The 57,671-nt window shown below is 36.9% G+C and carries 53 protein-coding genes and 1 other RNA gene (2 of these 54 cut by a window edge); 25 read left to right on the top strand and 29 right to left on the bottom strand.

Annotation, left to right across the window (positions count from 1 at the left end):
* From ICG50_RS06340 to ICG50_RS06320, 5 genes are all read right to left on the bottom strand, one after another.
* On the bottom strand, positions 1 to 1,073 hold the beginning of the coding sequence (locus tag ICG50_RS06340; RefSeq protein ID WP_187660070.1) for a choice-of-anchor L domain-containing protein. 6,910 nt of this gene lie to the left of the window's left edge; only the first 1,073 of its 7,983 coding nucleotides appear in the window; its start codon is at positions 1,071 to 1,073; its stop codon lies beyond the left edge, outside the window.
* 35 nt (positions 1,074 to 1,108) lie between these two features.
* Positions 1,109 to 1,954 carry a hypothetical protein gene (locus ICG50_RS06335; protein WP_222940151.1) on the bottom strand — a complete coding sequence of 282 codons (846 nt, stop codon included), beginning with the start codon at positions 1,952 to 1,954 and terminating at the stop codon, positions 1,109 to 1,111.
* Between the two features lie 15 nt (positions 1,955 to 1,969).
* The gene (kdsA, locus tag ICG50_RS06330; protein ID WP_187660069.1) at positions 1,970 to 2,788 is read right to left on the bottom strand and encodes a 3-deoxy-8-phosphooctulonate synthase; all 819 of its coding nucleotides are present in this window, start codon (positions 2,786 to 2,788) and stop codon (positions 1,970 to 1,972) included.
* A 67-nt stretch (positions 2,789 to 2,855) separates the two neighbouring features.
* Positions 2,856 to 3,311, bottom strand: a complete 456-nt coding sequence (locus ICG50_RS06325) for a 2-dehydro-3-deoxyphosphooctonate aldolase (RefSeq protein WP_187660068.1) — start codon at positions 3,309 to 3,311, stop codon at positions 2,856 to 2,858.
* A gap of 55 nt (positions 3,312 to 3,366) precedes the next feature.
* Positions 3,367 to 3,858, bottom strand: a complete 492-nt coding sequence (locus ICG50_RS06320; protein ID WP_187660067.1) for a DUF4199 family protein — start codon at positions 3,856 to 3,858, stop codon at positions 3,367 to 3,369.
* 132 nt (positions 3,859 to 3,990) lie between these two features.
* On the opposite strand from ICG50_RS06320, the gene ICG50_RS06315 reads away from it, so the two are divergent.
* The 3 genes from ICG50_RS06315 (at position 3,991) to ICG50_RS06305 (ending at position 8,122) form a co-directional block, all read left to right on the top strand.
* Positions 3,991 to 4,548: a YeeE/YedE family protein gene (locus ICG50_RS06315; RefSeq protein ID WP_187660066.1), complete on the top strand. Its 558-nt coding sequence runs from the start codon at positions 3,991 to 3,993 to the stop codon at positions 4,546 to 4,548.
* 3 nt (positions 4,549 to 4,551) lie between these two features.
* A complete protein-coding gene (locus tag ICG50_RS06310; RefSeq protein WP_187660065.1) occupies positions 4,552 to 4,965 on the top strand; it encodes a DUF6691 family protein in 414 nt (137 codons plus the stop codon).
* A gap of 325 nt (positions 4,966 to 5,290) precedes the next feature.
* Positions 5,291 to 8,122, top strand: a complete 2,832-nt coding sequence (locus ICG50_RS06305; RefSeq protein ID WP_187660064.1) for a T9SS sorting signal type C domain-containing protein — start codon at positions 5,291 to 5,293, stop codon at positions 8,120 to 8,122.
* A 72-nt stretch (positions 8,123 to 8,194) separates the two neighbouring features.
* On the opposite strand, the gene ICG50_RS06300 is transcribed toward ICG50_RS06305, so the two are convergent.
* A complete protein-coding gene (locus ICG50_RS06300) occupies positions 8,195 to 8,875 on the bottom strand; it encodes a Crp/Fnr family transcriptional regulator (protein ID WP_187660063.1) in 681 nt (226 codons plus the stop codon).
* 103 nt (positions 8,876 to 8,978) lie between these two features.
* Here ICG50_RS06300 and ICG50_RS06295 point away from each other — a divergent pair, with 103 nt between their 5' ends.
* The 9 genes from ICG50_RS06295 to ICG50_RS06255 all read left to right on the top strand — a co-directional run bounded on the left by ICG50_RS06295 (position 8,979) and on the right by ICG50_RS06255 (position 17,857).
* Entirely contained in the window at positions 8,979 to 11,354 is a 2,376-nt protein-coding gene (locus ICG50_RS06295; RefSeq protein WP_187660062.1) for a heavy metal translocating P-type ATPase, read from the top strand.
* A 73-nt stretch (positions 11,355 to 11,427) separates the two neighbouring features.
* The gene (gene ccoS, locus ICG50_RS06290; protein WP_121313422.1) at positions 11,428 to 11,622 is read left to right on the top strand and encodes a cbb3-type cytochrome oxidase assembly protein CcoS; all 195 of its coding nucleotides are present in this window, start codon (positions 11,428 to 11,430) and stop codon (positions 11,620 to 11,622) included.
* 2 nt (positions 11,623 to 11,624) lie between these two features.
* Positions 11,625 to 13,796: a cytochrome-c oxidase, cbb3-type subunit I gene (gene ccoN / locus ICG50_RS06285; RefSeq protein ID WP_187660061.1), complete on the top strand. Its 2,172-nt coding sequence runs from the start codon at positions 11,625 to 11,627 to the stop codon at positions 13,794 to 13,796.
* 5 nt (positions 13,797 to 13,801) lie between these two features.
* Complete coding sequence (locus ICG50_RS06280) at positions 13,802 to 13,969, top strand: CcoQ/FixQ family Cbb3-type cytochrome c oxidase assembly chaperone (RefSeq protein WP_121313425.1); 168 nt, start codon at positions 13,802 to 13,804, stop codon at positions 13,967 to 13,969.
* Between the two features lie 25 nt (positions 13,970 to 13,994).
* Positions 13,995 to 14,933: a cbb3-type cytochrome c oxidase N-terminal domain-containing protein gene (locus ICG50_RS06275; RefSeq protein ID WP_187660060.1), complete on the top strand. Its 939-nt coding sequence runs from the start codon at positions 13,995 to 13,997 to the stop codon at positions 14,931 to 14,933.
* A 30-nt stretch (positions 14,934 to 14,963) separates the two neighbouring features.
* A complete protein-coding gene (ccoG, locus tag ICG50_RS06270; RefSeq protein ID WP_187660059.1) occupies positions 14,964 to 16,385 on the top strand; it encodes a cytochrome c oxidase accessory protein CcoG in 1,422 nt (473 codons plus the stop codon).
* Positions 16,386 to 16,396: 11 nt separating this feature from the next.
* Positions 16,397 to 16,843 carry a FixH family protein gene (locus tag ICG50_RS06265; RefSeq protein ID WP_187660058.1) on the top strand — a complete coding sequence of 149 codons (447 nt, stop codon included), beginning with the start codon at positions 16,397 to 16,399 and terminating at the stop codon, positions 16,841 to 16,843.
* Positions 16,844 to 16,878: 35 nt separating this feature from the next.
* Positions 16,879 to 17,580 (top strand): sulfite exporter TauE/SafE family protein, encoded by a 702-nt coding sequence (locus ICG50_RS06260; protein ID WP_187660057.1) that lies wholly within the window; start codon positions 16,879 to 16,881, stop codon positions 17,578 to 17,580.
* Between the two features lie 46 nt (positions 17,581 to 17,626).
* Positions 17,627 to 17,857 (top strand): HP1242/YdcH family protein, encoded by a 231-nt coding sequence (locus ICG50_RS06255; protein ID WP_187660056.1) that lies wholly within the window; start codon positions 17,627 to 17,629, stop codon positions 17,855 to 17,857.
* 64 nt (positions 17,858 to 17,921) lie between these two features.
* On the opposite strand, the gene ICG50_RS06250 is transcribed toward ICG50_RS06255, so the two are convergent.
* The 4 genes from ICG50_RS06250 to ICG50_RS06235 all read right to left on the bottom strand — a co-directional run bounded on the left by ICG50_RS06250 (position 17,922) and on the right by ICG50_RS06235 (position 22,914).
* Positions 17,922 to 18,287, bottom strand: a complete 366-nt coding sequence (locus ICG50_RS06250; protein ID WP_187660055.1) for a DUF1304 domain-containing protein — start codon at positions 18,285 to 18,287, stop codon at positions 17,922 to 17,924.
* A gap of 24 nt (positions 18,288 to 18,311) precedes the next feature.
* Positions 18,312 to 18,893, bottom strand: coding sequence for a TMEM175 family protein (locus ICG50_RS06245; protein ID WP_187660054.1), 582 nt, complete (start codon positions 18,891 to 18,893; stop codon positions 18,312 to 18,314).
* On the bottom strand, positions 18,890 to 20,284 hold the full coding sequence (gene rimK / locus ICG50_RS06240) for a 30S ribosomal protein S6--L-glutamate ligase (protein ID WP_187660053.1): 1,395 nt from the start codon (positions 20,282 to 20,284) through the stop codon (positions 18,890 to 18,892). The genes ICG50_RS06245 and rimK overlap by 4 nt, the downstream gene beginning before the upstream one ends.
* Positions 20,285 to 20,370: 86 nt before the next feature.
* Positions 20,371 to 22,914: an ATP-dependent Clp protease ATP-binding subunit gene (locus ICG50_RS06235; protein ID WP_187660052.1), complete on the bottom strand. Its 2,544-nt coding sequence runs from the start codon at positions 22,912 to 22,914 to the stop codon at positions 20,371 to 20,373.
* 265 nt (positions 22,915 to 23,179) lie between these two features.
* Between ICG50_RS06235 and gyrA the strand changes: the two genes are divergently transcribed.
* Both gyrA and ICG50_RS06225 read left to right on the top strand, forming a co-directional pair.
* On the top strand, positions 23,180 to 25,747 hold the full coding sequence (gene gyrA / locus ICG50_RS06230) for a DNA gyrase subunit A (RefSeq protein ID WP_187660051.1): 2,568 nt from the start codon (positions 23,180 to 23,182) through the stop codon (positions 25,745 to 25,747).
* 16 nt (positions 25,748 to 25,763) lie between these two features.
* The gene (locus tag ICG50_RS06225; RefSeq protein WP_187660050.1) at positions 25,764 to 27,080 is read left to right on the top strand and encodes a tetratricopeptide repeat protein; all 1,317 of its coding nucleotides are present in this window, start codon (positions 25,764 to 25,766) and stop codon (positions 27,078 to 27,080) included.
* 69 nt (positions 27,081 to 27,149) lie between these two features.
* Here ICG50_RS06225 and lpdA read toward each other — a convergent pair whose 3' ends face one another.
* From lpdA to truA, 3 genes are all read right to left on the bottom strand, one after another.
* The gene (gene lpdA / locus ICG50_RS06220; protein ID WP_187660049.1) at positions 27,150 to 28,538 is read right to left on the bottom strand and encodes a dihydrolipoyl dehydrogenase; all 1,389 of its coding nucleotides are present in this window, start codon (positions 28,536 to 28,538) and stop codon (positions 27,150 to 27,152) included.
* 173 nt (positions 28,539 to 28,711) lie between these two features.
* On the bottom strand, positions 28,712 to 30,466 hold the full coding sequence (locus tag ICG50_RS06215; RefSeq protein ID WP_187660048.1) for an ABC transporter ATP-binding protein: 1,755 nt from the start codon (positions 30,464 to 30,466) through the stop codon (positions 28,712 to 28,714).
* A 1-nt stretch (position 30,467) separates the two neighbouring features.
* Positions 30,468 to 31,205 carry a tRNA pseudouridine(38-40) synthase TruA gene (truA, locus tag ICG50_RS06210; protein ID WP_187660047.1) on the bottom strand — a complete coding sequence of 246 codons (738 nt, stop codon included), beginning with the start codon at positions 31,203 to 31,205 and terminating at the stop codon, positions 30,468 to 30,470.
* A gap of 134 nt (positions 31,206 to 31,339) precedes the next feature.
* Between truA and ICG50_RS06205 the strand changes: the two genes are divergently transcribed.
* The gene (locus ICG50_RS06205; RefSeq protein ID WP_187660046.1) at positions 31,340 to 31,834 is read left to right on the top strand and encodes a metallophosphoesterase family protein; all 495 of its coding nucleotides are present in this window, start codon (positions 31,340 to 31,342) and stop codon (positions 31,832 to 31,834) included.
* A 342-nt stretch (positions 31,835 to 32,176) separates the two neighbouring features.
* Here ICG50_RS06205 and ICG50_RS06200 read toward each other — a convergent pair whose 3' ends face one another.
* Entirely contained in the window at positions 32,177 to 32,587 is a 411-nt protein-coding gene (locus ICG50_RS06200) for a DUF4293 family protein (protein WP_187660045.1), read from the bottom strand.
* A gap of 188 nt (positions 32,588 to 32,775) precedes the next feature.
* Here ICG50_RS06200 and rho point away from each other — a divergent pair, with 188 nt between their 5' ends.
* Both rho and dnaK read left to right on the top strand, forming a co-directional pair.
* Positions 32,776 to 34,479 (top strand): transcription termination factor Rho, encoded by a 1,704-nt coding sequence (rho, locus tag ICG50_RS06195; protein WP_187660044.1) that lies wholly within the window; start codon positions 32,776 to 32,778, stop codon positions 34,477 to 34,479.
* 248 nt (positions 34,480 to 34,727) lie between these two features.
* A complete protein-coding gene (dnaK, locus tag ICG50_RS06190; protein WP_187660043.1) occupies positions 34,728 to 36,617 on the top strand; it encodes a molecular chaperone DnaK in 1,890 nt (629 codons plus the stop codon).
* Positions 36,618 to 36,671: 54 nt separating this feature from the next.
* On the opposite strand, the gene ICG50_RS06185 is transcribed toward dnaK, so the two are convergent.
* Entirely contained in the window at positions 36,672 to 37,580 is a 909-nt protein-coding gene (locus ICG50_RS06185) for a Brp/Blh family beta-carotene 15,15'-dioxygenase (protein ID WP_187660042.1), read from the bottom strand.
* 113 nt (positions 37,581 to 37,693) lie between these two features.
* Between ICG50_RS06185 and ICG50_RS06180 the strand changes: the two genes are divergently transcribed.
* Both ICG50_RS06180 and ICG50_RS06175 read left to right on the top strand, forming a co-directional pair.
* Positions 37,694 to 38,419, top strand: coding sequence for a bacteriorhodopsin-like (locus ICG50_RS06180; protein WP_187660041.1), 726 nt, complete (start codon positions 37,694 to 37,696; stop codon positions 38,417 to 38,419).
* 121 nt (positions 38,420 to 38,540) lie between these two features.
* Positions 38,541 to 39,128: a hypothetical protein gene (locus ICG50_RS06175; RefSeq protein WP_187660040.1), complete on the top strand. Its 588-nt coding sequence runs from the start codon at positions 38,541 to 38,543 to the stop codon at positions 39,126 to 39,128.
* 70 nt (positions 39,129 to 39,198) lie between these two features.
* Here ICG50_RS06175 and ICG50_RS06170 read toward each other — a convergent pair whose 3' ends face one another.
* Both ICG50_RS06170 and ICG50_RS06165 read right to left on the bottom strand, forming a co-directional pair.
* On the bottom strand, positions 39,199 to 39,888 hold the full coding sequence (locus ICG50_RS06170) for a carboxypeptidase-like regulatory domain-containing protein (RefSeq protein WP_187660039.1): 690 nt from the start codon (positions 39,886 to 39,888) through the stop codon (positions 39,199 to 39,201).
* Positions 39,889 to 40,019: 131 nt separating this feature from the next.
* Positions 40,020 to 41,069, bottom strand: a complete 1,050-nt coding sequence (locus tag ICG50_RS06165; RefSeq protein WP_187660038.1) for a glutaminyl-peptide cyclotransferase — start codon at positions 41,067 to 41,069, stop codon at positions 40,020 to 40,022.
* A gap of 85 nt (positions 41,070 to 41,154) precedes the next feature.
* On the opposite strand from ICG50_RS06165, the gene ffs reads away from it, so the two are divergent.
* The 4 genes from ffs to fsa all read left to right on the top strand — a co-directional run bounded on the left by ffs (position 41,155) and on the right by fsa (position 44,082).
* An RNA gene (gene ffs / locus ICG50_RS06160) (signal recognition particle sRNA small type) lies at positions 41,155 to 41,252 on the top strand.
* A gap of 62 nt (positions 41,253 to 41,314) precedes the next feature.
* Positions 41,315 to 42,313, top strand: a complete 999-nt coding sequence (locus ICG50_RS06155; RefSeq protein ID WP_187660037.1) for an enolase C-terminal domain-like protein — start codon at positions 41,315 to 41,317, stop codon at positions 42,311 to 42,313.
* Between the two features lie 149 nt (positions 42,314 to 42,462).
* On the top strand, positions 42,463 to 43,266 hold the full coding sequence (locus ICG50_RS06150) for an SDR family oxidoreductase (RefSeq protein WP_187660036.1): 804 nt from the start codon (positions 42,463 to 42,465) through the stop codon (positions 43,264 to 43,266).
* Positions 43,267 to 43,425: 159 nt separating this feature from the next.
* Complete coding sequence (fsa, locus tag ICG50_RS06145) at positions 43,426 to 44,082, top strand: fructose-6-phosphate aldolase (RefSeq protein ID WP_187660035.1); 657 nt, start codon at positions 43,426 to 43,428, stop codon at positions 44,080 to 44,082.
* Positions 44,083 to 44,176: 94 nt separating this feature from the next.
* Here the strand turns inward: fsa and ICG50_RS06140 are convergent, their stop codons facing one another.
* The 5 genes from ICG50_RS06140 to ICG50_RS06120 form a co-directional block, all read right to left on the bottom strand.
* On the bottom strand, positions 44,177 to 45,586 hold the full coding sequence (locus tag ICG50_RS06140; protein ID WP_187660034.1) for a TlpA family protein disulfide reductase: 1,410 nt from the start codon (positions 45,584 to 45,586) through the stop codon (positions 44,177 to 44,179).
* Between the two features lie 66 nt (positions 45,587 to 45,652).
* Entirely contained in the window at positions 45,653 to 45,844 is a 192-nt protein-coding gene (locus tag ICG50_RS06135; RefSeq protein WP_187660033.1) for a hypothetical protein, read from the bottom strand.
* 26 nt (positions 45,845 to 45,870) lie between these two features.
* On the bottom strand, positions 45,871 to 46,083 hold the full coding sequence (locus tag ICG50_RS06130; protein WP_187660032.1) for a hypothetical protein: 213 nt from the start codon (positions 46,081 to 46,083) through the stop codon (positions 45,871 to 45,873).
* A gap of 2 nt (positions 46,084 to 46,085) precedes the next feature.
* Entirely contained in the window at positions 46,086 to 47,474 is a 1,389-nt protein-coding gene (locus ICG50_RS06125; RefSeq protein ID WP_187660031.1) for a radical SAM protein, read from the bottom strand.
* Positions 47,464 to 48,201, bottom strand: coding sequence for a prolipoprotein diacylglyceryl transferase (locus tag ICG50_RS06120; RefSeq protein WP_187660030.1), 738 nt, complete (start codon positions 48,199 to 48,201; stop codon positions 47,464 to 47,466). Before ICG50_RS06120 ends, ICG50_RS06125 begins: the two co-directional genes overlap by 11 nt.
* Positions 48,202 to 48,307: 106 nt before the next feature.
* Between ICG50_RS06120 and ICG50_RS06115 the strand changes: the two genes are divergently transcribed.
* A complete protein-coding gene (locus tag ICG50_RS06115) occupies positions 48,308 to 49,927 on the top strand; it encodes an ABC-F family ATP-binding cassette domain-containing protein (protein WP_187660029.1) in 1,620 nt (539 codons plus the stop codon).
* Positions 49,928 to 50,420: 493 nt separating this feature from the next.
* Here ICG50_RS06115 and ICG50_RS06110 read toward each other — a convergent pair whose 3' ends face one another.
* The 7 genes from ICG50_RS06110 to ICG50_RS06080 form a co-directional block, all read right to left on the bottom strand.
* Entirely contained in the window at positions 50,421 to 51,074 is a 654-nt protein-coding gene (locus tag ICG50_RS06110) for a SatD family protein (RefSeq protein ID WP_187660028.1), read from the bottom strand.
* A gap of 243 nt (positions 51,075 to 51,317) precedes the next feature.
* A complete protein-coding gene (locus tag ICG50_RS06105; RefSeq protein ID WP_187660027.1) occupies positions 51,318 to 51,884 on the bottom strand; it encodes an REP-associated tyrosine transposase in 567 nt (188 codons plus the stop codon).
* A 231-nt stretch (positions 51,885 to 52,115) separates the two neighbouring features.
* Positions 52,116 to 52,511 carry a hypothetical protein gene (locus tag ICG50_RS06100; protein WP_187660026.1) on the bottom strand — a complete coding sequence of 132 codons (396 nt, stop codon included), beginning with the start codon at positions 52,509 to 52,511 and terminating at the stop codon, positions 52,116 to 52,118.
* A 236-nt stretch (positions 52,512 to 52,747) separates the two neighbouring features.
* The gene (locus tag ICG50_RS06095) at positions 52,748 to 53,557 is read right to left on the bottom strand and encodes a hypothetical protein (protein WP_187660025.1); all 810 of its coding nucleotides are present in this window, start codon (positions 53,555 to 53,557) and stop codon (positions 52,748 to 52,750) included.
* Between the two features lie 68 nt (positions 53,558 to 53,625).
* Entirely contained in the window at positions 53,626 to 54,465 is an 840-nt protein-coding gene (locus ICG50_RS06090; RefSeq protein ID WP_187660024.1) for a hypothetical protein, read from the bottom strand.
* A gap of 173 nt (positions 54,466 to 54,638) precedes the next feature.
* Positions 54,639 to 55,139 carry a hypothetical protein gene (locus ICG50_RS06085; protein WP_187660023.1) on the bottom strand — a complete coding sequence of 167 codons (501 nt, stop codon included), beginning with the start codon at positions 55,137 to 55,139 and terminating at the stop codon, positions 54,639 to 54,641.
* Positions 55,140 to 55,324: 185 nt separating this feature from the next.
* Positions 55,325 to 56,713: a serine hydrolase gene (locus ICG50_RS06080; protein WP_187660022.1), complete on the bottom strand. Its 1,389-nt coding sequence runs from the start codon at positions 56,711 to 56,713 to the stop codon at positions 55,325 to 55,327.
* Between the two features lie 381 nt (positions 56,714 to 57,094).
* Here ICG50_RS06080 and ICG50_RS06075 point away from each other — a divergent pair, with 381 nt between their 5' ends.
* A protein-coding gene (locus ICG50_RS06075) for a T9SS type A sorting domain-containing protein (protein WP_187660021.1) crosses the window boundary here: on the top strand, positions 57,095 to 57,671 show its start. 980 nt of this gene lie beyond the right edge of the window; the window shows 577 of its 1,557 coding nt (coding positions 1-577); the start codon lies at positions 57,095 to 57,097; its stop codon lies beyond the right edge, outside the window.

Here is a 57,671-nt window from a genome sequence, read left to right as displayed (position 1 = left end):
TCAAATACATATAATGCATCCCAATTTGCTTCGGTATTGAACGAAGTAAAAGTTACGGTCACTTGTTCTCCAGGTATAGTTGGACAAATGATAACCGTGGAATCTGAGTTGTTAGCATAGTTTGTGGTAGGTCCGGCTTCGTCTACAAAATTACCTCCACATACGGGGGGTGCAGTTGAGGTTGTAAAAATAGCGGAAGGGCCAACCCATTCACTTGAATAACCTGTTGAACAAATGGCTCTCACATAAAATTTATAGGCAGTGTTCGGAAGAAGTCCGGTAATGATATAGGGTAGTGTGCCATTGTAAATTACACCTACACCGGTTGGTGTTCCTGCTGCAGCAACCACTTCTATTTCCCAAGAAGTTGCCCCACTTGGATTGGTCCAATTTAAACTGGCCGTACTTTCAGATGTTACAGTGGCTATTAAATTGGTTGGATTCAAACATTGTTCGTTTATACTAACATTGTCAACCAACCATCGATCTCCAGAGCCAGCGAGACCGGCTACTTGTTGGTTATGCACTTTAACAAAAGAAACATACAATTGTTGGTTGTGATATATGGCCGGAAAATTGACCACTTTTTCCTCATAGATATTAAAAGTAGTTGTTAAATCGACTTCTGTCCATTCTTGGATTACGGTATAAGCCGCAGGATCAGTTTGTGAGGCAGTAGCTGGTGCCACTCTAATTTGATAAATTGTACCTTGATTGCCTGAGGCAAAGGAACGGGTAAAAAAATGAAGTTGCCCATTGACCGGTATAGTAACCAAAGGTGTGGCTAAATAATCTTCAGAGATGTCACCAATATTCATCGTTTCCCTATTGATGTAGGCAGCGTTCGTGCCTTGATAAACAATGGGTGGGCTATTAACTGTACTGTTAATGCCCCAACGTTGTCCGGTTCCAACTCCGTTATCAAAAACAGCCCAGTTGCCTGTTCCTAATGTCCATGTTGTTCCCGGAAGAGCAACGGGTCCGGTAGTGGATTCAAATCCTTCTAAGGCTAATTGAGAATAACCGCAAAGTGAAAAGAAAAGAGTTAATACAAGTAAGGTAATTTTTTTCATAATGGTTGTTTTTTGGTCGGTTGTCAATAGAAAAATTATACTTTAAAAATGCCTCCAAAGGCTATGATTCTTTGTAAAAAATAAAAATGCTGCGAGGCACTATCCGATGAACTGTGGGTAGTTTTTATATTGTTCATATCAATATAACCTCCTTTTAATTCGGTTTGTATAAAAAAGTGTTTGAAAAAGGTAAAGTTTAATCCAATTTTTGCTGAAACACCATAACCCGCTACATTAAAATCATCATGTCTTTCTTTGCCTAATAACATGGCATTGGTCTTTGGGTACAAAAATCCTCCGCCAATTCCTTCTGTTATGTTTAATTGAAATTTATCTGTATTACTTATGTTAAACCATTTAGAAATATCATCCACTCTTGAAAATTCGGTGTTGACATAGTTTAAGCCATCCGTATGTTCAAAAGTTAGAAATTCCTCAGTAAGTGTAATTGGATCATTGTTATAAATACCGTCAAAAGGAGTTCCATCGTTGATTTCTCCTGTTATGTTCACTATTTGATTTTGATTCATTACATACTTCATATGATCAAATCCGATTGATATATTGTAATGGTCATTAATAAAATATCCAATTCTCAAATTGGTTTGCGGAATGGTCATTCTGGCCGGATTTATATAGTCAATTTGCCATCCTTTTGGTTTGTCACTTGCCGCAACATTATGAAGCGTAAAATTGTAATTGTCTCCTTTAAAATGAATGTCTGATTTAGAAAAACTTTCTCGATTTCCACCCCAAAAAATATACAACTTACCTTTGTTATGGGCAGTGTATTTATCTGGATTAGCTGTATTTTCTTGTGCGATAATATTTTGTGTGGCCGCAAATAATGTCACGAATGAAATTAAAAATAATTTTTTCAAGGCTTGTATTTTTAATTAAAAAGAATTGATTGTTTTTCTGATGGCTACTAATCTTGTCATTAACCCTTCAAAATAGTCTAAATGCAACATGTTAGCACCATCACTTTTAGCATTAGCCGGATCAAAATGAGTTTCAATAAAAATTCCATCAACTCCAACGGCTATTCCTGCTTTGGCAATAGTTTCAATCATATCAGGTCTTCCGCCGGTTACTCCGGTAGTTTGATTGGGTTGCTGTAAAGAATGGGTTACATCAAGCACCGTTGAAGCATATTGTTGCATGGTAGGGATACCTCGAAAATCAACTATCATATCTTGATAGCCAAACATTGTACCTCTATCGGTAACCATAACGTTTTGGTTATTGCAGTCCAAGACTTTTTGAACAGCATGTTTCATGCTTTCCGGACTCATGAATTGGCCTTTTTTTAAGTTAACCACTTTTCCGGTGTTGGCAGCCGAAACTACTAAATCGGTTTGACGGACCAAAAATGCCGGAATTTGCAACACATCCACATATTCAGCAGCCATTGCGGCATCTTCATTAGTGTGAATGTCGGTTACGGTTGGGATATGAAAGGTTTCTGAAACTTTTCTGAGAATTTTTAAAGCTTTTTCATCTCCAATTCCGGAAAAACTGTCAATTCTGGAACGATTTGCTTTTTTGAAAGACCCTTTAAAAACATAAGGGATTTCTAATTTGTCAGTAATAGTAACTAATTTCTCGGCAATTCTCATCGCCATTTCTTCGCCTTCAATAGCACAAGGACCGGCAAGTACGAAGAAATTTCCACTATCTGTATTCTTGATTTGTGGAATGGTATTTATATTCATAAATTTTCGATTTAAAAGTCGCTAAGTTATGAATAATTTGGAAATTTTTTATAGATATTTTGTTAAGTTATTTTTTGGCTGAAAGGCCAACAGGGACAAGCAAATAACCTCTTTCATAAATGTTTATGTAAAGTTTTATTGGTTTTTTTTGACCTTCCCACTGCAATTCGTAGATGTCTAAAAAGCCGGCACCCATTTCGGTTCTTTTGGTGGGAAACGGACAACAACTCTCTACTTTAACAAACGATATTTTTTCCCCATTTGGTCCGGTCAAAGCTCTCAAGTATCGTTCTGCATTTAAATTTTCGTCTTTAGCACTTTGAAAAAATACATTTACAGGATAATCCGGGTCAAAGCCATATTTAGTGTCTTTGCTATAGTCTTTTAAAACAAATGCATTGTCTTTTAATGTTGGGCTTGGAGCAGTATTATCCACGTTTTTCAATGTAGAACGGGTGCTAACACAAGAGGAAGAAATCAGAATAAATAAAAGAAATACGAGGTAGTGAGCTATTTTTTTCATGGTTGAAACTTTTGGTTTGGTTTACTTTTTTGGGTACAACAAAAATTGTGCAAATTTATTTTTTAGTACGCAAGAATAACGAAACAATTGCTCCGGTAGTAATGCCCAAAGACAAACTGTTAAAAATGCTTTGAATGATATAGCTTTTTAGATTAAAGTAACTTTGCGCATCTTTTATAGTAATGTGGCGAGTCAATAAAGGGCTCTTGGTTTTATACTCGATTATAGTATCAAAAAAATGAGGCGTTATGCTTTTGTAAATTACAAATTGAGCTAGAGGCATCAATATCGTAATGAAAAAGGAGAGCGCAACACCACTGACAAAACCTTGAGTCCAAGTCATATCGTTATGGTAAACGTACTTTTTTTTCTCTTTTAGTCCTAAATAATAAAACAAAAAAGCCGGTAGAGCAAAAAGATTGGTATAAAGTGCATATTGATCAATATGTTGGTCATGTAATCCAATGAATTTTTCTCCAATTGACCATGCTAAAACCAGTAAAATAAAGCGAAGTGTCCATTTTACTTCTATAGAATAATTTTTCACGTGTGATTGAATTTGATTTGCTTTGTCACTTTGTCCTAACGCATCAGGAATTGGGTCAAAAATACTTTATTTCGATAAATATTTTGTAGTCGAAAACACTTTAATATTTCTATTTTTGTAAAAAATATTTACATGGAATTGATTACACATACTTGGCATTGGGCTATTTCAGGTTTTTTGATAGGAATGATAATGCTAACCCTTAATTATTTTGGAAAAGTATTCGGCATGTCTTCTAATTTGCGCTCTTTGTGTGCCATGACCGGAATTGGAAAAAGAGTAGCCTTTTTTGATTGGGATTGGAAATCACAGCGTTGGAATTTGGCAGTCGTTCTTGGCGCAATGATTGGTGGATTTGTGGCGGTACATTTTTTAAATGATGCCTCCAATATTGATTTGAATCCAAAAACCATTGAACAATTGGCCGCAATGGGAATTGAGTCTCCAAACGGTAAACTATTACCGGAAACACTATTTGGCAACGAAATATTTCAATCGCCCAAAATGATTTTAATTTTAGTGTTTGGCGGAATTTTGATTGGATTTGGTTCGCGTTATGCCGGAGGTTGTACTTCGGGTCATGCCATCTCGGGATTGAGTAATTTGCAATTACCTTCTCTAAAAGCAGTTATTGGATTCTTTATCGGGGGCTTACTTATGGCACATTTTATTTTACCTCTAATTTTCTAAGACATGAATTTTTTAAAGTATATACTCGTAGGATTTATTTTCGGAATAGTTTTGACTAAGGCTGAAGCCGTTTCTTGGTACCGAATTTATGAAATGTTCCAATTTCAATCCTTTCATATGTATGGGATAATTGGGGTGGCTGTTGCAACCGGTTTAATTGGAATTCAACTGATTAAGGTCAAAAAGCTAAAAGACATTGACGGAAATCCAATTAACATTCAAGACAAAGAAAAAGGAAATGTTCGCTACTGGATTGGCGGGATACTTTTTGGGTTGGGTTGGGCTTTAGTAGGCGCTTGTCCCGGACCGATTTTCATACTCCTCGGTGCCGGATTTTTAAGTGTTGGTTTGGTACTTCTCGGTGCTGTTTTTGGGACGTTTCTGTATGGATTACTTAAAGATAAATTACCCCACTAAATAATAACGTCTCACAATTGGGACGTTTTTTTTTAATCTGTCTTTATTTTTTGTTTTTTCAATATGCAGAATATTGTATTCTTCCGATAATCGGTAGTTCTATAAGAAATCATTTTTAATATTTTGTTAAACATTTCACAAAAAAAGTCAAGTTTACATTCGTTTAAATGAATAATTATTCGGTAAAAACCCCAATGACGCCATTAAATGCAATGAAAACGCAGTTCATAGATTTTTTAGGTCAGACATCGGAAAAAGTATAGGTTGATGTTTTCAAAGTTTAATTTTGTAGTGTTTTTAGACCAAATCTATATTTAAACACACTATGAAGAAGTTATTATTATTTGTTATTATTTTCGTTTTTAATTTTTCGCAAGAGGCATTTGCTCAATGTACAATTACCGGTTCTCCGAATGTAAATTCAAGTACAATGTCATGTACATCACTTAGTTCATGTTCTGTAATATACATAGGAAACGGAACTAACCCAACAAATTTGGTGATGAACCAAAACTTAGATTTAACTTGTCTGGGTGCCATTCAATTTATCATTAGAAATAATGCCACAATTGATTTTTCAACGGGTAATTATAATTTGACTTTGGGAGCCGGTTCTACTATAGTGGTAGAATCTGGTGGAAATATAGGAGCAGGAACCAACTGTAGTGCTTCTGATTTGATAAAAATAGGTAGTATTAAAGTAGCGTCATGCAATGGAAGTGGCGGTGTTTTAATGGATTTTCCAACTTTGGTCTCAGGAGGTGGTTTTAATGTTGCCATTGCCTCAGCAACTTCAATATGTGGTTCAGGAACATCTGTTATAACAGCTTCTAAAAATCCGGCACCCACTTCGGCAACTACATTTAAATTCTACACTGTTGCTTCAGGAGGTTCTCCGGTTTATACCATAACGACAAGTGCAAGTCCCTATACTGTTACTTATACCACACCTGTTTTATCTGCCTCAACAAATTATTATGTTGAAGCGACAACAGTATCCGGTGGCGCAACAACACCTAGAAAATTGGTTACTGTTACTGTAAATCCATTGCCTGCAACACCAAGTGTAACGCTTGTACAACCAACTTGTAGTATAGCTACAGGAACAATTACTATCAATAGTCCTTCAGGTACCGGAATGACATACAGTATCAACGATTCTACTTATACTAATACAACAGGAATTTTTACTGCGGTTGCCTCAGGAACTTATAATGTTACTGCTAAAAGTGCTGCGGGATGTTTTTCTGCTACGACGAGCGTGACCATTAATCCTCAACCTATTATTCCGGTGCAGCCAACATTGGGAAGCTTAACACAACCTACATGTACTTTAGCTTCGGGTAGTTTTACTATTACTAATTATAATGCGTCATACATTTATGCTGTCTCACCTTCGACAGGTGTTTCGGTATCGGGAGCATTAGTTACGGCTCCATCAGGAACTTACACCGTAACAGCCACTCTTGGTTTGTGTACTTCAATTGCTTCAAGCAATATTACTATTTCACAACAACCTACCAATACGTGGAATGGAAGTGTTTGGTCAAACGGAACACCAACAGCTGCTCAAAAATTGGTCTTCTCAGGGAATTTTTCTTCAACCGGAAATGTATCTGGTTGTGCCTGTAGTGTTACTTCAGGAGCCGTAGTATTCAATGCTGGACATACCTTAGCCATTGCAAATGAAGTTGCAATTAATCCCGGAGGTTCATTAGTTTTTGAAGATACGGCCAGTTTGGTGCAAACCAATCCTACCGCAGTCAATTCCGGAAATATTACATATAAGAGAAAAACAACTCCATTAAAACAATATGATTATACCTATTGGTCTTCACCGGTAAATAATGCGACTTTGGGTCAGTTAGCAACCAATTCTATGTTTTATTCATTTAATCCAAATATCAATAATTATGTAGCCCAAACAGCTTCTGATATTATGATTAATGGAGTAGGTTATATAGCCAGAGCACCACAAAATCTAGTATACAATCCCACACAAATTGTAGAAACGAGTTTTGTAGGTGTACCAAATAACGGTAATATTACTACCACAATTACAAAATCAGCCTTTGGAGCTAATACTTTAATTGGAAATCCTTATCCCTCAGCCATTGATATTGATTTATTTATTACGGATCCGATAAATTCTGAATTAGTAAACGGAACAATTTTCCTTTGGACACATAACACTGCTATTACGAATAATAATTATACGGCCAATGATTATGCCAAATACAATTTAACCGGAGGTGTAGGAACAGGCGTTGGAACAATGGCTCTTACGGGAGGTCCGGTTCCAACCGGTAAAGTTGCTGCCGGTCAAGGATTCTTTATCGAAGCCAACACAGATTTAGCCAATGGCGCCTATGTGGCAACCTTTAAAAATTCTATGAGAATTTCGGGAAATAATGCCCAGTTTTTCAGAACAAACAGTCTGGTAGCCAATAATGAAGGAGGAGCTGTTTCTCAATTGTTGGAAAAACACCGTCTGTGGGTTTCTTTGAGCAATAGCGAAGGTGCTTATAATCAAATGTTGGTAGGTTATATCGAAAATGCCACCAATGACATTGACAGATTATTTGATGGAAAAACATCACCGGTTGGGAATCCTGTAGCCATCTATACGACAGTAGGAACTACAGACTTGTCAATTCAAGGGAAGTCTTTACCTTTCTCAGTTGAGGATATTGTACCATTCGTTTATGCTTCAACTATTAATGGTGAGTTAACCATCTCTTTAGACAATTTTGATGGTATATTTGACAATCAAAATGTATATTTATTAGATAAATCAACCGGTATTTACCATGACTTAAAATCTGAAAATTATACATTTATGAGTGCTAGCGGTATATTTACTGACCGATTTGAATTGAGATATACCACACAATCATTGGGAACAAACAATCCAATAACAGCTGACAATGCCATTAAAGTGGTTTCTAATAACAGCGGACTTTCGGTTTATTGTCAAGCAACGGGAATCACTAAAGTTGAAATATTTGATGTGCTTGGGAAACAATTATACAGTAAAGATAAATTGACAACCAATGCCTTGGAAGGTATCCAATTTCAAAGTGTCCCACAAATGTTGTTAGTAAAAGTTACTTTAAATAACGGACAAACCTATACAAAGAAAACGTTGATACAATAACTAACCCTGTTATCTTATCAGCTACCACCAAGTCGAAAGATTTGGTGGTTTTTTGTTTAAAAAAAAAGAAAATTAATCGGCTATGCGACGGAGTTTGTTTTTGTCGACAATCTTAATTTTTTTACCAATCAGGTCAATCCAACCGCTTTTCTTCAATTCAGAAAGCAATCTGATACAACTTTCAGTGGCAGTTCCAATCATCCCGGCTAATTCTTCACGCGACAATTGCAAACGAAGCGCGCCATCGGAATCGGTGCCAAAAGTTTCTTCCAAATAAATTAAGGTTCCCGCCAAACGTTCCTTAACACTCTTTTGAGCCAAATCTACCATATGATCATCGGCTTCTTTTAAGTCGCCGCATATGGTTTTCATCACACTCATCGAAAATTGATTGTTTTGGGTAAAGAATTGAATAATCTCTGTCTTCGGAATAAAACAAACCTCCATGTCTTCTATAGCCACGGCACTCAAATTCGCCGGTTCTTCGCTAATCATGGAACGCTGTCCCAACAATTCGCCCGGTTTGACCAATTTCACAATCTGGTCTTTACCATTGGAACTCAATTTGGAAAGTTTACAAACACCGTCCTTTACACAGTAAATGCCATTAGTAATCTCACCTTCTTCAAAAATAGGCTCCCCTTTTTTGATAGTGTAAGAAGTTTTACAATCGGCCATTTTGAGTAGCTCGTCTTTGCTCAACGCTTTTAGAGAACTAAATTGTCTCACAATACATTGTTCACATTTACTCATAGTGTTTTGGGTTTGTTTTTACAAAGATATTCAAAGTATGACAATTATCATATTTTAATTTTAACGCTTGTTTGACCTTTGTCAAAGGTAAAATGAGCAAATTATGAATACATCACAGTGTTTCCATTGTGGTAACGAAATCATAAAAAAAGACGAGATTCTTTTTGACGATAAAAGTTTTTGTTGCAACGGTTGTAAAACAGTCTACGAAATCTTCAGTCAAAATGACTTGTCGTGTTATTATGACTTTCAAGCAGCGCCCGGCGCTACACCACAGGATATTAAGGGCAAATATGATTTTTTAGCCAATGAAGAAATTGTCAACAAACTCCTCGAATTCCAGGAGCGTACAACACATATTGTTTCACTCTACATTCCTCATATTCACTGTAGTTCGTGTATTTGGATTCTGGAAAATCTACAAAGGCTTCAACCGGGAATAGGAGCATCTCAAGTTAATTTTCCCAATAAGAAAGTCAGAATCACTTACAATCCCGAACAGACCAATCTGAAACAAATTGTTGAGATGCTTTGTTCTATTGGTTACGAACCTTACATCAGCTTAGAAAATTTTGATGAAGGGAAAAAGAAAGTAGATCGCTCGCTGATTTATAAATTAGGTGTAGCATTCTTCTGTTTTGGAAACATCATGCTATTGTCGTTTCCCGAATATTTTGAAGTCAATGAGTTTTGGATAGAACAATACAAAGGTTTTTTCCGCTGGCTGACTTTTGCGTTGTCTCTTCCGGCGTTTATTTATTCTGCTTCCGGCTATTATGTCGCGGCTTGGAAAAGCATCAGACAAGGCATGTTGAATATTGAAGTCCCAATAGCCTTGGGTATTGTAGTAATGTTTGTTCGTAGTACTATTGATATTGCTTTTGGATACGGACAAGGTTTCTTCGACAGCATGTGTGGCTTGATTTTCTTTATGTTATTAGGAAAGTTATTCCAACAAAAAACCTATGATTTCTTGTCGTTTGAACGCGATTACAAATCCTATTTTCCGATTGCCATTACTAAGATTTTATCTGATGGAAAAGAAGAAGCCGTTCAAGTTTACGACATCAAAAAAGGAGACAGACTTTTAATTCGCAACCAAGAATTAATTCCTGTTGACGGAATTCTAATTTCAGATAAAACTTCCATTGATTACAGTTTTGTAACCGGAGAAGCCGTTGCTATTGAAAAAAAATCCGGAGATAAAATTTTCGCCGGTGGCAAACAACTAGGCAAAGTCATCGAAATGGAAGTGCTTTTTTCAGTCTCTCAAAGTTATTTAACCCAATTGTGGAGCAATGATGTTTTTCAGAAAAAAGTCGACCAAAAACACAAATCCATCACCGATAAAATCAGCCGCTACTTCACACCGGCATTGTTGCTGTTATCTGTAATGTCTTTTGGCTATTGGATTTTTATAGATGTTTCCACCGCGATTAATGTTTTTACCGCCATATTAATTGTGGCTTGTCCGTGTGCGTTGGCTTTAACAGCTCCGTTTACCTTAGGCAATGTGTTACGCATTTTAGGCAACCGAAAGTTATACCTCAAAAACGCTATCGTCATTGAACAAATGGCCAAAGTAGATACGATAGTTTTCGATAAAACCGGAACCATTACTACAAATGAAAAAACGGCCATCACTTATGAAGGTGATGCCTTGAATGCTTTTGAATTGAAACTATTAAAGAATGCACTCAGAGGTTCAAACCATCCCTTAAGCCGAAGATTATATGATTTTATTCCGTCTCAAGATAAAATGGAGGTGACGCATTTCGAGGAAATCATCGGGAAAGGTGTTTTTGCCGAATTGGGAGAAAACAAAATCAAATTAGGTTCTTCTCAGTTTTTACAACACATGAGTGAAAACACGCATAAGAAAACCAAAGTCCATGTCGAAATTAATGGTATTTACAAAGGCAGTTATGTTTTTAATAATCAGTACCGTAAAGGATTAGAACAATTGTTTGAGAGTTTGGCCAAAAAATACAATCTAATCATATTGTCGGGTGACAATGACGGAGAGCGAAGAATTTTAGAAAAAATGCTTCCGGAAAGTACGGTATTAGTCTTCAACCAAAAACCTGAACAAAAATTAGCTTATATCGACAACCTTCAACAACAAGGTAAAAATGTGTTAATGATAGGTGATGGTTTGAATGATGCCGGCGCTTTGGCACAGAGTAATATCGGAATTTCTATTTCCGAAAATGTGAATGTGTTTTCACCTGCTTGTGACGGGATTTTAGATGCGAGTCAGTTTTCCAAAATAGCTTTCTTTTTGAAATATGCTAAAAACGCCATGATTACTATTTATATGAGTTTCGGATTGTCATTGCTTTATAACGTAGTCGGCTTGAGCTACGCGGTTACCGGTAATTTATTGCCTATAGTAGCGGCGATTATCATGCCTTTGAGTACCATAACCATTGTGAGTTTTGTAACTATAATGAGTAATGTTTTTGCCCATAGAAAATAAAACCCGAAGTATGACAAATGTCATATTTTAAGAATAATCACAGAAGTAATTTTGTCTAACACAAATTAGAGGTATGAGTGTCATTTATATGTTAATCTCGATAAGTATTGTAGTTGCTGTGTTCTTTCTCTACGCTTTTATCAAAGCAGTAAGAGGCGGACAATATGATGACGACTATACGCCATCCGTCAGAATGCTTTTTGACGACGAGCTCGTAAAAGAAACTAACAAAAATCAAATTAATATAACCGAAGAAAAACAATTATAATTATGGAAATGCAACAATTTCAGTATGACAACAAAATTGTAAGGAACTTCATTTATGCCAGTATCGTTTTTGGTATTGTAGGGATGTTGGTTGGGCTAATATTAGCATTTATGTTTTTATTTCCCAATGTCACCAGTGGAATTCCGTTCCTGAGTTTTGGACGTCTCAGACCTTTACACACCAATGCGGTAATTTTCGCTTTTGTGGGTAACGCCATGTTCGCAGGAGTGTATTACTCAATGCAACGTTTGCTTAAAGCCAGAATGTTCAGTGACTTATTAAGTAAACTGCACTTTTGGGGATGGCAATTAATCATAGTAGCCGCGGCGATTACGTTACCGTTGGGATACACCACTTCAAAAGAATACGCCGAATTAGAATGGCCGATTGATATCGCTATTGCTCTAATTTGGGTAGTATTTGGGGTCAATATGATTGGTACGATTATCAAAAGAAGAGAGCGTCATATTTATGTAGCGATTTGGTTCTATATCGCGACTTTTGTAACCGTTGCAGTGCTTCATATTTTTAACAGTTTTGAATTACCGGTTTCTGCCATGAAATCTTACTCGGTGTATGCCGGAGTGCAAGATGCCTTGGTGCAATGGTGGTATGGCCACAACGCGGTAGCCTTCTTTTTAACCACACCGTTCTTAGGAATGATGTATTATTTTGTGCCAAAAGCAGCTAATCGTCCCGTTTATTCCTACCGACTTTCTATTATTCACTTCTGGTCATTAATCTTTATCTATATCTGGGCAGGACCACACCACTTGTTGTACTCTTCTTTACCGGATTGGGCACAAAATCTTGGAGTAGTATTTTCAGTTATGTTAATCGCGCCGTCTTGGGGTGGTATGATTAACGGATTGTTAACGCTTCGTGGGGTTTGGGACAAAGTTCGTACCGATGCCGTATTGAAATTCTTCGTAGTAGCGATTACCGGTTACGGTATGGCCACTTTTGAAGGTCCGATGCTATCCTTGAAAAACGTAAATGCTATTGCGCACTTTACGGACTGGATTATTGCTCACGTTCACGTTGGCGCTTTAGCTTGGAACGGATTTTTATCCTTCGGTATGATTTATTGGTTAATCCCAAGAATGACTAAATCAAAATTGTATTCTGAAAAGTTAGCCAACTTCCACTTCTGGATTGGGACTTTAGGGATTATTTTATATGCATTGCCAATGTATGTGGCCGGATTTACTCAGGCTTCTATGTGGAAACAATTCAAACCGGACGGAACCTTACAATATGGTAACTTCTTGGAAACTGTAACCCAAATTATGCCAATGTATTGGATGCGAGCCATCGGTGGTACTCTTTATTTATTGGGTGTTTTTGTTTTGGTTTACAACATTGTAAAAACAGTAAAACAAGGTTCAGCTATTCAAGACGAACCGGCAGAAGCTCCGGCTTTGGCGGTTATCAGTCCAAACCGTTTGAAAGGCGAAAAATGGCACGCTTGGTTAGAGAGAAAACCGGTAAGATTCATGATTTATACTACTATTGCGATTTTAATAGGTGGTTTAATTCAAATTTTACCAACGATTTTAGTAAAATCAAATATACCGACTATAGCTGCGGTAAAACCTTATACTCCGCTTGAGTTACAAGGTAGAGATTTATACATCAGAGAAGGCTGTGTAAGCTGTCACTCTCAAATGATTCGTCCTTTCCGTTCTGAAGTGGAGCGTTATGGTGAGTATTCTAAATCAGGTGAAAATGTGTACGACCACCCATTCCTTTGGGGTTCTAAACGTACCGGTCCGGATTTAGCAAGAGAAGGTGTTCCGGGTAAACCATTTAATGGAGGTAGAGATGACGTTTGGCATTTTAATCATATGTACGATCCACAAAGTATTTCACCTGGATCCATCATGCCAAGATACCAATGGTTGATTAAAAATGAATTAGATAATTCAACTTTACAAGCCAAAATGGAAGCTATGGTGACTTTAGGTGTGCCTTATTCTAAAGAAGAAGTAGCTAATGCCCTTAAAATTTCTGAGGAACAAGCAGTTAAAATCGAAGCCAGATTATTGGCTAATACTGATATCAAAAAAGCCTTCGGTACAGCAACTGTTCCGTTGAAAGACAGAGAAATCATAGCCTTGATAGCTTATCTGCAAAGATTAGGAACGGATACTCAAGTAAAATCTAAAAAATAAACGTCATGTTAAAATATGTAAAACACAATTTAGAGACGATTGCAGGTGTTGAAATATACCCAATCATTTCACTGACGATTTTCTTTACGGCATTTGTCTTGTTCACCGTTTGGGCAATGACTTATAGCAAGGAAACCATCAAAAAAGTAAGTAACCTTCCGCTGGAAGATTAATTGTTCCAACTTTAAAAGTATAAAAATGAAAAAATTATTTCCATCATACGTAAGAGTTCCACTGATTTTCGCCTTTGTTTTTGGTGCATTGGAATATTTCATAGATTCTGGAGACCGTCCGGCTTTCATCAAGTTTCCAATGGTTTCCCTATTTTTGGTAGTCTTCTTGTTTTTGTTAGTTGCCATTGAAATTGTAGTTAGTGCCATTGATAACATAACTTATCATATGCTGACAGAAGAACAACGCAAGCAATTAGAAGATGTGCAATCGGTTTCGTTTACCGAGAGTAAATGGATTCAGAATTTATTGGAAAAAATGACCCGTTCCAAAGCAATCGAACAAGAAGCTGATGTAATGCTCGATCATGATTATGACGGTATTAAAGAGTTAGACAACGTGCTGCCGCCTTGGTGGGTAAACTTGTTCTATGCCACCATCATTTTTGGGGCAATATATTTGGTAAGATTCCATGTCATGGATGAATATACACAAGCTCAGGAATATGATCAAGAAGTGGCAGCTGCCAATATCGAAATCGAAAAAAACAAACTGAATTCGCCTAAAGAAGAAATCACTTTTGATAAAGTTACGCTACTTACCGATGCGGAGAGTTTGGCGAAAGGGAAAGAAATTTATGTCAATGCCTGCGCCGCTTGTCACAAAGCTGATGGTGGTGGTGTGGTTGGACCAAATCTAACCGATGAACATTGGATCAATGGTGGTGGCATCAAAAACGTCTTTAAGTTGATTGCTGAAGGAAGTAAAAATAATCCAACTATGGTGGCATGGGCCAAAACTTTAGGAACGAAAGAAGTGCAAAAAGTAGCTAGTTATGTTTTGAGTTTGCAAGGCACTAAACCAGCCGGAGCCAAAGCTGCTGAAGGAGAAAAATGGGTAGAGGAAGTAGCACCAAAAGAGGAAGCGGCAGTTGCGAATGATACCACAAAAGTTGTGGCAAAATAATTCGAATTAAATTTTTAATTCAACAACAAAATGGAAAACAATATCCCGGATGAAAGTTTTAGAGACAGCATCTCAACTATTGATGCTAAAGGGAAGAGAGTATATGTTCATCCAAAAAAACCTTCGGGTCCGTTTTATGATAAGCGAAAAATAGTCAGCTATTTATTGTTAGCTTTTCTATTATCAGCACCGTTTATCAAAATCAACGGCAATCAGTTCTTACTTTTCAATGTAGTCGACAGAAGGTTCAATATTTTCAGTTTCCCGTTTTGGCCACAAGATTTTCACTTGTTCGTAATCTCTATGATTATTGGAGTAGTGGGATTGGCTTTATTTACGGTGGCTTTTGGTCGTATTTTCTGCGGTTGGTTTTGTCCGCAAACTATTTTTATGGAAATGGTTTTTCGCAGAATCGAATTTTGGATTGATGGTGACCGTGCCCAACAAATGCGATTGTCAAAACAGGTTTGGGATGCCGAAAAGATTAGAAAGCGCGTGACCAAATGGATAGTGTTTTTCATCATCTCATTTATCATTGCCAATGTGTTTTTGGCTTATCTAATAGGAAGTGATGAACTAATTGAATTCATTAAAGAAGGTCCGGCCAAAAATGCCGGTACGCTCATCGCATTATTGATTTTTACAGGAGTTTTCTACTTTATTTACGCTTGGTTCAGAGAGCAAGTTTGTATTATCGCTTGTCCATATGGCAGAATGCAAGGCGTTTTATTAGATAATAAAACTATCAATGTCGCTTATGACCATGTTCGTGGCGAAGGAGAAAACGGTCGCGCCAAATTCAATAAAAACGAAGACCGAAGCGCCTTAGGTAAAGGTGATTGTATCGATTGTAAAGTCTGCGTACACGTTTGCCCAACCGGAATTGACATTAGAAACGGTGTACAATTAGAATGCATCAATTGCACCGCTTGTATCGATGAGTGTGATTCGATTATGGAGAAAGTAGGCTTGCCTAAAGGACTAATCAGATACGCCAGTGAAGACGAAATTGTGAAAAAAGAACCTTTCAAGTTAACGACCAGAATGAAAGGGTACATTGCGGTTTTGGCCATATTAATTGGGGTTTTTATTGGAATGTTATTTTTAAGAAATGACGTAGAGGCCACTATTTTACATGCACCCGGACAATTGTTCCAACATGATGGTGACAAAATCAGTAACATATACAATTACGATATTATCAATAAAACCGAAAAAGAATTTGACCATGTCACTTTCAAACTTGTGGAACCAAAAGGAGAAATTACACTTGTCGGTAGTCCATTTGCCAAAGTCCCTAAGCAAGGTATGGCCAAAGGAACTTTCTTTGTTAAGATTCTGGAAAGCCATTTACAAGGCGAAAAAGTCGAATTGAAAATTGAAGTTTATAATAATAAAAAATTAATAGAAACCACCACGACCAATTTTGTTGGTCCGCGAAATTTCAACTAAAAAATATAGTCATGAAAATCAATTGGGGAAAAGGAATTGTAATAGCTATTGCATTGTTCATGTGTTTCATTTTATACTTTGTTGTTAAAGTACAATCGGATACTCAATACGATAACGAAATGGTTACCGAGCAATATTACAAAAAAGAAAAACTGGTTCAAGGCAACATTGAAAGCATTCAAAACGCTAACAGTTTAACCGAGAAAGTAGCCATTACCAAAACAGTAAATGGAGTAGTGGTGCATTTCCCAAAAGAATTCGACTACTCAAAAATTAAAGGAAAAGTATCCCTATATAGACCGTCCAACCAAAAGCTGGATTTTGAAATCCCTATTTCGCTATCCGGTTTTGATTTGCTCATACCTAAAAACAATCTGGTTGGCGGTCTTTGGGGTATTACTGTGGCTTGGGAATACGAAGGCAAAACTTATTTAAATAAAGAAGAGGTTTATTTCTAAAAGGTCTAACAATCTGTCAATCCAATAATCTAACAATGCTTTACACAGCACTTATCTTCGGCTTAGTTTCCAGTTTACACTGCATTGGCATGTGCGGACCTATTGCTATGATGTTACCGGTTGATAGAAATAATCCAACCAAAAAAGCATTGCAAATTCTATTGTACCACACCGGAAGATTGACTGCCTACGCGACTTTAGGATTGCTTTTCGGAGTATTAGGCAAAGGATTATACCTTGCCGGTATGCAACAGCGTTTTTCTATCGTATTGGGAATATTAATGATTTTAATAGCTATCGTACCGGAAAAGATTTTTGCCCAATACAATTTTTCTGAACCGATTTATAAACTCATTTCTAAAGTAAAAAGCAGTTTAGGAAGTCAATTTAAACGCAAAACACCCGATGCCTTTTTTACCATTGGTATTTTTAACGGATTATTGCCCTGTGGATTGGTATATGCCGCCTTGTTTGGAGCCATTGCTATGCAAAATGTGACGCTTGGAGTAACATATATGTTGCTTTATGGTTTGGGAACAATACCTTTAATGAGTGCTGTGGTTTACATAAGTAGTATTTTGTCTATGCCTTTTAGAAGCAAATTACAAAAGATAGTGCCAATAATTACAGTAGTCATTGGACTCTTGTTTGTACTGCGTGGGATGGGCTTAGACATAGCTTATATTTCTCCAAGTACTATGCATTTGTTTGTACAAGCTGAAGCCAATTGCCATTAGTTAACCAACAATCTTAAACTATTTTAAACACTAAAATTCATAACCCATGGAAAAACACGATTTATTACACGAGTTCCCGGAACATAAAGAAAGAATACACGAACTAAAGATTTCAGATGTTCATTTCAGAAAATTATTTGACGAGTATCACGAAATTGAACACCAAATTCACCGAATTAACATGGGTTCAGAAATTGCGAATGACAAATTTATACATGAATTAAAGGCCAAATTGTTATTCTTAAAAGACGAAATTTACGCGCATTTAAGTAAATAGATTAGAAGTTAATTGAGTTGTTAGCCACGTTGAAAGACGTGGTTTTTTTTGTGATAAATGCAAGTTAAATTTTCAAGCCAAAACTCAACAATCCTAAAATTGCCGGAACCGCTTGCACAAAGAAAATCCTTTTAGAAGCTGTCAGCGCACCGTAAATACCGGCTACTAGAACACAGCTCAAGAAAAACAAGGCTATATTTCTGCTCCAATCAACATCAGTAATTAGTAATGACCATATTAATCCAGCGGCAAGAAAACCATTATACAACCCTTGATTGGCAGCCATGACTTTGGTCTTTTCAAATTGGTCTTCCGGAATGGTTTTGAAAACTTTTCGGCCACGTGTTGTCCAAGCAAACATTTCGAGCCAAAGAATGTAAATATGCAAAACAGCAATAAATCCGATGATCATTTGTGAGAGTAAGTTCATATTATTTATGTTTCAGGTTATGCATTATTCTTTTTCGATTAAAATCTTTTCAATCCTTTTGTCGGGAACCAACCATATCAAGGCTACCAGTATATAAATGGCACCTGAAATTTCAGTATAAAATAGGGAAGCCACAACTGCAATTAAGTATAAAATAACCGAAGCTTTTCCTTTAAAATCTTTTCCTATGGCTTTAGAAAGTAAGGAGTCTTTACCATGGTGTTTTAAAATAAAGGTTTGTAGTATGAAATAAGCAATGGCATTCATCAACAAAATAATACCATAAAACATCATCGGAAAAGGAGCAAAGTGATGTTCACCAATCCAAGCGGTAGCAAATGGTATCAATGACAACCAAAACAGCAAATGCAAATTAGCCCAAAGAATATTCCCGTTGACATGCTTAACAGTGTGCATCATATGGTGGTGATTGTTCCAATAAATTCCAACATAGATAAAACTCAGAATATAGCTCAAAAATTTATGAAACAAAGGAATTACTGCTTCAAAAGTGGTTTCCGTCGGGACTTTAAATTCCAACACCATGATGGTGATTATAATCGCTAAAACGCCGTCACTAAAAGCTTCTAGTCTGTTTTTATTCATGTTGTCTGTGTTCTGAAATCTGCTTTGCTCTTAAAATTTTTCTCTATCGCCTTAATCATTTCACCGGCAATATCTTTATTAGTGGCGCCTTCTATACCTTCAAGTCCGGGAGATGAGTTGACTTCCAATAATAGTGGTCCTTTTGATGACCGAATGATATCCACACCGGCCACTTTTAAATCCATGGCTTTAGCGGCTTTGATAGCGATTTTCTTTTCATCCGGTGTTGGTTTAATTACCGATGCGGTTCCGCCCATATGGATGTTGGCTCTGAATTCACCGGCGGCCGCCTCTCGTTGGATGGCTGCAACGACTTTCCCGTCAACCACAAACAAACGCAAATCTTTTCCATTGGCTTCTTTAATGAATTCTTGTACCAAAATATTTGCATTTAGACTTTTAAATGCATTGATTACCGATTCTGCTGCTTTCTTAGTTTCAGCCAATACAACGCCTTTCCCTTGTGTTCCTTCGAGTAATTTTACAATCAGCGGCGAACCGCCAACCATTTTTATTAAGTCATCGGTATCCAAAGGCGAATTCGCAAATCCTGTAGTTGGAATATCTACGCCGTGGTGTAATAATAATTGAAGTGAAAACAGTTTGTCTCGCGATTGGGTTATCGCTGCCGCTGAATTCAAACAAAAGACTTTCATAGCTTCAAACTGGCGTGTCAAAGCACAACCGTAAAAGGTAATGCTCGGTCGGATTCTCGGAATGATAGCATCAAAATTGTCTAGAATTTTTCCGCCTCGGTAATGAATTTCGGGTTTGTCGGCATCGAGCTTCATATAACATTCCTTGATGTTCAAAAAATGCATTTCGTGTCCACGCATTTCTCCGGCTTCCATGATGCGTTTGTTGCTGTACAATTCGGGATTGCTGGCGAGAACACCGATACGCAACCCGGATTTAACAGTAATAGAATTTTGATACAAATCTTTTAAGCTTTCGGTAGAAGTTTGTCCCAATAAATATTTTTGTTCCGGGTCGACCAATATTCTGCCACTCATCGCTTCACGTCCTAACAGCATGCGGAAACCCATGGAATCTCGGTTGGTTAAGGTCATTTCAATTTCCCAAGTATCGGTTCCGATGCACAAATTGGTTTTTATCACATAACGTTGTTCGCGAAAACCGCTTGAGCTTTTGACTATGCGTTTGTCAACCAACTTGGCTTCACAGTGGATCACGGTTTTGAGATTATTTTGAATAGGGTTGATGTCAAATTTCACCCAGTTTTCGGAATCTTTCAGAAAAGGGGCAATATTAATGGCATGCAGTGCCGAAGTTTTCGCCCCCGAATCAACACGAGCTTTGATGGCCGGAATGCCGAGTTCGGGAAACGAACACCATTCTTCGGAACCTAATATGATTTTGTTTTGTGGCATGAATAAAAAATTAAAAAGCCACGAATTTTCGAATAAAACAGTGATACATTATTCGTTAATTCGTGGCTTGTAAAGATTAAACTATCTTATTTTGTTGGCTTTTCAGCTTTTTGAATCGTAACGGTCAACTCTTGAGCTGATTCATCTAAATCCATAAAAATTTCATCACCGGAAGCTATTTTCGAAGTGATAATTTCTTCGGCTAAAGCATCTTCTACATATTTTTGAATGGCTCTTTTTAGTGGTCGAGCACCAAATTGTTTGTCAAAACCTTTGTCGGCGATAAACGCTTTGGCGGTATCAGAAAGGTTCAATTTATAACCTAACTCTTCCACACGAGTGTACAATTTTTTCAATTCGATTTCGATAATCAAATCGATGTCGTGTTTTTCCAACGGGTTGAATACGATTACATCGTCAATTCTGTTTAAGAATTCAGGCGCAAAGGTTTTTTTCAACGCGTTTTCAATTACACTTTTCGAGTTGTCATCGGCTTGCGCAATTTTAGCAGCGGTTCCGAAACCAACCCCTTGACCGAAGTCTTTCAACTGACGCGCTCCAACATTCGAAGTCATGATGATAATCGTGTTTTTGAAATCGATTTTTCGACCTAAACTATCAGTCAAATAACCGTCGTCCAATACTTGTAACATCATATTAAACACGTCAGGATGCGCTTTTTCGATTTCGTCTAAAAGGACAACACAATATGGTTTTCTACGAACTTTCTCGGTCAATTGTCCGCCTTCTTCGTAACCCACGTAACCCGGAGGCGCACCGATTAATCTAGAGATGGCGAATTTTTCCATGTATTCACTCATGTCGATACGGATTAAAGCATCTTCAGAGTCGAATAATTCTTTGGCCAATACTTTCGCTAATTGCGTTTTACCAACACCGGTTTGTCCTAAAAAAATAAACGAACCAATCGGACGATTCGGATCTTTTAATCCGGCACGATTTCTTTGGATGGAACGAGAAATTTTCAGTACCGCTTCGTTTTGACCGATTACTTTTCCTTGAATTAATTCCGGTAAATGGGCTAATTTGTTGCTTTCGGTTTGGGCAATACGATTCACCGGAATTCCCGTCATCATCGACACTACATCGGCAACATTGTCTTCAGTTACGCGAATTCGGTTGCTTTTGGAATCTTCTTCCCATTGTTCTTGCGCAATGGCCAAGTCTTTTTCTAAGCGTTTTTCGTCATCGCGTAATTTAGCAGCTTCTTCGTATTTCTGTTTTTTAACGACAGAGTTTTTCAAGTCGCGCACTTCTTCCAATTGACGTTCCAAATCCAAAATTTGTTTGGGCACATCAATATTGGTAATGTGAACTCTCGAACCCGCTTCGTCTAAAGCATCAATCGCTTTGTCCGGAAGGAAACGCTCCGACATGTAGCGGTTAGTCAATTTTACACACGCTTCAATGGCTTCGTCGGTGTAAATTACGTTGTGATGGTCTTCGTATTTGTTTTTGATATTGTTCAAAATCGTAATCGTTTCTTCTACCGAAGTAGGTTCAACAATTACTTTTTGGAAACGTCTTTCTAACGCACCGTCTTTCTCAATGTATTGTCGGTATTCGTCGAGCGTTGTAGCTCCGATACATTGTATTTCGCCACGCGCTAACGCCGGTTTAAACATATTTGAGGCATCTAACGATCCAGTGGCACCACCGGCGCCAACAATCGTGTGGATTTCGTCAATGAATAAAATGATATCGTCGTTTTTTTCCAATTCGTTCATCACGGCTTTCATTCTTTCTTCAAATTGTCCGCGGTATTTGGTACCGGCAACTAAGGAAGCTAAGTCAAGCGTCACGACTCTTTTGCCAAAAAGAATACGCGATACTTTCTTTTGAATGATGCGCAAAGCCAAACCTTCGGCGATGGCAGATTTACCTACACCAGGTTCACCAATCAGTAACGGATTGTTTTTCTTTCTTCGGCTTAAGATTTGAGAAACACGCTCTATTTCTTTTTCACGACCCACAACAGGATCGAGTTTGCCTTCCTCTGCCAATTCGGTTAAGTCACGACCAAAATTATCCAAAACGGGAGTTTTCGATTTCTTGTTGGTCTTATTGGCCGGATTATTAAAATTGCCTTCTTTTAGTCCATCGTCTTGACCGGAATCGTCATTGAAGGATTCGTTTCTTGGCAAGTTGTCTGTAAAATCTTCTTCGTTTGGTGTCATGTTCAAATATTGTTCTTTTACTACGTTGTAATCTATTTTTAGACGGTGCAGTAGTTTGGTTGTAGGATCATTTTCGTTTCTTAGAATACACAAAAGCAAATGAGCAGTACTAATAGAAGTTGCTTGAAATACTTTGGCTTCTAAAAATGTTGTTTTTAAGGCGCGTTCCGCTTGACGGGTCAAGTGTAAATTCTTCTTTTCGTTACTAATTTCAACATTAGGATTAGCCGGGCTTAGGATTTCGACCTTTTTTCTCAAATGATCTAAATCAACAGACAGGTTATTTAAAATAGCAATCGCTTTACCATTTCCATCTCTCAGGATACCAAGCATCAAATGTTCTGTACCTATAAAATCATGGCCTAAGCGTAAAGCTTCTTCCTTGCTGTAGGTTATAACATCTTTAACTCTTGGTGAAAAATTATCATCCATATAAATATATTATTGGTATTGTAAATTTAGTTATTATGAATGGTTCTAACAAAAATCATTCCGCCTAAAAGTACTGTCAGCTAATTGACAAAAAAAAAGCCAATAATAAAAGCACTTATCCCACTATTTTATTAACCAAAAAAAGCGCCTATTTTGTTAATAAATCATTAAAATTTATGGCCTAAAATTAGCTTCAAAAGCTATAAATATTCTATATTAGCACGTTTTGAATTTAAACTAATTTTTTATTAATAATTTATAAAATATGTCTGACGGAGAAAAGTTAATTCCTATTAACATCGAAGATGAAATGAAATCAGCTTACATCGATTATTCGATGTCTGTAATTGTCTCAAGAGCGCTACCTGACGTGCGTGACGGTTTAAAACCGGTACACCGAAGAGTGTTATATGGAATGTATGATTTAGGCGTTTTTTCAAACAGAGCGCACAAAAAATCCGCAAGAATTGTTGGAGAAGTTTTGGGTAAATATCACCCGCACGGCGATACTTCTGTTTATGACGCCATGGTTCGTATGGCACAGGAATGGAGTTTACGTTATTTATTAATTGACGGTCAAGGTAACTTCGGTTCTGTCGATGGCGATAGTCCGGCAGCGATGCGTTACACTGAGGCCAGAATGAAAAAAATGTCAGAGGACATTATGGCAGATATCGACAAAGAGACAGTGGATTTCCAATTGAACTTTGACGATACGTTGTATGAGCCAAAAGTAATGCCTACCAGAGTGCCGAATTTATTGATAAATGGTGCATCGGGAATTGCCGTTGGTATGGCCACCAACATGCCACCCCATAACTTAACAGAAGTAGTTGACGGTACTTTAGCGTACATCGACAATAATGATATAGAGATTGACGAATTAATCACGCACATCAAAGCTCCTGATTTTCCAACAGGAGGTGTGATTTATGGATATGAAGGTGTTCGTGAAGCTTTCAAAACTGGTCGTGGTCGAATTGTGATTCGTGCTAAAGTAAGCTTTGAAGAATCCAACGGAAGAGAAGCTATTATTGTTTCTGAAATTCCATACCAAGTCAACAAGGCAGAAATGATTAAGAAAACTGCCGATTTGATCAATGAAAAGAAAATCGAAGGTATTTCCAATATTCGTGACGAATCAGATAGAAACGGAATGCGTATCGTTTATGAATTGAAACGGGATGCAGTTCCAAATGTGGTTTTGAATACTCTTTATAAATTTACCGCATTACAATCTTCTTTCAGTGTTAACAACATTGCGTTGGTAAACGGAAGACCACAAATGTTGAACGTAAAAGATTTGATTCACTATTTCGTAGAACACCGTCACGATGTTGTCGTTAGAAGAACCCAATTCGAATTGCGCAAAGCAGAAGAAAGAGCCCACATTTTAGAAGGTTTAATCATTGCGTCGGATAATATTGATGAAGTAATTGCCTTAATCCGTTCGTCAAAAGACGGCGATGAAGCTAGAACCAAATTGATTGAGCGTTTTACGTTATCCGAAATCCAAGCCCGTGCTATTGTTGAAATGCGTTTGCGTCAATTAACCGGTCTAGAACAAGACAAGTTAAGAGCGGAATACGAAGAAATCATGAAGTTGATTCAGCACTTGAAAGATTTATTAGCAAGTAAAGAATTGAGAATGCAATTGATTAAAGACGAACTAATCGAAATCAGAGATAAATATGGAGACGAACGTCGTTCAACCATTGAATACAGCGGTGGTGATGTAAGTATCGAAGATTTGATTGCCGATGAAAATGTAGTAATCACAATTTCGCATGCGGGTTATATCAAACGTACCAATTTATCAGAATACAAAACGCAAAATAGAGGTGGCGTTGGCCAAAAAAGCGCCGGTACTCGTGACCAAGATTTCTTAGAGCATTTATTCGTAGCTACGAATCACCAATATTTATTGTTCTTTACCCAAAAAGGAAAATGTTTCTGGATGCGCGTATACGAAATTCCGGAAGGCAGTAAAACAAGCAAAGGTCGTGCGATTCAAAACTTAATCAACATCGAAAGTGATGATAAAGTAAAAGCCTTCATTTGTACACAAGATTTAAAAGATGAAGAATACATCAATAGTCATTATGTAATCATGGCGACCAAGCAAGGTCAGGTGAAGAAAACGCCATTGGAACAATACTCACGTCCGCGTCAAAATGGGATCAATGCGATTACCATTAGAGAAGACGATGAATTATTAGAAGCCAAATTAACCAACGGAGAAAGCCAAGTGTTAGTAGCTGTGAAATCCGGAAAGTTGGTTCGTTTCGAAGAAGAAAAAACCCGTCCAATGGGAAGAACAGCTTCCGGAGTACGTGGAATTACTTTAGCGGATGATAAAGACGAAGTGATTGGTATGGTTTCTGTTAATAAGGATGATATCAATGATACACAGTTATTAGTCGTTACCGAAAACGGTTACGGAAAAAGAACCAAATTGGTAGATGAAGACGGAGAAGATGTTTACCGCATTACCAACAGAGGTGGAAAAGGGGTAAAAACTTTGAATATCACTGAAAAAACTGGTGCGTTGATTTCGATTAATGCCGTAACGGATGAAGACGATTTGATGATTATCAACAAATCGGGATTAACCATTCGTATGGAAGTGTCTGATTTGAGAGTAATGGGAAGAGCTACACAAGGAGTTCGTTTAATTAATATCAAAGGAAATGACTCAATTGCAGCGGTAACCAAAGTAATGAAAGAAGATGAAGTGGAAGAAGTAGAAGGTGAAATTGTTGACGGTGTTGATGCCGATGAAATGAATGACGCTGAAACTTCTGAAGACACGACTGAAGAAACACAAGAATAATTTAAAATAATACCACATGAAAATTAAACACATTGTATTGGCTTCAACAATACTAGTTTCTGTTTCAACTTTTGCTCAAAAAGACGAGCTGAAAGTTTTGAAGAAAATTTACACCAAAGAAGCACCTAAGCCTGCTGATGTTGTAGAGTATAAAACGAATTTAGCTAAACTAGAAGGTGTTGCAACCGAAGAAGGTGATAAAGTTTCAGCCGGATTTTATAAAGCGATGTTGCCTCTTATAGAGATTATGTCATTCGGACCAACCGTTACAGAAGCTCAAAAAGCGCAAGTAGTGAGTGCCAAAACGGTTGTTGCTATTGAAAAAGGACTGAATGGTACCTTAGAATATGAGAAAAAGACCGGTAAAAAAGTCTATACTGATGATATTTTGAAAAAAGTAGAATTGTATAAATCGGATATAATCAATTTGGCGATTGCTTTGGGTCAACAACAAAAATTCCAAGAAGCTTCGGATGTGTTGTATTCTTTGTACCTACTAGATAAAAAAGATCAAGATAAGTTGTTTTATGCCGCAAGCTATGCCATTAATGCTACTAACTATGACAAGGCTCTTCAATATTACAACGAATTAAAAGAACTTAATTATACCGGTGAAGGGACACTTTATTATGCAGTAAACAATAGTTCTAAGGAAGAAGAAAACTTTGGAAACAATAAAAGTCTCCGTGATATTTCTGTAAACACTACAAAAACACATTCAAAGCCAAGAGATGAGAAATCACCATCTAAACGTGGAGAAATTTTTAAAAATATCGCTTTAATCTTGGTGCAAAAAGGCAAAGTGGAAGAAGCTAAAGCAGCAGTTCAAGAAGCACGTCAGGCCAATCCTGAGGATACTTCGTTGATTTTAACGGAAGCCGATTTGTATTTAAAAATGAATGATTTTGTAACCTATTCAAAATTGGCCAACGAAGCACTTGCCAAGGATCCAAATAACGAAGACTTAGTGTTTAATTTAGGGGTAATTAGTGCCAATGCTAAAAATTTAGAGGAAGCTGAAAAGCATTACAAAAGAGCTATAGAAATCAACCCTAACTATTTTAATGCCTACATAAATTTAGCCGAATTAAGATTAAGAGCTGACGAAAAATGGGTAAGTGAATTAAACAAATTAGGTACTTCAGAAAAAGACAATAAGCGTTATGAAGTGATTAAAAAGTTAAGAGAAGATAACTTCAGAGTAATTCTACCTTATCTTGAAAAAGCAGTAGAGTTAGAGCCAACCAATGACCCGGCCAAAAGAACATTATTAAGTGTTTATAATGCTTTAGAGATGACCGATAAGTATAAAGCTTTGAAAGCTAAATTGTAATCTTACAATTTAATGCTATAAAAAAACCATCCAAATCGGATGGTTTTTTTATTTATGTAAGTTCTGATTTTATAAATGAATCACTTCTCCGTACGCATCAGCAACCGCTTCCATCACCGCTTCACTCATCGTTGGGTGAGGATGAACCGCTTTTAAGATTTCATGTCCTGTAGTTTCTAATTTACGAGCTACAACGGCTTCTGCAATCATATCGGTTACACCGGCGCCAATCATGTGACAGCCTAACCATTCGCCGTATTTGGCATCAAAAATTACTTTCACAAATCCGTCCGGAGTTCCGGCGGCTTTCGCTTTACCTGAAGCTGTGAAAGGAAATTTACCAATTTTCAATTCGTATCCTTTTTCTTTGGCTTGTTTTTCAGTCATACCAACCGAAGCAATTTCCGGCGTAGCATAAGTACAGCCCGGAATGTTTCCGTAATCTAAGGGTTCAACATGTAAACCTTTGATTTTTTCCACACAAAGAATACCTTCAGCAGATGCTACGTGAGCCAAAGCTTGACCCGGAGTAACATCACCAATAGCATAATAACCGGGAACGTTAGTTTGGTAAAAATCGTTTACCAGAATTTTATCTTTATCCGTTTTAATTCCGGTTTCTTCTAAACCTATGTTTTCAATATTGGTTTTGATTCCAACGGCTGAAAGCAAAATATCCGCTTCTAAAACTTCTTCGCCTTTAGCAGTTTTTACAAAAGCTTTTACCCCTTTTCCGGTAGTGTCGATTCTTTCTACTGAAGAATTGGTCATTACCGTGATACCTGATTTTTTCAAAGAACGCTCAAACTGTTTGGAGATGTCTTCGTCTTCCACCGGAACTACATTAGGCATAAATTCTACAATAGTAACTTCTGTTCCCATAGAGTTATAGAAATGAGCAAACTCAACACCAATAGCACCTGAACCCACTACAATCATTTTCTTTGGTTGTGTTGGCAAAGTCATCGCTTGTCTGTAGCCAATTACTTTTACACCATCTTGTGGCAAATTCGGCAATTCTCTCGAACGAGCACCTGTCGCAATGATAATATGGTCTGCTGAATACTCAGTTACTTTTCCGTCTGCTGCCGTTACCGCAACTTTTTTGCCCGGTTTTATTTTACCAAAACCATCGATAACGTCAATTTTATTTTTCTTCATTAAGAATTGAACTCCTTTACTCATGCCATCAGCTACGCCACGAGAACGAGCAATTACGGCATTGAAATCTTTGTCAAATTCTTTTACAGTCAAACCATAATCTGAAGCATGTTTTAGGTAATCAAAAACCTGAGCCGATTTTAATAATGCTTTGGTTGGAATACAACCCCAATTCAAACAAATCCCACCAAGGTTTTCTTTTTCGATTACGGCTACTTTAAAGCCTAATTGTGAGGCGCGGATTGCGGTTACATAACCACCCGGACCACTTCCTAATACAATAATATCGTATTTCATTTTTGTATGTGTTTATTTTTCATTGGTACAAAAATGCAGTCGCTAACGCTCGTGTCATTTTGTTCGTGTTAATTTAATATTTGTACAAAATGCATTCGGCAAAGCCTCGTGTCATTTCTGTAAATTTTCTTTGATTATTTGTGAGTGCGAATTTAAGGATTTATTTTGAAAATTTAGCTTTCTACGGCAAACTGTGAATCGTATAAATTTTTATAATATCCTTTTTCTTTGGTAACCAATTCTTGGTGTGTGCCTTCTTCTACAATTTGACCTTTATCCATCACAATGATTTTATCGGCATTCATAATAGTAGCCAATCGGTGTGCGATGATAATTGAAGTTCTGCCTTGTGTGATTCGTTCGGTCGCTTTTTGAATTAACTCTTCGCTGTAAGTATCAATAGAAGACGTAGCTTCATCTAAAATCAAAATACTCGGATTACTCACATAAGCCCGAAGGAATGCAATCAATTGGCGTTGGCCGGAAGACAACATCACGCCACGTTCTTTAACATCACAATCATAAGCGCCGGGAAGCGTTTTAATGAATTTGTGGACCCCAATTTTCTTAGCGGCTTCAATTACTTCTTCCCGAGAAATAGTAGGATTGTTCAGCGTAATATTGTTGTGAATAGTATCGGCAAATAGGAAAACATCTTGTAAAACAATGGCAATTTGTTGGCGCAAGCTTTCCAATTGGAAGTCATTAATATTTTGGTCATCGACATAAATAGTTCCCGAATTGATTTCGTAAAAACGATTTAGTAAATTGATAATAGTAGATTTTCCGGCACCGGTGGCTCCAACGATAGCGATGGTTTCTCCGGCTTTTACATTGAGATTGATGCCTTTTAGCACTTCTTCTTTATCATTGTAACCGAAACGAACATTTTCAAAACGGATATTGCCTTTAAAATGACTGGCTACGAGGGTTCCGTCTTCTTGAACATCTTTATCAGTATCCAAAATATCAAAAACACGATTGGCAGCAATCATGCCCATTTGCATCTCGTTGAACTTATCCGCAATTTGACGCAAAGGGTTGAACAACATGCCGATAAACATCGTGTAAGAAAACAAATCGCCAAACGTGGTAAACTTATCACCATCTAAAATATGAAAACCGCCATAAAGTACCACTGCACCTAACGTTAGCGACGAAATGATATCGGCTATAGGAAAGAAGATGGAGTTGTATAAAATGGTTTTAATCCAAGCTTTGTTGTGTTTTTGATTAATCTCTTTGAACTTTTCATATTCAATTGCTTCTCTATTAAAAAGTTGCACGATTTTCATGCCGGTAACCCGTTCTTGTACAAACGTATTCATATTGGCTACTTGATTGCGAACTTCTTCAAAAGCTACTTGCATTTTTCGCTGAAAAATTCGGGTAATATAAACTAAAACAGGCATCGCCAAAATCACTATCCAAGTTAGTCGCCAGTTCATATAAAACATAAAAATCAACACCACTATCATTTTCAACAAGTCACTGATAATCATAAACAATCCTTGACTGAAAATACGAGCAATTTGTTCGATATCAGAAACAGAACGAGTAACCAATTGCCCAACCGGTGCATGGTCAAAATAGTTCATTCTGAAACTGAGCATGTGCTTGAACAACTTGGTTCGAATGTCTTTGATGATGTCTTGTCCCAACCAGTTAGCCCAATACACAAAATAAAATTGGGATAAGGTTTCTAAAATCAACACTATGCCCATGATGGTCACATAAAATAATAGTCCGTGTTCGTCTTTAGGTTCGATATAACTATCAACGGTTTGTTTTAACAAATAAGGACGAAGCGCCGCAAAGACCGAAAGCAAAACAGCAAACATAACCACGCCATAATACCTTGCCTTATAAGGTTTGGTATATTTTAAAATGCGTTTGAATAAATGGGTATCGAATGCTTTTGCTTGCATATTATTTTATATAGTCGTAGTCAATTTGGGTTAAATATAAACCGTGCGCCGGAACGGAAAATCCTGCTTGACCGCGGTCTTTGCTTTCAATTATTTTCTCAAAATCGACAAAGGTAATTTTACCCAAACCAATATTAATCATGGTTCCAACGATGGCGCGAACCATATTGCGTAAAAATCGATCGGCTGAAATGGTAAAAACCAGTTGGTTTCCTTTTTGTTGCCAATGGGCCTCAAAAATAACACAATTAAATGTTCTTACATCAGTTTTGGTTTTAGAAAAACATTCAAAATCATTATGCTTGAAAAGAATTTGACAGGCTTCGTTCATTTTATCGATATCCAAAGGCAATTGGTGCAACCAACTACCGTCGTTTTCAAAAGCATCTTTAAAGGTATGAATGTGGTATTGATAAGTTCTTTTAGTGGCATCAAATCGGGCATGGGCATCATCGTGTACTTTTAGAATATTAAAAACGACAATGTCTTTGGGTAAAAAAGAATTGAGTTTGTGGACTATGATTTTACTGTCGATTTCAGTCTCATAGTCAAAATGTGCATACATTTTTTTGGCATGAACACCGGTATCGGTTCGGCCGGCACCAACAATGTCAATCTCTTTTTTTAGTATAACAGATAAAGCTTTATTGAGTGTTTCTTGCACGGAACTCGCATCGGGTTGGTATTGCCAGCCGTGGTAATGGGTTCCTTTGTATGCTAATTCGATAAAATATCTCAATGTTAAAGTTCCTAGATTTATGAGGCGTAAAGGTACAAAGGATTTTAAATTGGATGTTTAAAGTTTTCATAATTTCGTTGATTATATTTGTAACCTCAGAACCTTAGACTCTGAGAACCTTAGTACCTTTTATCTTGAAAAAAATCCTCTTGCTTTCCGATACGCACAGTCATCTTGATGAAACTATTTTAAAATACGTTCACCAAGCCGATGAAGTCTGGCATGCCGGTGACATTGGCGATTTGAAAGTGACCGATGCGATTAAAGCGATAAAACCGTTGCGAGGCGTTTATGGCAACATAGACGATGATAAAGCCCGAATGGAGTTTCCGTTAAACAATCGGTTTTTCTGCGAAGGCGTTGAGGTTTGGATTACGCACATTGGTGGTTATCCCGGAAAATACAATCAAGCGATTCGAAGTGAAATTGAAAAAAATCCACCCAAACTATTCATTTGCGGACATTCCCATATTTTGAAAGTCCAGTTTGATAAAAAACTAAATTTGTTGCACATGAATCCGGGCGCATGCGGCATTTATGGTTTTCATCAAGTTAGAACGATGTTGCGATTCGAAATAGACGGCGAGAAGATTCAAGGCTTGGAAATTATTGAGATAGGGAAGAAGTAATATTCTATTTTCAGAAATAAGTTAACAGTCGCAGTTTTCATTTAATAGTATTGAGTAAGGAGTTTACTGTTTAGGATTTCCAGTTGATTTTTGCTATTACCATTGTCATTGTCATTGATATTGTCATTACTATTACCATTTCTAGCCCCGATTCCTTCGGCAGTCGCTTCGCTCGTGTGCAGAGAAAATCCTTTTTTATTGTTTTTGAAAAATCATTCAATTACGCTCAGTGTTGTAAAACAATAAAAAAGATTGCAACGGAAAGCGGGAATAGCTTCAAATAAAAAACCCGAATCCAAGGAAACGGGTTTTTCGCAGCACTAAAAAACTAAGTTTATAGGTTTATCGCAATCGATCCACAGATTTTACGAGATCTTCATCCTTTTTGATGGCTTTGTTGGCCAAAACCAAAAGTACGATAGAAAAAATAGGTAAGAACATCCCAATACCCTTCTCAGAAACGGTTGCCGCTTCTCCGGATAGATTTAGTGTTCGATACACAAATAATCCTAATAAAATTAAATTCAATATGATATTCAATCTGCCCATGACAAATTGTTGTTGTCTTTTTGCGTGTGATAAAATGCTCAATAATGACAGCGTACTACTTAATCCGAATAGCGCAGTGTAAGCAATATCCATCATAAAATAGAATGATTTACCCGATGCATCTTTCCATAAAGGAAATACAAAAGGCAAAACTCCTGTTACAATCAGGCAAGCTATCAAATAATAAGTCTGTATTCTAAACATAAATCTTAAAAAATGTTGCACAAAAATATAGTTTCTTTTTAAAAAATACTATTGCACGGTAAATTTTTATTTGTATTATTGCATAACAATTCCGCAAGTACTTCATCTTCGGACTTTTCTATACCAATTTTTTCTACCCAACATTTGTAGTATTTTCCAAAGAACAAATTTAAATCAAAACAATATTGATGTTTGATATTTCCGCCTTAAAAGAAATGAAGCTTTCTGAGCTTCAAGATATTGCCAAGTTGGCAAAAACCATTAAAGTTACCGGTGCCAAAAAAGATACGCTTATTGCGCAAATTTTGGAACACCAAAACAATACCGTTGCCGAAGAGAAACCTAAAGTTACTCCGGAAAAAGTCCAGGACAACAAGGGAAAAAGAGCCCGAATTACACCCGAAGCAAAAAAAGCGCCGGAAACCAATCAAAGTGATTTGTTTGCCCATGAAGAACCGCTAGCAGTGGTAGCCGAAGAAAAACCGGCTTTTGAAAATAAAAACCCTAAGTTTAAAAAACCTTTCGATAAAAAGAAGAACAACAATGCTCCAATAGCTTCACAACAACCAACCGATAGTGAAGTAGAAGCAGAAGAAAAGCAACCGGCTCTTGAAGAAGCGGATGCTAATCCCAACCAAAATAATGACGGTAACCGTCAACATAAGCCTAAAAATCCGAACCAAAATCAAAACGGAAATGGCAATGGTAATGCCAACAATAACAATCCAAACTTTAAAGGTAAAAAACACCCTAATTTCCGCGATTCAGACTATGAATTTGACGGTATTATTGAAAGCGAAGGTGTTTTAGAAATGATGCCCGATGGCTATGGTTTCTTGCGCTCTTCCGATTATAACTATTTAGCTTCTCCGGATGATATTTATTTATCGACTTCACAAATCAGATTATTCGGTTTGAAAACCGGTGATACCGTAAAAGGAGTCGTGCGTCCGCCAAAAGAAGGAGAGAAATTCTTTCCATTGGTTAGGGTTTTAAAAATTAACGGACATGACCCGCAAGTAGTACGTGACCGAGTTTCATTCGAACATTTAACCCCAATTTTCCCAAAAGAAAAATTCAACATAGCCGACAAACAAGCCAGTGTTTCTACCCGAGTAATCGATTTGTTTTCGCCAATAGGTAAAGGGCAACGTGGTATGATTGTGGCGCAACCCAAAACGGGTAAGACGATGTTGTTAAAAGACATCGCCAATGCCATTGCCGCCAATCATCCTGAAGTTTATTTGATAGTTTTACTAATCGACGAAAGACCTGAAGAGGTTACCGATATGCAACGCAGTGTGCGTGGTGAAGTTATTGCTTCCACTTTCGATAGAGAACCAATGGAACACGTAAAAATCGCCAATATCGTTTTAGAGAAAGCCAAGCGTTTGGTTGAATGTGGTCACGATGTGGTGATTTTGTTGGATTCGATTACACGTTTGGCGAGAGCTTACAATACGGTTCAACCGGCATCCGGTAAAGTATTGTCAGGTGGTGTTGATGCGAATGCTTTGCAAAAACCAAAACGTTTCTTCGGTGCGGCTCGTAATGTAGAAAACGGAGGTTCTTTGAGTATTATTGCCACGGCTTTAACCGAAACCGGTTCTAAAATGGACGAAGTAATCTTCGAAGAATTTAAAGGAACGGGTAATATGGAGTTGCAATTAGACAGAAAAATTGCCAACCGCAGAATTTTCCCGGCTATCGATTTGACTTCGTCAAGTACGCGTCGTGATGATTTGTTATTAGACGAAAAAACACTCCAAAGAATGTGGATTCTCCGTAAGTTCTTAGCCGATATGAATCCGGTAGAAGCGATGGATACTATCAATGATAAGATCAAGAAAACTCGAAACAACGATGAGTTCCTCATTTCGATGAACGATTAGATATTGAATCCCAGCTTAACGGTTGGGATTTTTTGTTTCCTATGAATTCCCTTAATCCATGACTTCGTACTTCCCACTGCTAACTTCGTACTCAAAATGTCATCTTGTCAGCCTAATTTATCCAAAACTGACAATTTATTCCCAATGTCCGCTTGGCACAATAGTTGTCATTCTCGAAACCGTACAACACAAAGTACTATTCACTCGTAGAGGAATAATCAAAAATAAATTAAAAGGAGAAAATAAAAATGGGAAAAATTATTGGTATCGACTTAGGTACAACCAACTCTTGTGTGGCCGTTATGGAAGGTGGAGAACCAGTTGTAATTGCTAACGCAGAAGGTAAGAGAACAACGCCATCTGTAATTGCTTTTGTAGAAGGTGGAGAAATTAAGGTAGGTGATCCTGCGAAAAGACAAGCGGTGACAAACCCAACAAAAACCATAGCGTCAATCAAACGTTTTATGGGGAACAAGTACACAGAAAGTGCTAAAGAAGCATCAACTGTTGCTTACAAAGTAGTAAAAGGAGATAACGACACACCACGTGTTGATATCGACGGCAGACTTTACACGCCACAAGAATTGTCAGCCATGACACTTCAAAAAATGAAAAAAACAGCCGAAGATTATTTAGGTTATACGGTTACTGAAGCTGTTATTACTGTTCCGGCCTACTTTAACGATGCACAACGTCAGGCCACTAAAGAAGCCGGAGAAATTGCAGGTTTAAAAGTAATGCGTATCATCAATGAGCCAACTGCTGCGGCATTAGCTTACGGATTAGACAAAGCCGGGAAAGATCAAAAAATTGCCGTTTACGATTTAGGTGGAGGAACTTTTGATATCTCCGTACTTGAATTAGGTGACGGCGTTTTCGAAGTATTGTCTACAAATGGTGATACACACCTTGGTGGAGATGACTTTGACCAAGTAATCATTGATTGGATGGCCAACGAATTCAATGCTGAAGAAGGCGTTGATTTGCGTAAAGATCCAATGGCATTGCAACGTTTAAAAGAAGCCGCTGAAAAAGCAAAAATCGAGTTGTCGTCTTCGACACAAACCGAAATCAACTTGCCATACGTTACAGCAACAGCTTCAGGTCCGAAACACTTAGTGAAAACGTTAACGCGTGCTAAGTTCGAGCAATTGGCTGAAAGCTTAGTAAAACGTTCTATGGAACCGGTAATTAAAGCTTTGAAAGATGCTGGTTTATCCACTTCTGATATCGACGAAGTAATTTTGGTAGGTGGTTCTACAAGAATCCCTGTAATCCAAGAGCAAGTAGAGAAATTCTTTGGTAAAAAACCATCAAAAGGGGTAAATCCTGATGAAGTAGTTGCCATTGGTGCTGCTATTCAAGGTGGTGTTTTAACCGGTGATGTAAAAGATGTATTGTTATTAGACGTTACGCCTTTGTCTTTAGGAATTGAAACTATGGGTAATGTAATGACTAAATTAATCGAGTCAAATACAACGATTCCAACCAAAAAATCACAAGTTTTCTCCACTGCGGTTGACAACCAACCTAGTGTTGAAATCCACGTGATTCAAGGGGAAAGAACTATGGCTGCTGACAATAAAACGATTGGTCGTTTCCACTTAGACGGCATTCCACCGGCACCAAGAGGTGTTCCGCAAATTGAAGTAACTTTCGACATCGATGCCAATGGTATCATCAAAGTTTCGGCTACGGATAAAGGAACTGGTAAGTCTCATGATATTCGTATCGAAGCGTCTTCAGGATTGACTCCGGAAGAAATCGAAAGAATGAAAAAGGATGCCGAATTGAACGCAGAAAGCGATAGATTGGCCAAAGAAAAAGCAGATAAATTAAACGAAGCAGACGGAATGATTTTCCAAACGGAGAAACAATTAACCGAATTTGGTGATAAATTATCAGAAGGGAATAAAACTGCTATTCAATCCGCTTTAGACGAATTGAAAGTAGCTTTCGAATCCAAAGATGTGGCTACGATTCAACCGGCTTTAGACAAAATCAACGAAGCATGGAAAAATGCTTCTGAGGAAATGTACAAAGCGCAAGGAGAAGGCGGTCAAGCACAAGAAGCACAGCCACAAGCGGAAGCTCAAGGAGATAACACTCAAGATGTAGAATTCGAAGAAGTGAAATAACTTTTAGAAATAAGCATGCCAATAGAAGAGTCGGATATTAGTCCGACTCTTTTTTTATTTTATATCTTCTGAATTGTTTTTATTGATGTTTTGCATTTTCATTATGACCAAGGCATGCGGAAAGGTTATTGCGGCCAAAAAAGAAAAGAACAAGGCTTTGAAGATTTCTTGGTCCTTAAATAATAGGTAAAGAAATAAAATGCCAATTAAGGATAGAAACCAGTATACAAAGGCCGCTTTAAAATACCGCACAAAGTTTTTTATCGAATAATTTCCATACAAAAAACATATTTGTTCTTTAATAGAGGGTAAGCTATGCCAAACAATAAAGTAAATGGCGAAAGCCCAAATCAAATTTGCATTTCTGAATATAATACCAAATAAGATTAAATAGACAATGTTTACCATTATTTCCTTGCTGAAACTTGGATTTTTTCTGACTAACAAAAATCCGTTTAGAAATAGTAATACTCCAACAAAAATCAAACAGTAGGTAAAGTTTACACTTGTGATTGGAGCATTAATTATTTGTCCAATGATTTTTCTAACTTCCTCTTGATGAAAATTGAAAAGCAGTGAAAGGATAAAAAGACCATAGGTAGTTTGAAAACCAATAATAGTTTTTGAGGTCTCTTCTTTGTTTAAAATATTCCAATGCTGCTCTCCAAAATGATAAGCACTCACAATAAGGAATAATAACAGCGCTATTTTAGGCAGACTGTAGAATAATACAATTCCAAAAAATACAAAGATGATATAGTAAAGCAATATTTTTTTGCCGATACTAGTCGTTTCTCTTTGGTTGATTTTCGAAATTAATAACAAATCATTTGATCCATGTAGTATTCCGAATAAGAAAATTATTATAAATCCTATAGTTTGTTGATATTCAATAGAAAAATATGTGGTTATCCATAATCCAAAAAAACTGATTACTATACCGAAATTGTTAGAATTTGTCATTCCAATAGTTTTTTATTTTGTTTAAAGTTAAATAAAAAAGGTTAAACACAATTATTTATTTTGTTTAAAGTTTTTTCAATTTTATTGAACAAATAATTCTAAAACATTTAATTATGACAAATTTATTATTTTCTACTTTGCTCATTGCGAAAATGTTACCGACAGACTATGTTGGTTTTACTTTTTTTATCGGTTGTATGGCCATGATGGCTGCATCAGCATTTTTCTTTTTGTCCCTTAGCCAATTTGATAAAAAATGGCGTGTTTCAGTTTTAGTTTCAGGTTTAATTACTTTCATTGCAGCTGTTCATTATTTCTACATGAGAGATTATTGGGCAAGTTTCGGTGAGTCACCAACTTTTTTTCGCTATGTTGATTGGGTTCTAACAGTGCCATTAATGTGTTTAGAGTTTTACTTAATTCTAAAAATTGCCGGAGCTAAGCAATCTTTACTATGGAAAATGATTGTTTATTCTTTGGTAATGTTAGTTACAGGTTATTTCGGAGAAGCCGTTGATCCTACAAATGCGTGGTTATGGGGATTAGTATCCGGTATTGCTTACTTCGCCATTGTTTATGAAATTTGGTTAGGTGAAGCTTCTAAATTAGCTAAAACAGCTGGTGGTGAAGTATTAGCGGCTCACAAAATTTTATGCTGGTTTGTATTAGTAGGTTGGGCTATTTATCCATTAGGGTACATGTTAGGTACTGAAGGATGGTATACAGGATTACTTGGAAAAGGTAATGTTGATGTAGCTTACAACATTGCTGATGCTATTAACAAAATCGGATTTGGTTTAGTAATTTACAACCTAGCCGTAAAATCAACTAAAGATTAAATTTTATTAGTTTATTGCCGAAAGCCGTCTTACTGTTAAAGTAAGGCGGCTTTTTTATTTAACAGTCATCGAATCAATTATTTTGTATATTCGATTTCTGTTTAAATTTAATTTGTGTCCAATGAGAAGAATCATTTTAATAGCGATAATCGCTATGTTGAGTGTTAACACTTACAGCCAGAAAAAGAAAGCTCCGGCAAAAAAAACAATTACAACTGCTGCTTCAGGATTAGCCAAAGCGGATAATTTAGTGGCTGAAGTTAAAAAAGGAAATTTCCAAGTGACCATTAACGAAAACGGTAAAGAAAAAGACGCTATGATTGTCAAAGCAGTTGATGCTAATTTTAAACCAGCCAATTGTAAACTGACAGCATTCAACACTGGTGGAACCAAATTATACTTATTGACTTGGACGGAAATCGTGCAAATCAAAACCAAAAATAAAACAGAAGACATTACCAATGTCTATTCGGTGATTTATGAAATTACCAATAAAAAACAGGTGTTCTCCAATTCACAAACCACCAATCATATCACAGAAATTGTTTCTTTAGGCGGAACAGCCGCTACGGAAACACAAGAAAAAATCAGAAGAGACGGCTTTGAATTTATCTTAAATCCCGATGGTACGGTGACTCAAAGGAGTAAAAAGCAGGAAAACAAATTAGTGTACGATGCTACTAAAATGGAATTTGTAGCTAAGAAATAAATAATAAATACCGCAAATTCGCAAATTATAAATTCTTGATTGGTTTATAATTTGCGAATTTTCGGTTTTTTTATCTAAACCAATTACCAATAGAGTGGAAGATGCGACCGAAGAAGGTGCGTTTCTTGATATAAATACCTCCTGTGACAACTTCTCCTAATAGTACTCCGTTGTCTTTAAGTGTAACTTTTAATTTATCCTCGTTGAGTATTTCAATTTCACTGGAGTTGTACCCAACATAAGTAACCACTAAAATATCATTTTTTTTAGCTTTAATAGTAAAGTTTCCATCGAAATCACAGATGGCTTTAACCTCAGTGCCTTTGATGAAAACGTTAGCTCCCGGCAAAGGGCCTATTTGATCACTCACGGTACCGGAAACTTCTATTTCGGTTGGCTTGGTAACCAAGAATTTACCCAAAATCCTTCTGTCCGTTTGCTCCGTTTTTACAGGTTCCTGAGCGGTTACTTCATTCGTTCCAATGCCAATCAAGCTAACGACTGTAGCCGTAGTAGCTAACCAAATGGCGCTTTTTTCATTTGGTTTAACCAAATCACGGTCGAGTTGTGTAGTTAAAAACCGACCACAAAGATTTTGATTTTGCTGAAAAGCATTGACAATTTCACGGTCGCTGGCTTTGGTAAAGTCGTGGACTTTTTTTTGACACGAAGCACAGAATTTTCCTTTTTCAACAGTAGTCATTCCTTCCCAATTTTCGTGGCAAGGTTTTGGAATTGAGATATTGATTTTATTTGTCATAAGGTTGCCTTTTATATGAAAGAGGCAGTTTCAGACAAAAAGGTTGGAAAAGAGAAAAATAAAATACCGCAAATTCGCAAATTATAAATTTTGATTGGTTTATAATTTGCGAATTTGCGGTTTAATTCTATCTATTGATTTATCTTAATTTCAAAAGTCTTGTTCCAATTCTTACCTGTTACGAATAGGGTATTAGTGGTTTTTCGAAAAGCAATTCCGTTTAAAACTTCCGCTTCCGGATTGGTTACTTTCGCTCTCAAAGCAGTCAAATCCAATACTGCTTCCACAGCACCGGTTTGTGGATCAATCACAGCAATGGCGTCTCTTTGCCAAATATTACCGTAGATTTTTCCATTGATCCATTCAATTTCGTTTACACTTTTTATTTTACTGTCATTCGTATAAACGTTAACATAATCCAGGAGCTTTTGAGTTTCCGGATCCATTTTCCATATCTTTTCTGTGCCGTCCGACTGATAAAGGTATTTTCCGTCATTGGTCAAACCCCAACCTTCAATTTTTTTGTCGTACCGAAACGATTTAATCAGTTTTAATGTTTTGGCATCATAAATAAAACCTTCCCCATTTCGCCATGTCAGTTGGTAAATTTTATCCTTAAGTACGGTAATGCCTTCGCCAAAGTATTGCCTGTCTAAATCGGTTTTTTTATACAACTTCCCGGTCTTGTAATCGGTTTTCGCTACATAAGAGGTTCCTTCTCGTCCGGTACTTTCGATTAAAGTATCATTGTAAAATTCATACCCCTGTGTAAACGCATTTGCATCGTGGTCATAAGTAGAAATTACGGTATATTTTAGGAGCTTAGGAGCATTCGCTGCAGCTACTTCAACACGGGTTTGAATGGAAATCGTATCGCCTTCAAAATAAACTAATGCCTTGATGTTTTGGTATCCCAATTTTTTCCCCTTCAAGTCTAAAGCAAGTTTACCATTTCCTTTTACCGAAGATACCCGTTCGTTATTGGCAAAGTAAACTATACTGTCTATCGATTTGTTGTTGTTGTTTAGTAAAGTAAAATCCACTTTGTCCTTGGTACTGTAAAGGGATTTAATTGAACTCTCATCAAAGCTGAAATAGCTTTCTTTGTCACTTTGTTTGTCACCACAACTTACTATGTTTAAGGCTAAAAAAGTGGTTATGAACAGATTATAAACTTTCATTTTTTAGATTTAATTTTTCACTCACAAATATATTTATATTGCTCTTAAATTCTTGTAAAAAAATAAAAAGATTGTATATTTGCACCGGCAAGTCCTACACGACCAGCTCCTACAAAATCCTCCAGGATGGGAACATAGCAAAGGTATGTGGTTGTAGCGGTGCGATGTAGGTCGCTTGCCATTTTTTTTAAAAAGTATCCCGTTCCGAAATTTCGGAATATCGGGATTTTTTATTTTTATACCCTATGGTTTTAAAATGGCAAATAGTAACCTTCAATCTCAAAGAAACCTTTGCCATCGCTTATGGAAATTACACTTTCAGAGAAGCCTTAATCGTAACCTTGCAAAGTCATGGTGAAAATGGGTATGGCGAATGTACTTCGATAGATTATTATGGTATCAATTTAGCGGATTTTGAAATTATCTTAACGAAAGTAAAAGCCCAAATTGAAAGCCAAAAAACCAATCATCCTACCGAATTTTATGCTTTTCTTTTGTCTTTGAATTTACCGAGTTTTCTGCGTTCCGCCTTAGATTGTGCGTATTGGGATTTGTTCGGAAAACTGGAACAGCAAAACTTTTTGGCACTTAATCAAATCCATTACAAGCAATTGCCGGAATCGTCCATTACAATTAGTGTGGATACGGTCGAAAATCAAATTAAAAAGATAAACCAATCGGCTTGGTCTAAATTTAAAGTCAAGTGCCACCATTTCAGCGAAAGCGATATCCATCAATTACTCCAACTCAATAAAAACCTAGCCTTAGATTCCAACGGCAGTTTTACGGCAGAAGAATGTCTTTGGCTCGAGAACAATCAGAAAGTTTCTGAATTCACTTATTTGGAGCAACCCATGAAAACAGGAGTGGAGCAGTATGCTGTTTTACATTCAGACAAATATGCCAATTGGATGGCCGATGAAGATTGCCAAGATGTTTCAGTCCTAAACGATTTGATACTCCATTATAAAAGCATCAATATCAAATTGGTCAAATGCGGCGGATTAACTCCGGCATTGGAAATGATTGTTGCCGCGAGACAATTAAATTTCAACATCATGATAGGCTGCATGACCGAATCAACTATAGGCATTTCAGCCGGAGCGGTTTTAGCACCTTTGTGCGACTATGCCGATTTAGATGGCGCCAATTTAATCGCCAACGACATCGCCAAAGGAAGCCGGATTGTCAATGGTAAAATTCAGTTAAGCGAAAATCATGGTTTAGGAATACAATTAATCTAATTATCTTTATAAGTTTTATATCTAATATTTGAATTTTAATATCTAATATTTAATGAGCAAAGTAGTTTTAATCACCGGCGGTTCTTCGGATTTGAAATTAAAAGTAGGACAGCCAGTGGCTGTCAGGTATAAATCAAATAATAATAGCGATGAGTAAAGTTGTGCTTATTACAGGAGCTTCTTCGGGTATTGGTAAAGCCATAGGCGAGTTTTTATTCCACAAAGGCTTCACGGTTTACGGAACCAGTAGAAACCCCGATAAAATCACCAATTCACTATTTCCTTTAATTGCTTTGGATGTTCGCAATGCCGAAAGCATTAAACATGCCGTTGAAAAAGTAATTGCTGTATCGAAGCGAATTGATGTGGTCATCAACAACGCCGGCGTTGGGATTACCGGACCCTTAGAAGAAATTCCGACTGAAGAAATCAAGAACAATTTCGAAACCAATTTCTTCGGACCATTAGAAGTCATCAAAGCGGTTTTGCCCCAAATGCGCGAACAAAACTCAGGGTTAATTATCAATATCACTTCCATTGCCGGATATATGGGTTTGCCTTATCGAAGCGTGTATTCGGCGTCTAAAGGTGCTTTGGAAATCATCACCGAAGCCATTAGCATGGAAGTAAAATCATTTGGGATAAACGTGGTTAATGTCGCGCCGGGCGATTTTGCGACCAACATTGCTTCCGGAAGATACCACGCGCCGGTTGTTGCCGGTTCGGCGTATGAAATTCCGTATGGCGATACTTTAAAACAAATGGACGAACACGTAGACAGCGGCAGCAATCCTGACGAAATGGCGATGGCAATTTACCAAATCATCAACGACAAGCATCCGAAATTGCATTACAAAGTCGGAGCCTTCATGCAAAAGTTCTCTATCGTTTTAAAACGAATTTTACCGGATAGGGTTTATGAAAAAATGCTGATGAATCACTATAAGCTATAAGGTGCTAAGGCACTAAGGCACTAAGGTACTGAGGTCAAAAGGCACTGAGAAAAAAACCTCAGAACCTTAGCGCCTTAATACCTCAGAACCTAAAAAAAAATATGTACTTTTGCACCACGAATTAAGAAACACAACTTTTTTACACATAAACATTACACTATGAAATTTTTTATCGACACCGCCAACTTAAACGAAATTAGAGAAGCACAAGGACTTGGCGTTCTTGATGGCGTAACTACTAATCCGTCGTTGATGGCTAAAGAAGGCATTACCGGAAAAAACAACATCTTAAAACACTACGTAGACATTTGCAACATCGTTGACGGTGACGTAAGTGCCGAAGTAATCGCAACCGATTATGAAGGGATGGTTAAAGAAGGTGAAGAGTTAGCCGATTTACACGAGCAAATCGTAGTTAAATTACCTATGACCAAAGACGGCGTTAGAGCTTGTAAATATTTCTCTGATAAAGGTGTGAAAACCAATGTAACTTTGGTATTCTCTGCCGGTCAGGCTTTATTGGCGGCGAAAGCGGGAGCGACTTATGTTTCCCCATTCTTAGGAAGATTAGATGATATTTCTACCGATGGTTTGGCTTTGATTCAAGAGATTCGCGATATTTATGACAACTACGCTTTTGAAACACAAATCTTAGCGGCGTCTATTCGTCACACGATGCACGTGGTTAACTGTGCTAAAATTGGTGCCGACGTAATGACCGGACCATTATCGTCTATCACAGGATTGTTAAAACACCCATTGACTGACTTAGGTTTGGCACAGTTCTTAGCCGACTATGCAAAAGGAAATCAATAATTAGTCGCAGACAAATCCAATAAAAAAAGCGTCCCGATTTTCGGGACGCTTTTTTTATATCTAACAATCTAAGAAGTCTAACAATCTAAGAAGTCTATTTCAACTCCTCCTCAAAGTTCAACTCAAATATATTAGTAAACGCATTTTTAATAGCGCCGTTGTGGTCTAAAATCATCGTTCGGTGAATTTTGGTGATGACCCATTTGGCTTTGATGTCTTCAAAATCAGTACAACGATATTCGATGATTTGGTCAAATTTATATTTCTTCAAAACATTTTTCCATTGCTCTTGGGTATCATTGATGTTGATGCCTATAAATTGATAGTCCGGATGGTCTTTTTGAAAGCCTAATATTTTTTTGTGCACGGCTTCTAAATGGGAAAGTGCATTGGATGTCCAAAAGAAAATCACCGTTTTTCGGTTGGCAAAACTTGTCGAGCTAATCTTGTTTCCTTGGCGGTCGATAAGCATTACTTCCGGGAGTTTGCCGCCCGCTTTTAGCAATTGTATCGCATCCCCAATTTTAGTGATTTCGTTTTTCTGACTCTTATCCGTCGATATTTTGTGGTATGTGGCCAAAAACGATTGGTTGTTCACCATGTTTTGGTCTTCTAACAAATACGTGAAGGCGATATTGTTAAGGATGGTATTTTTTACCTTTTCGTTTTTAATCAACGTATCGGCAATGTTCATTTTGTTGATGTTGGTTTTTAAGGCCAAATCCACTTCCGAAAAATGATTGTGGTAATTGATGGCGCCCATATTGTTCAACATGTGTGACAAGTACATCACAAATGGCGAATAGTTGGAAAGCGCCACATTATTGCAATCGATTTTCTTTCTGAAGTCGTAATAGTCTGCCGGAATTTTTTCGTACACATCGTTACCGGTTCTCATTTTGTGAATCATCGGATACAATTCTTTTCGGGAATAGTAAGGAAAGTCTATAGCGGCTTTGGCGTATTCATCAAAGTCATCGCTCCATTTGATTTCTTCTTTTTTGGCGGCATAAAACTTAGTCGCTATTTGATAAGAGGAATCAATGGCTTTGTTGAATTTTTCAATATCGTAATCAAAGGTTTCAAAGATTTTATTTCGGTCCTTCTCATTTTTCAAGTATTGTTCCATGAGAAAGTTGTTTTTTTGATCGCCACGACCACAAAAAACTACCGAGTTGTCAAAATCTCGGGTATTCACTCGCACCATCAAACTGTCGTTCTTGTCAAAGTAAACGTATTGGTACTCCGGTTCGTGTTTAAAAGTGTATAAACCCGGTGCTAACGAATCAAATTGGACAAAGAAACGGTTGTTTTTGTCTAACTTGATGGAATCAATCACTTCATTGTCTTTGCAAAAAAGGACGTATTGACTGTTGGGATTTACTATTTCTCCTCCAAAATAAGCCACATAATCACTCCCTTTAAATTCGTTTTTACACGAACTCAGAAGCGTAAGTAAAGGGAATAGTAAAGCAAAAACTTTTAAATTTCTGTAGCTGTGCATTGTAAAGAAACTAGTAAACAAAAATATTCAGATGATTTGGATAATTCTGTTAATCTATCGTTAAAGTTAAATGCCTCCGGATTCAAGCAAAGCTGTACAACTTCCAAATCCGATAATAATAATGATGACAGAGTAGGTAAGGAGTTTTATTCCGAATGCTTTATCTTCTTTATCAAACAGTACTTTGTACAATCCGATTAAAAAAGCAATAGCACTTATGAATATTGCAACGACGAGTATTAATAATAAAACTAGCATCTTTTATAACAATTAGTTATTCTTAATTAAATACCGCCCGGACGAATATTAGCCATACAAGTCCCGAAACCTATAATAAAAGCAATTACAGAACCAATAATCAACTTAATTCCAAATTTTCGGGTATCTTTTGAAACGGCAACTAAGATTATACCGATAACAAACACAATAGGACTTACAAATAATAAAAATAGAATTACCGAACTTAATAAATCCGACATCAAAAATATATTCCCCATAACTAAAAATTTAATTCTTTTCTGATTTCGTCTATCTTATTGTCTCGGTAAAACAAGTTCATCGTTTCAAACGGGACAATCTTACCTCTTTTGTCTACGATATGAACACAAGATTTTTTAACCGCTCTCACATCAAAATCATGCGCATCCATAAAATTCATGATAATAATACGAAAAAGATTTTCATAATGTAAACTGTCCGATTTCACCCGAGGCAAACAACACATCAATTCGCCGAATTCTTCTTCGGCACAATCAACCGAAATACCGGTGCTGAACAAGTTGAGCATGTGGTTTTTTAACTTCTCGTCGTTTTCAAAAACAATGGTGTTTTTCGAATTGTTCAACAAATCTTCCGGATTAATCAAATTGGTCATCGGCATGATTTCGCCATCAATCTTTAATGCATAAGCCATACACAAAGCATCGGGATTGCAAGGCACCGGAATCAAATCCTGTGGTGTAAAGATTGGATATTGCTCATAGATTTTCCGACGTACTTCGGTCAAGGTAATTCTGCCTTGATTATCGTCGTAATTGTCGTTTCTTCCGGCTATTTGTGTCGGTTGAAAGGTTACGCCACGCACACATTTTTGTTGCACAGCATACTCTAATATCTTCCCGATTTCATCATCGTTTTCACCTTTTTGAAGCGTAATCACTAATGTTGTCGAAAGGTTAAATTGATTCAAATTGGCAATCGCTTTTTGGCGGACTTCCGTTAAATCTTCGCCGCGGAGTTTCTCTAAAACTTCGGGTTTGAAACTGTCAAACTGCAAATAGATTTCAAAATCGGGCATGTAAGTCGCTAGTTTCTCTACGAAAGAAATGTCTTTAGCTATGCGAATACCGTTAGTATTCAACATCAAATGGCGTATCGGTTTGCTTTTCGCGATGTCTAGAATTTCAAAAAACTGCGGATGCACTGTCGGTTCGCCACCCGAAATTTGAACCACATCGGGTTCGCCTTCATTGTCCACAATAATGTCAAACATCTTTTCGATTTCTTCCAACGTTCGGTGTCGACCGTAATTCGGACCTGAACTCGCATAACACGTTGGGCAAGTCAAATTACATCGGTCGGTGACTTCCACAATTGACAAACAAGAATGTTGCTCATGGTCGGTGCACAAGCCACAGTCGTACGGACAGCCGTAATGCACTTTGGTATTGAACTTCAAAGGCACTTCCGATTGTTTGTTGTAGTTTCTGATTTGGCGATAGTACTCAACATCATCGGCTATCATCACCTTGGTATCGCCGTGGGTTTTGCAGTGTTTGAGCATCCAGACCTTATCGTCTTGAAAGACAATCTTGGCATCAATGGTATGCAAACATTCCGGACAAAGGCTTTTGGTGTAGTCGTAGTATATATAATCTCTATTGGGCATAGCGAACGAGTCTTAAAATGAATTGATAATAATAGGCGAAAAGGAAAAGCGCACTCCACTGAATGGCACTCAAATCTAATAATAAAGGATGATACGGTTTGATAAATTCTACCAAAAAACGATACAAAAAGTAGAGCACCATAAACAACTTGAATCGGTCGCCGTTTTGTAGGTTCTTGTGTTTTATCGTTTGGAATAAAATAAAAAGCAACACCATATAGGCCATTTCATAAAGTGCTACGGGATGCCGGAGCTTGCCGTCGCCCAAATCCATCCCAAAGATAAAACCGGTTTCTATGCCATAAGTGTTTTCGGTAACACCCATGCTAAAACAACCGATTCTGCCTATAAAAACCGCCACAATAATCGGAATAACATAAATATCACCCGAAGCCGTTTTCACGCCTATGATTTTTTTCATCAACTCTACGCCAAACAAGCCGCCCAAAAAGCCACCGGCAACCGTTTTGTTTTGGTAAAACGTTAGCCAGGTTTGGTGCATGATTTCGGCAGGATTTTCCAACAACGCAATCACTCTCGAGCCAATCAATGCGCCGATCATCGCGCCCAGCATAATCCACAGCCGATTGATGTCGGAAATCGGGTCGGCTATACCTTTCTTTAAATAATAGTAAACGCGAACGCCCACAAAAAAAGCAAGGGTCTCAAAGATAATGTGATAATTCACCGCATCGCCAAAAAGATTGAATTGAAAAGGAAAGTTCATCGTTGCGGTTTAATTAGGAGTACAATATAGCAAAAAAAGGGACCACTGACCACTGCCAACTGAACACTATTCACTACTTTTGCACCGAATTTAATTAAACGACAATATGCTTACAGTTTCTAATTTATCGGTTCAATTTGGTAAAAGAATTTTATTCGACGAAGTAAATACCACGTTCACCCAAGGCAATTGCTACGGTGTGATTGGTGCCAATGGTGCCGGAAAATCTACTTTCCTTAAAATTTTAGCCGGCGATATCGACCCCACTTCAGGAAGAGTATTCCTCGAGCCGGGCAAACGTATGTCGGTGTTGAACCAAAACCACAACATGTTCGATGAGCATACCGTGTTGGAAACCGTGATGATGGGAAACAAAGTTTTGTTTGCCGTAAAATCAGAAATGGACGCTTTGTACGCCGATTATGATGATAAAAATGCCGATAGAATAGGCGAGTTGCAAGTGCAGTTTGAAGAAATGAACGGTTGGAACGCCGAATCCGATGCGGGTGCGATGTTGTCTAACTTAGGCATTACGGCCGACCAACATTATACGTTAATGGGTGAGATGGAAGGAAAGATGAAAGTACGTGTCTTGTTAGCCCAAGCGCTTTTCGGAAACCCGGATGTGTTGGTGATGGATGAGCCTACGAACGACTTGGATTTTGAAACCATCACTTGGTTAGAGAATTTCTTAGCCAATTATGAAAACACAGTAATTGTGGTATCGCACGACCGTCACTTTTTAGATTCGGTTTGTACGCACATTTCGGATATCGATTTTTCTAAGATCAATCACTATTCCGGAAACTATACTTTTTGGTATGAGTCGAGCCAGTTAGCGGCACGTCAAAAAGCCCAACAAAACAAAAAAGCGGAAGAGAAGAAAGCCGAGTTGGAAGAATTCATCCGTCGTTTTAGTGCGAATGTGGCGAAGTCTAAGCAAGCGACTTCACGTAAAAAGATGATTGAAAAACTAAACTTGGACGAAATCAGACCGTCGAGTAGAAGATATCCTGCGATTATATTTGACGTAGAAAGAGAAGCCGGAGACCAAATCCTGCACGTGCAAAACCTAGCCGCTTCAGTAGATGGCGAAGTATTGTTTAAGAATGTCGATTTGAATATGGCGAAAGGCGATAAAGTAGTCGTGTTCTCTAAAGATTCACGTGCGACGACTGCTTTCTACGAAATTTTAAACGGCAACCAAAAAGCCGATGCCGGAACCTTTGACTGGGGAATTACCACCACGCAGTCCTATTTGCCGAATGACAACAGCGCGTTCTTTACCGACGGCAGTTTGAACTTGGTCGATTGGTTACGCCAGTTCGTAAAAACCGAAGAAGAGCGCGACGAAGTATACGTTCGTGGGTTCTTAGGAAAAATGATTTTCTCGGGCGAAGAAGCGTTAAAAAAATGTACGGTATTGTCCGGAGGCGAAAAAGTACGTTGTATGTTATCGCGCATGATGATGATTCGTGCCAATGTGTTGATGCTGGACGAACCAACGAATCACTTAGATTTGGAATCGATCACGGCGTTTAACAACTCGTTGAAAAACTTTAAAGGTTCGGTATTGTTCACCACGCATGACCACGAGTTTGCGCAAACCGTAGCCAACCGAGTGTTAGAAATTACGCCAAACGGGGTTATCGATAGGTATATGACTTTTGATGAGTACTTGGATGATGAGAAGGTGCAGGAGTTGAGGAAGAAGATGTATAATTAAGATACTTAATATAAAAACCGCCTTTTGGGCGGTTTTTTGTGAGTTGTTTTGTTGAGTTGGAAGTGTACATACAATAGAAGTCATGATTTATATATACCGTCGTTAGACAAAGTTTTTGAAAATACAAAAATGTTTAAATGCATAAAAGTAAAATATCGAAATCAAAATTGTACTTAAATTTCCAATAAGAAAATAATCATTTTTAATCTCTTTATGCTCAGATATTCTAGTCCCTAATTTTAATGTTCCAAAAACTATTAGGATTGGCGGAAAATTAGAAATCAAAAACACTGTGATTATAAATCTCTCCATAATACCTTTAAATGTAGAAATATTTAAAAGAAGAAATTTTTTATCTGCATGAGTATTTTCATTATTTATCTCTTTTTCTTGGGCAATCACACTTTTCTCGAAATAATTCTTGAGATATTTGAACCACGTAAAGTTAAATATAAATTCTCCCAAGACAAATATTAAAACAAATACTAAAATTTTACTTAGCAAGATCATGTTCGTAGATATATGTTATGTTATAAATTATTTTTTTTAGTGTTTCAAATTCTTCTATATTTAGGCTTTTTCTTCTTCTCCATGCTGTCGACCTATTTATTTCAAATTTGTTAGCGATTGTTTTGTAATCGTCATGAATAATAAAATCACTAACTATTTTATATTCATTAATTTTCCATGAGTCGATAAAATATTGAAATATTCGAAATGTATCATTCAGCATTTTTTCTACTCTCCATTCTTCTTTCTTTAATTTTATTAAAAATCGACTTTCTGAATTTTTTAAATTATTTAATTCTTTCCTTGCATCAGTCAATCCCTTTCCAAGCATTTCATATGCTATTTGGCGATTTATTTGTGTCTCAACTTTCCCAAAATTTAAAACATATCGAAGTTTGAAACTTAATCCTTTGGATAGGATAAATTCTTCTATTTCGATAATAATATTCACGGCATTTTCAACTGTATCTATGATTGCCTGAAATTCATCTCCCAATGTGATTGTTAGTGGAGAAATTATATTATTTCGTTGATTCTCATTAATATAATTGACAATACTCTTAAACTCTAGCATTAATTTGTTAGAATCTTTTTCTCCACTATCGAGAATATCCGCCATTAAAATTGCATAATACATTATTATATATTTTCTACAAAAATAGACAAATTGCATTAATACTGCAATATATATGTTTGTTGCGTAAATTCCGCAACGTTTTCAAATTTAGCTTAGCGTTTCACATCTTAGTGTTTGTTGCAATTCCAGTAAACTGCGTAATGTCTACTAAGATATGCTTTTTACGTGAAAAATAGGTAAACTCAATAAAATCCAGCCATTGCGCACCGCTACCGCGCGAATCCTTTCGCGTGGCAAATGCTATTACAACTTAAAATACCTAAAAACATAAACCCCATCCAACAACCCTTTTTCTCCGGCATAATCCGGAGCACTACTGTATTTATAATCTTCAGGTCTAAATACAATACCTTCTTCAACCGGATTGTTATGTATATAATCTATTTTTTGCTGAATGACTTCATTACTCCACAACTCTATTGGCCTGCTGTCATGTCGCCAAAATTGAAAATTAGTTGTATTTGAACTCTTTGCGGCTTCTTTTTTAAAATAGTCCAACAAATACTCCTTTCTGCTTTCTTTTGGATTTTCTTGGATGGCTTTTACAATACGTCTGCTTGTAAATCTTTTAAAATCGCCTAGTAATAATTCAGGCTTTTGATTATCTGTACTTCTAAAAATTAAATGCACATGATTGGTCATAATACACCAAGAGTGTATTTCCATGCCTTTGCTTTTTTGACAAAATTCTAAGCTTTCTAAAAGTAAATCTTTGTATTCATTTCTGGTAAATACATCTAACCAGCCAACAACGGCAAAACTGACAAAATACAATCCCTCAGGATTATGAAACTTGTAATTCCTGCTCATACTGTTCTTTTTACCAAAGCTAATAAAAGTTTTTTAGAAGTAGGTTAAGTATTACGTGGGAGTGGGTAGGAAATATGACCACGCGAAGGGATTCGCGCGGTAGCGGAGGTAGGAAATATGACCACGCGAAGGGATTCGCGCGGTAGCGGTGTTAAGTATTACGTGAGAGTGGGTAGGAAATATGACCACGCGAAGGGATTCGCGCGGTAGCGGAGGGTCGTTATTTTATTTTTATTTAAATACATTATCACTAAACATTTGAAAGTAACAATCCGCTAGATTATTACCTTCTGAAAATTCATTGATATACAACTGTAAATCAAACTCTGATATATACAACACCTTATTTTTGACCTCTTCAAATTCTTTAGCTGTATATGTCCGAGGTTTTGGATGACCTGTCCCAAAAGTCGACTGAGCTTCATGGAAAAGTATGTAATATAGCGCCTTAAACCTATATGCACTTGATTTTATTGCGTCTAAATCTAGTTCTGAAATTACGAATTCAAAAGTCCTGTCTACATGACCTGATGCAACAGGAAAGCTATAGGTAAGACCAGTTTCACTTTTATAAATAAAGGGACTATAACCTTCTTTCAGTCTATAAACCTCACTCTCTTTTTTCATATCTTATTTTAATATTCGCGCGGTAGCGGGGGGTAGGAAACACAACCACGCGAAGGGATTCGCGCGGTAGCGGGGGGGGTATTGATAGATATATGACTTTTGATGAGTACTTGGATGATGAGAAGGTAAAAGAGTTGAGAAAGAAGATGTATAATTAATATGGGAAAACCGCCTTTGGGCGGTTTTTATTTGAAAAATACTTTAAGATTTAGCAAACTTTTGTTGACAAAGTAAATTTAAAAAGGGAGGTCATTAATTATTCCTCTCGATTTAAGGTCTTTTATTATTTCGTTTACACACTTTATACAATTAAACATTAAATCTTGTGCTTCATCTGCATCATAAATAAGTTGGGGATGTTGTGTTTTATTTCTGTAATATATTCTTAAACTATTAAGATTTTGCATTAATTCTTTTGGGGGATGTGGTATTATATTTCCAGCAGTTATTTGAGCTTCTATTTCTGAATGAAAATTCCCCCAAGTTTGTGTATCTGTTGCAACTTTGCCAGTTAAGTTTGAATAGTAAAATTTCAAGACATCTTCAGTACCTCGTAAAGAATGAAAAGCACTTGCTGTATTTCTATCAAATGCTAAACATTTACCACTTTCAATAAAATCAAATCTTGCAACATCAGGTAAATGCAAAAAAGTGGCAATTGAGAATATAGAATCTATTTCATCAATAAGTTTATCAGTACTTATTCTTTTTTCTTTTAAGAGATAACCGGTTTTTATACTTAATTCTGCGTCAAGTGTTGGGTCAGCTTTCTTAATAAGTTCAATTATTTTATCGTATAGGGTTGGCTCAACAACTTTTTTCTTTTTAGTTCCGACATTTAGTTTGTTTAATGCTTTTATATTATCATTCCAACCATACATTTTTAATAATGATTTTGTGACTTTTAAGTCTAAATCATTTATGAAATCTGAGTATCTAATTATATCCTTTGCAAATTCCTCAACTGTTTTATGAGAGCTATCATTCATCAAAATGTAATAATTAAATCCAAATGAATAATAATCGTATAAACTTACTTTATGCATGTTTTGTATATTTTTTTAAGTTATTTATTAATGTTAGCGTATTGCAAACTGTTTTACTTGCTAATTTTTTAATTTCCAAAGTTACTTGTTCCCGAAATAAATTGAATTATTGGTTCTGCTGCGGCACCTATAAAACCAACAATTAAACTCCAAATTAAAAATAAAATCCAATTATTTCTAACTATTTCAAAAATCCCAGTTGGCGTTAATCCATATATTTTAATAATGCTCGCATTAACTTTTAACTTGTTTTTTTCTTCAAGTGTTAGGATTCGGTCAATTATTTCTACTTTTCTGCTAGTTGACATATGAAGTTTTAAATAGTCTCTATCCTCAAATGATTTTGCTTCATCTTTTCCTATTAATGCATCTCTATCGGAAATTTTATTTCTTTTTGCTAAATTCAAAAGTTGTCCGCTTGGCTTGTGTTTTTCAAAATTGTATGTATATATTAAACCTAAGTTTTCCGGTAAATCAAATTTAAATTGGTCTTCAATTTCCTTTCCGTTACCTCCTAAAATTCTATATCTATTTCCAATTGCTTCAAAACCATAACTTGAATTTCTCATATTCCAATGAACCCAATTATGTGTTGAATGCCTTTTAACAAATTCAAAAAATTCTTTTAGCATTTGTTTCTCTAAAAAGTCATTTTCTATATCTGTAATACAGCATAAATCTTTCTTGTAAAATTGTGCTTGTAAGTGAATAGAAAAAGTCTTCGTTAAATTATTTCCTCTATTTTTAATGCATATTGAAGTGATTCTTGGAGTTCTCCCTTCGAGATTGAAGAAAGATTCGCAACTATAGTGGATAATTAATGTCTTGCTGTTAGATTTTTTTAATTTTTCAATTATATCTCTACCTTTTTTTCGGTCGTCTAATCTTTCTGATTGAAATATGCCCATTTTCTATTTTTACGTATTTTTTTAAGGTAGCCGATAGTACAATGCCTTTTGCAAAAAATTCGACTATTTATTACTGATGATTCCAAGTACAAAACTTAGTTTTGAATTTCCTGAGAAAATTTGAGATAATTCCATGTCACGCAATTATTGCAAACAGTCTTTTTTAGAAGCGTTTATTTATTTGTAATGTAGAAACGTAAACTATTTGAATTTCTAAATTCAAAATAACTGTAGCTTCCATCAGCCTCAACTACATGTGAAAATAAGTATTTATCATTTTGCGTTTCAATTAAATATGTAAATAACGTTAACTCTCGGTCATATTTCTTTTTGAGCACTTTAAATTCTTCAATAATACTACCATCTTGTAATGTTATAACGATGTAATTGTTAGATATGTTTATAATGTAATCAACATCTGTTTTCTTTTCAGAACTCTTATCTACGCTTATTATTTTATCTTTCTCAACGTTATATTCACCTTTAAAACTCTGTTCTTGTTTTACTGAAGTTTGTATAAATTTTTCATTAGAATATTTTTCTTTTATTTTTTCTAATTTCACACTTTCTTGAGTTTGAGCTAAAGGTTTTTGTCTATTTGCATTCATTTCTTTTTGTTGACAGGAGAAAATAAATAAGCATAAAGAAAACATAGTGAGGTGTTTGATTTTCATGAGATTTTTGTTTAGTTTTGAAATAACATAATCGTTGAATATATAGATTGATAAGTTAAACCAACCTATCTTCCCAAATATAAATAATCCCCACCAATCCCTTTCATTTCTTGTAAAAAAAATCTGTTTATCGGGTTTTTTGGGGTTTTGGTCGGGAGTGAGGCGTTAAGCAATGGCGAAACCTCTTATTTAATCCGCTTCCCTTCAATCGTATTCCCGTTCTGCAATAAAACCAAACCGGTAATGGCGCCTGTTTCGCTGGGAACGAAGTGAATTTGCGCATCGACTACTTTTAGAAAAAACTGGGTTTCATTTTCGGCAAAAATAGGGAAAGCGTTTTGTCCGGTTAGTTGCGCTAATAGCTGGTCTTTGTCGCTGGTGACGGTGATTTCAAATCCCGGTTGTATTTCGTATACGCCTATGAATTTCTGGAGTTGCTCGTTGGTTAAGGCAATTTCTTTTCTTTCTTTTTTGGTCGGCAATGGCTTGTTGTACAATATACTTCTTAAGGAATTAATAGGAATGGCTACTTTTTCATGGTTGCTCAAGATGATGATGGTTTTGTCATTGTCGAGGTGACGGTCGATATAGGTTTTATAGCCCGGCCAACCGCCGCTGTGGCTTGCCATTTTGCCATAATCGGGGTTGTTTTCTATAAACCAACCGAATCCGTATTTCGTGGCAGAACCATCAGCTAAAGCACCTGACTTGAACACTTGTTCCATGCCGCTTTTAGACAACAGTTGGTTGGTATACAAAGCGCGATCCCAGAGTAACAAATCATTGGCGGTGGAGTTGACCGTTCCGTCACCCACAATCCCATCCAGCCAAACCACCATTTTGGTTTCGGCCAAGTCATCCGGAAGGACAAGCTTTTTTAATTCGTCGGAATACACATAACCGTAGGCATAGTTGCTTACTTTTTTGGGTGCATATCTTCGGGTGTACACAAAAGTGTTGGTCATTTTTAAAGGCGTAAATAGGTTTTTTTGCAAATAGTCGGCATAAGACATCCCGGAAGCTTTTTCAATAATGGTCGCCAACAAGGCATAACCGGTATTGCTGTATTCCCATTTGGTGTTGGTGTCAAACAACAATTTAGGTTGTTCTTTGGCCAATAAGGTTACGATATCGTCATTAGTCGCGATTTTATTTTTGTCAAATCGGGTTTCCATCAGTTCCATATAATCGGGAAGTCCGCTGGTGTGGTGCACTAAGTTTTTTATGGTGATATTATCATAATAAGCCAACTCAGGAATGTATTTTGACATCTTATCATTGATGTTCAGCTTGCCATTTTCATGCAGTATGGCGATGGCCATGGCGGTAAACTGTTTGGAAACCGAGGCCAATTCAAAAATGGAGTTTTCGTTGAGCGGCTCTTTGGTTTCTTCATTGGCTAAGCCAAATGACTTTTGGTAAATCACCGTACCCTTTTCTGCAATCAAGTAATTACCGTTGATTTTTTGTTGGGCATACATAGCGTTGAGCAAACTGTCCACTCTTTTAACTCGGTCTTGCCCAAAGGTTAATTGTACGATTAAAAGAAGGGCGATAGTGATTTTTAGTTTCATGATTAATGATTTTGAATGTTGGTTGGTTAAAAGTATAAAAAATAATAACAATTTTAACGATTGGTTTATGGAAACGTTTGAGGATTAGGGATAAGGGAAGAGGGATAAGGGGATTGAGTGCATGTTTTTCAAATCCGAAAAGTATGCAACCAATTTGAGTGCATAATTTTCAAAACCGAAAAGTATGCAACCATTTTGTGTGCATGTTTGTCGAAACTAAAAAGTATGCAACCATTTTGTGTGCATGTTTTTCAAAACTGAAAAGTATGCACAATAGGTTTTTGGTGTAAAAAAGAGGTGTTTCGTTCTAACACAAAATCCAGCCATCTGCCCTAAGGTAGGGTGTGACATTTGTTAAATGTTATACAACAAACCAACATCATGAAAAAAATTACAAAACTACTAGCCGTAACCTTATTGTTGTTTTCAAGTTCCAATGCATTGTCACAGTACAGTTTAGACTGGGAACAAAATGCCGGTTCGGAGGCAAAGACTTCTCAAATGAGTGCGGTAGATTCGCAAGACAATATTGTGGTAACAGGCCATGCGGCCACCAGTTCGATATACACCAGAAAGTATAATATTTCGGGTACCTTGCTTTGGGAAACTACCGATTCATCGGGAATCAACAGCGTTTATGAAAAATCAAATTGGGTTAGCTGTGACGCCGACAACAATGTTTTTGTGGTGGGTAATCAATATGCTTATTCAGCTTCCATAGAACGTGATTATCCACAAGCTATAGTAGCGCTAAAGTATAGCCCGACAGGAACTTTGCTTTGGAAAACGGTAATACCTATCTCTATTCTTATTACCAATCAAATCTCTTTTGACTGTCGCAGTGTTGTAGATGCTAGTGGCAATTTATACATTGGCACATCCATAAACAATGGCGCAACGTTGATTAAACTCGATACCGGCGGCACGGTGGTTTTTACCAATTCGAGTACGGCAAATT

Source organism: Flavobacterium buctense, from assembly GCF_014486695.1.
Lineage (GTDB): Bacteria > Bacteroidota > Bacteroidia > Flavobacteriales > Flavobacteriaceae > Flavobacterium > Flavobacterium buctense.
This window is presented reverse-complemented; position numbering and strand designations above follow the sequence as displayed.

What these genes read in the sequence shown, in the direction of transcription:
- ICG50_RS06200 (WP_187660045.1), bottom strand. Translation starts at nt 32,587, where the DNA reads ATGTTTAGAATACAGACTTATTATTTGATAGCTTGCCTGATTGTAACA.
- ICG50_RS06180 (WP_187660041.1), top strand. Translation starts at nt 37,694, where the DNA reads ATGACAAATTTATTATTTTCTACTTTGCTCATTGCGAAAATGTTACCG.
- fsa (WP_187660035.1), top strand. Translation starts at nt 43,426, where the DNA reads ATGAAATTTTTTATCGACACCGCCAACTTAAACGAAATTAGAGAAGCA.
- ICG50_RS06245 (WP_187660054.1), bottom strand. Translation starts at nt 18,893, where the DNA reads ATGAATAAAAACAGACTAGAAGCTTTTAGTGACGGCGTTTTAGCGATT.
- ICG50_RS06090 (WP_187660024.1), bottom strand. Translation starts at nt 54,465, where the DNA reads ATGGGCATATTTCAATCAGAAAGATTAGACGACCGAAAAAAAGGTAGA.
- ICG50_RS06260 (WP_187660057.1), top strand. Translation starts at nt 16,879, where the DNA reads ATGCTTTACACAGCACTTATCTTCGGCTTAGTTTCCAGTTTACACTGC.
- rimK (WP_187660053.1), bottom strand. Translation starts at nt 20,284, where the DNA reads ATGCCACAAAACAAAATCATATTAGGTTCCGAAGAATGGTGTTCGTTT.
- rho (WP_187660044.1), top strand. Translation starts at nt 32,776, where the DNA reads ATGTTTGATATTTCCGCCTTAAAAGAAATGAAGCTTTCTGAGCTTCAA.
- ICG50_RS06225 (WP_187660050.1), top strand. Translation starts at nt 25,764, where the DNA reads ATGAAAATTAAACACATTGTATTGGCTTCAACAATACTAGTTTCTGTT.
- ICG50_RS06265 (WP_187660058.1), top strand. Translation starts at nt 16,397, where the DNA reads ATGAAAATCAATTGGGGAAAAGGAATTGTAATAGCTATTGCATTGTTC.
- ICG50_RS06130 (WP_187660032.1), bottom strand. Translation starts at nt 46,083, where the DNA reads ATGGGGAATATATTTTTGATGTCGGATTTATTAAGTTCGGTAATTCTA.
- ICG50_RS06110 (WP_187660028.1), bottom strand. Translation starts at nt 51,074, where the DNA reads ATGTATTATGCAATTTTAATGGCGGATATTCTCGATAGTGGAGAAAAA.
- ICG50_RS06085 (WP_187660023.1), bottom strand. Translation starts at nt 55,139, where the DNA reads ATGAAAATCAAACACCTCACTATGTTTTCTTTATGCTTATTTATTTTC.
- ICG50_RS06135 (WP_187660033.1), bottom strand. Translation starts at nt 45,844, where the DNA reads ATGCTAGTTTTATTATTAATACTCGTCGTTGCAATATTCATAAGTGCT.
- ICG50_RS06105 (WP_187660027.1), bottom strand. Translation starts at nt 51,884, where the DNA reads ATGAGCAGGAATTACAAGTTTCATAATCCTGAGGGATTGTATTTTGTC.
- ICG50_RS06115 (WP_187660029.1), top strand. Translation starts at nt 48,308, where the DNA reads ATGCTTACAGTTTCTAATTTATCGGTTCAATTTGGTAAAAGAATTTTA.
- ICG50_RS06175 (WP_187660040.1), top strand. Translation starts at nt 38,541, where the DNA reads ATGAGAAGAATCATTTTAATAGCGATAATCGCTATGTTGAGTGTTAAC.
- ICG50_RS06255 (WP_187660056.1), top strand. Translation starts at nt 17,627, where the DNA reads ATGGAAAAACACGATTTATTACACGAGTTCCCGGAACATAAAGAAAGA.
- ICG50_RS06325 (WP_187660068.1), bottom strand. Translation starts at nt 3,311, where the DNA reads ATGAAAAAAATAGCTCACTACCTCGTATTTCTTTTATTTATTCTGATT.
- ccoN (WP_187660061.1), top strand. Translation starts at nt 11,625, where the DNA reads ATGGAAATGCAACAATTTCAGTATGACAACAAAATTGTAAGGAACTTC.
- ICG50_RS06305 (WP_187660064.1), top strand. Translation starts at nt 5,291, where the DNA reads ATGAAGAAGTTATTATTATTTGTTATTATTTTCGTTTTTAATTTTTCG.
- ICG50_RS06310 (WP_187660065.1), top strand. Translation starts at nt 4,552, where the DNA reads ATGAATTTTTTAAAGTATATACTCGTAGGATTTATTTTCGGAATAGTT.
- ICG50_RS06165 (WP_187660038.1), bottom strand. Translation starts at nt 41,069, where the DNA reads ATGAAAGTTTATAATCTGTTCATAACCACTTTTTTAGCCTTAAACATA.
- ICG50_RS06300 (WP_187660063.1), bottom strand. Translation starts at nt 8,875, where the DNA reads ATGAGTAAATGTGAACAATGTATTGTGAGACAATTTAGTTCTCTAAAA.
- gyrA (WP_187660051.1), top strand. Translation starts at nt 23,180, where the DNA reads ATGTCTGACGGAGAAAAGTTAATTCCTATTAACATCGAAGATGAAATG.
- ICG50_RS06125 (WP_187660031.1), bottom strand. Translation starts at nt 47,474, where the DNA reads ATGCCCAATAGAGATTATATATACTACGACTACACCAAAAGCCTTTGT.
- ICG50_RS06315 (WP_187660066.1), top strand. Translation starts at nt 3,991, where the DNA reads ATGGAATTGATTACACATACTTGGCATTGGGCTATTTCAGGTTTTTTG.
- ICG50_RS06185 (WP_187660042.1), bottom strand. Translation starts at nt 37,580, where the DNA reads ATGACAAATTCTAACAATTTCGGTATAGTAATCAGTTTTTTTGGATTA.
- ccoG (WP_187660059.1), top strand. Translation starts at nt 14,964, where the DNA reads ATGGAAAACAATATCCCGGATGAAAGTTTTAGAGACAGCATCTCAACT.
- ICG50_RS06215 (WP_187660048.1), bottom strand. Translation starts at nt 30,466, where the DNA reads ATGCAAGCAAAAGCATTCGATACCCATTTATTCAAACGCATTTTAAAA.
- ICG50_RS06235 (WP_187660052.1), bottom strand. Translation starts at nt 22,914, where the DNA reads ATGGATGATAATTTTTCACCAAGAGTTAAAGATGTTATAACCTACAGC.
- ICG50_RS06150 (WP_187660036.1), top strand. Translation starts at nt 42,463, where the DNA reads ATGAGTAAAGTTGTGCTTATTACAGGAGCTTCTTCGGGTATTGGTAAA.
- ICG50_RS06140 (WP_187660034.1), bottom strand. Translation starts at nt 45,586, where the DNA reads ATGCACAGCTACAGAAATTTAAAAGTTTTTGCTTTACTATTCCCTTTA.
- ICG50_RS06275 (WP_187660060.1), top strand. Translation starts at nt 13,995, where the DNA reads ATGAAAAAATTATTTCCATCATACGTAAGAGTTCCACTGATTTTCGCC.
- kdsA (WP_187660069.1), bottom strand. Translation starts at nt 2,788, where the DNA reads ATGAATATAAATACCATTCCACAAATCAAGAATACAGATAGTGGAAAT.
- ICG50_RS06095 (WP_187660025.1), bottom strand. Translation starts at nt 53,557, where the DNA reads ATGCATAAAGTAAGTTTATACGATTATTATTCATTTGGATTTAATTAT.
- lpdA (WP_187660049.1), bottom strand. Translation starts at nt 28,538, where the DNA reads ATGAAATACGATATTATTGTATTAGGAAGTGGTCCGGGTGGTTATGTA.
- dnaK (WP_187660043.1), top strand. Translation starts at nt 34,728, where the DNA reads ATGGGAAAAATTATTGGTATCGACTTAGGTACAACCAACTCTTGTGTG.
- ICG50_RS06120 (WP_187660030.1), bottom strand. Translation starts at nt 48,201, where the DNA reads ATGAACTTTCCTTTTCAATTCAATCTTTTTGGCGATGCGGTGAATTAT.
- ccoS (WP_121313422.1), top strand. Translation starts at nt 11,428, where the DNA reads ATGAGTGTCATTTATATGTTAATCTCGATAAGTATTGTAGTTGCTGTG.
- ICG50_RS06170 (WP_187660039.1), bottom strand. Translation starts at nt 39,888, where the DNA reads ATGACAAATAAAATCAATATCTCAATTCCAAAACCTTGCCACGAAAAT.
- ICG50_RS06250 (WP_187660055.1), bottom strand. Translation starts at nt 18,287, where the DNA reads ATGAACTTACTCTCACAAATGATCATCGGATTTATTGCTGTTTTGCAT.
- ICG50_RS06080 (WP_187660022.1), bottom strand. Translation starts at nt 56,713, where the DNA reads ATGAAACTAAAAATCACTATCGCCCTTCTTTTAATCGTACAATTAACC.
- ICG50_RS06280 (WP_121313425.1), top strand. Translation starts at nt 13,802, where the DNA reads ATGTTAAAATATGTAAAACACAATTTAGAGACGATTGCAGGTGTTGAA.
- ICG50_RS06155 (WP_187660037.1), top strand. Translation starts at nt 41,315, where the DNA reads ATGGTTTTAAAATGGCAAATAGTAACCTTCAATCTCAAAGAAACCTTT.
- ICG50_RS06295 (WP_187660062.1), top strand. Translation starts at nt 8,979, where the DNA reads ATGAATACATCACAGTGTTTCCATTGTGGTAACGAAATCATAAAAAAA.
- ICG50_RS06100 (WP_187660026.1), bottom strand. Translation starts at nt 52,511, where the DNA reads ATGAAAAAAGAGAGTGAGGTTTATAGACTGAAAGAAGGTTATAGTCCC.